This is a genomic window from Nocardiopsis sp. NPDC055879 (assembly GCF_053615935.1).
In genome coordinates this window covers 1-57,671 of the sequence record NZ_JBSHCT010000004.1, presented here as the reverse complement: position 1 = coordinate 57,671, position 57,671 = coordinate 1, and the positions used below count along the sequence as shown (strand labels likewise).

The following is a 57,671-nucleotide window of genomic DNA, read 5'->3' as shown; positions in this document are numbered from 1 at the left end:
CGGAAAATGGGTCTTGACCTGGTTCGACGCGGGCGGCTACCGCATCGACGGCATCATCATGGACACCCCCACGTCGAACCTGCACACGGCCCACCGACGCACTCTCGTCCATGGCGGGACGTGGGGCCACGAGGACGACTCCCACGTGGCCCAGCTCTACGGCGGCTACATCATCCCCGGTTCCACCCCCGACGAACTGCACCTGAGCGTCAGTCAGTGGAACACCGACCATGGCTGGCCCTACAAGGTCATGCAGCACCGGATCCGCGGGTTCGGCGCGTAGCGGATCCTCCTCGCGAAGGGGTGGCGCCTCTCGGGTCCCCGAGGCGCCACCCGGAACACACGCGGTCGCTTGCGGGCCACGTCGGCGACCCTTGATTACACTCCGCAATAACGTCATCACGCTCAACCCCGACCGCGTCGGGGTGGGTCATGCCGCGCGATCAGCGGGATCTTCGGAACATTCGCCGACGAGGAGGTCGTCTTGGCCGAGTACCGGTTCGAGTGCGGGGAACACGGCGGCATCGACATCGAGGCGGCGATGGGAACCGCGCCCTCGACCCTGCCCTGTCCCACCTGTCACCGGCCGGCACGTCGGGTGTTCGGCGCGCCGATGCTCAACCGCTCCCGCGGAGCCGTGAGGAGCGCCTACGAACGCGCCGAACGCAGCGCGGACGCCCCGGACGTGGTGCGGTCGCCACCACCCCGGGCAGGGCGGCCCGGAGCGCGCTTCACGAACGATCCGACACACCGACGACTTCCCAAGCCCTGAGGTCGTCCGCCTGGAAGGGACTCGACCATGCCCGAACTCCTGTTTCCGCTCGACTCGTCCAAGCCGTTCACCGACCAACGGGTCATCGGCCACAACAGGTACCACCCCGACATCCCGCCCGCCGTTCGGGTGCGCCCCGGATCGACGTTTCGCATGCACTGTCGCGAGTGGTTCGACGGCGCGATCAAGAACGACGACTCCGCCGAGGACATCCGCGACGCCCCGATGTCCAAGGTGCACGCCCTGTCCGGTCCGGTGGGGGTCGAGGGCGCCGAACCGGGCGACCTGCTGATCGTCGACGTCTTGGACGTGGGACCGCTACCGCAGGAGGACTCCGGACCGCTGGCCGGCCAGGGTTGGGGTTACACGGGTATCTTCGCCAAGAGCAACGGCGGATCGTTCCTGGTCGACCGCTTCCCGGACGCCTACAAGGCGGTGTGGGACTTCCACGGCGAGGTGGCCACCTCCAGGCACGTCCCGGGGGTGTCGTTCACCGGCATCACCCACCCTGGGTTGATGGCCACCGCCCCTTCCGCGGACATGCTCGCGCGCTGGAACCGCAGGGAGGGCGATCTGATCGCGACCGACCCCGACCGGCTGCCGCCCCTGGCGCTGCCACCCGAACCACGGGACGCGGTCCTGGGGAGCCTGAGCGGCTCGGAGTTCGACCGGGTGGCCGCGGAGGCGGCCAGGACGGCCCCGCCCCGGGAGAACGGCGGAAACCAGGACATCAAGAACCTCACCCGGGGTACACGCGTGTTCTACCCGGTCTTCGTCTCCGGGGCGAACTTCTCCGTCGGCGACCTGCACTTCTCCCAGGGCGACGGTGAGATCACCTTCTGCGGTGGCATCGAGATGAGCGGGTACATCGACCTGCACCTGGACCTGATCAAGGGCGGCATGGAGACGTACGGGGTGAGTGGGAACGCCGTCTTCATGCCCGGCAAGACGCCGCCCCAGTACTCCGAATGGCTGGCCTTCTCCGGGATCTCGGTCACCGAGGACGGCGAACAGCGCTACCTGGACTCCCAGCTCGCCTACCAGCGCGCCTGCCTGAACGCGATCGACTACCTGACCAGGTTCGGGTACGCCCCCGAGCAGGCCTACCTGCTCTTGGGCGCGGCACCCATCGAGGGGCGTTTCTCCAGCGTGGTGGACATCCCGAACGCGTGCGCCACGGTCTACCTTCCGACCGCGATCTTCGACTTCGACGTGCGGCCCGCCAAGTCGGGGCCCGTGCGGATCGACCCGGGGATCGGCGCACCGAGGGCCGCGGGGACATGAGCCCCCTCGACACGTAGCGGATCCTCGTCGCGGACGGGTGGGTGGCGCCTGTCAGATCGCCGGGGCGCCACCCGGAACACACGCGGTCGTTCACCGGCCTCGCCCCGGGCTCGATCAGGTGTGTCGCGGCCCGACGACGCGCCCCTGTGTTCGGAAAGCCCCACATGGCGGTGCTCCGACCGATAGAAGTGGACACCGAAAGTAGGAATTCGACAACGGGGAGTTACATTGGTGCGTCAGGAGACCACTGAGCCGACGGAACGGGCACGGGTACGGCCGGTGACCCTACCGCCGGAGGAGGAACTGGCGCTCGCCGCACGGGACACCTGGCCACTGCGCGAACTGCTGGCGCTGGCCGACTGGTTCACCGCCGAACGCAAGTTGACGGGGACGGGCGTGCCCCGCCCGGACGACATCCGGGCGCTGGCGAGCGACCTGGACCTGTGGCCCGGTGCCACGAAGGAACAGGCCGCCGAGCGCGCGGAGAAATTGAAGCGGCTGCGCGCCGCCCGGGAGCTGCCCGAGTTCCTGGCGCTGTGGCGCACCGCGGTGGCGCTGGGCCTGATCGAGGTCGACTCGGGGCGGGCCCGGGCCTGCCCCGAGGTCCGGGACGGGACGTCCCCCCGGCGAACCCTGGACCTGTGGGTCGCCCTGTTCGAGCGGGCCATCGCCGGCGACCCGGACCCGGAGGACCTGTTCGACGTCGGCCGGTTCGGTTCGGGTCTGATCCGGGACCTGTTGGACGACCTGTACGCGGAGCCCGACGAGACGGAGGTCTCCCTGTCGACCTTGGCCTCGACCATCATCGAGGAGCTGGCCCGACCCGGTGCCCAGTTGAGCGGCGCGTCCCCGGAACTCATCGACCATTCGCGTCGGATGGCGCACATGACCCTGTACCAGACCGCGCTCGGGATCGGCTCCAACGGTGGTATCCGGCTGGTCGACCACACCGGTGGGGAAGCGCGAGCGGAGTTCGCGCCGGAAAGGGGGTTGCTCCCCATCTACTCCCTGACCCTGGACGAGTCGGTTTCGGGCCCTCGGGACTCGGAGATCGTCTGCGCGGCCGTGCTCACCCCGCTCGGCCGGTACGGGGTACGGCGGATGCTCCTGGCCGAAGGGGTCGACGCGCCGCTGCTCGGCGGCCTGGCCCGGGCCGGGGCCGTCGAACTCCTGGACGCGCTGCGCCGGCTCCCCCGCGAGGTTCGGGTGGCGGAGATCAAGGCGTGGGCCGCCCTTCGCACTGCGCAGGAGGCGGTGACGGAGATCGCCGAGGCGTGCGCCGAGCCCACGGGGGACGGGGCGGTGCGTCGCATCATCGCCTCCGAGGTGCTGCGTGCACTCGGCGGTCCGGCCCTGCCCCCGGTGCGCGTACTGCTCGCCTCCGATCGTCCCGCCGTGGCCGGTCTCGCGGCGAGCACCCTGATCGGCGCCCCCGACCTTCCATCGGAGGAGGTCGAGGAGGTGATCGGCTCGCACGGGCTCTGGTTCACGATCGACTCCGCGGCGGGCCTGTTGCACACGGGAGAGTCCGCCCTGGCCGGCGCGTTGAAGAGCGAGGGCGCCGGCGAGGGTCTGCCCTTCACCCGGCTGCTGTTCCAAAGCTCCGGCGAGGTGTGGCGGGGCGACCATCCCCAGACGCTGTCGGTGCTGGACGCGGTGGGCCGGCTCCACCCGGACCGCAAGGTCGCCAAGGCGGCCCGCCGCGCGGCATACAAGGCCCGCAGCCGGGCCTGAACCAACGCGTGGGGGTGGGGGCCGTGCCCCCGCCCCCGATTCCCGTCCGCCACTCGGCGCCGAGTGGCGGACGGGAATCGACCGCCATCGCTTGTAGCGTCCGGCCATGGCAAACGAACACGCACACGGAAAGATCGTCGTCACCACGCCCACCGGCAAGGTCGGTTCACGGGTCGTCCGATTGTTGTTGCAGGCCGGGGTACGTCCCACCCTGCTGCTGCGCGACCCCGACCGACTCGACGCGGCCACCCGGCAACGGGTGGACACGGTGCGAGGGGACCAGGGCGACGCCGAGGCCGTCCTGCGCGCGACCCGGGGCGCCGACCGCCTCTTCTGGGTGGACCCGCCCACCCCCGACGACGACCCCATCGCCGGCCACGCTCGCATGGGAGCCAACGCGGCCCGCGCGGTCGGGGAGAACGGCATCGGGTACACCGTGTTCCTCAGCAGCGTGGGCGCGGAGAAACGGCACGGGGCCGGTGAGATCGACGGGCTGGCCCGGACCGAACAGGCACTGGACGCCACCGAGGCCGACGTGCTGCACCTGCGCTGCGGCTACTTCTTCACGAACCTGCTCATGGAATCGGACTCCCTACGCGAGGGCGTCCTTCCCACCCTGTGGCCGCTCGACTTCGCGATGCCCTGGGTCGATCCCCGTGACATCGGTGACGTCGCGGCGGCCAGGCTCCTCGCGGGCGGCGGGGTGGGACGCGGGGTGCAGGCGGTACACGGCCCCGAGGACCTGAGTTTCGCCCAGGTGGCGAGGATCCTCGGCCGGGTTCTGGGGCGCGAGGTACGCGCCGAGCCGGTCTCCGATGACGACGTGCGCGCGGGGCTGCGCTCCGTCGGTATGAGCGCCGGCCAGGCCGAGGGCGTCGTCGGCATGGCGGCCGGGTTGCGTGAGGACTTCGTGCCCGAGCAGGAACGCGACGTGCTCACCACGACCCCGACCACGCTCGCGGCCTGGGCGCACACACACCTTCGACCCCTGCTCTGAGCCCGCGCGGGAAAGGTGACCTTGGCGGTGACCTTGGTCCCAGTGGGCGCGAGTCGTTTGACCCACGGGGGTGAACGGGTGTTCACTCAAGGGGGTGAACAATCGTTCACCCCTTTTCTCGTGCGCCCGAACCCCACTCGCCCGCCGCACCCCTTCACCACTTTGGAGCTCCAAGTATGGCCGTCCTGCGTGTGCCCTCCTGGGCCACCATGGGGATCCTCACCTTCTGTGGCATGGTCGTCTCACTGCAGCAGACACTCGTCATCCCGCTGCTGCCCGACCTGCCCGAGATCCTCGACGTATCCGCCGACGACGCGTCCTGGCTGGTCACCGCGACCCTGCTCACCGGAGCCGTGGCCACCCCGATCGTCTCCCGCATGGCCGACATGTACGGCAAGCGCAGGATGCTGCTGGTGTCCCTGGGGGTCATGACCATCGGTTCGCTCATCGCGGCGCTCGGCGGGAGCTTCCCCGCGATGCTCGTCGGCCGCGCCATGCAGGGCTTCGGCGCCTCCCTCATCCCCGTGGGCATGAGCATCATGCGCGACCAGCTGCCCCGGGAGAAGCTCGCCGGGGGCATCGCCCTGATGAGCGCCACCCTCGGCATCGGCGGAGCCCTGGGGCTACCGCTGTCCGGTCTGCTCTACGGCGCGTTCGGATGGACCTCCCTGTTCTGGACCACCGCCCTGGTCGGCGCGATCTTCCTGATCGCCATCCCACTGACCCTGGACGAGTCCACCGAACGCTTCCCCGGACGCTTCGACATCGTCGGCGCGCTACTGCTCACCATCGTCCTCGTCGGCCTTCTACTCCCCCTGTCCAAGGGCGCGACGTGGGGCTGGACCAGCGGCGAGGTCATCGGCCTGACCGTGCTCTCGCTCGTCTGCCTGGCGATCTGGGTCCCCCTCCAACTGCGCATGCGCGAACCCATGGTGAACCTGCGCACCGCCTTCCGACGACCCGTCCTGTTCACCAACGTCTCCTCGTACTTCGTCGGCTTCGCGATGTTCCTGAACAGCCTGGTCACCACCCAGGAACTCCAGGTCCCCACCGAGACCGGGTACGGGATGGCCCTGCCCGTGGCCGTCGCCGGACTGGCGATGGTGCCGGGCGGCCTGATGATGCTCGTCTTCTCACCGATCTCCGCCCGCATGCTCAACCGCTGGGGCGGAAAGACCGTACTGCTGACCGGCGGCGTGGTGATGGGCGTGACCTACCTGTGGCGGATGTTCAACAACGACGCCGTGTGGGAGATCATGATGGGCAACATGCTCGTCAGCGTCGGCAGCGCCATCGCCTTCGCGGCCATGCCGGCGTTGGTCATGGCGTCCTCCCCCCGCAACGAGACCGCCTCGGCCAACGGCGTCAACGCCCTGGTCCGTTCCATGGGCACCTCCAGCGGCAGCGCCGTGGTGGCGTTGGTCTTCGCCTCGCTGACCGTGACCGTGAACGGCGCGGTGTTCCCCTCCGCCCAGGCCATGTTCACCGCCAACGGGCTCGGCCTGGCGGTGTGCGTGGCCAGTGTGTTGTTCGGGGCCATCATCCCGGCTCGCGAGCGCGGCGAGAAGGGCGATGATGTGGTCACCGGGCCCGCCCCGGTACGCGAGGTCGTCAAGGAGGTCCAGGAGAAGGTGGAACCGTGAGCAGAACCGACAGTCGGAGCACCATCCTCGACAAGGCGCGAGCGCTCTTCTCCGAACACGGCTACCAGAAGGTGAGCATCCGCGACATCGCCACCGCCGCCGGGGTCTCACCCTCTCTGGTGATGAAGCACTACCGGAGCAAGGCCGAGCTGTTCAACGAGCTGGGGCCCAACGAGATCCCACTGGCCGAACTCGACCTGCCCCGCTCCGAACTCGGGCGCGCTCTGGTGCAGAAGGTCCTCACCCGGCGCGAGCACGACGTGCGCGACCCCCTGCTGGTGGCCGTCTCGCACGTGCGCGAGTCGCCCGACCCCGACCGCACCCGCGAGGAGGTGCGGGAGCGGTTCCTGACCCGCCTCGGCGACCTGATCGGGGACACCACCTCCGATCGCCGCCACGCAAGCGCCATCGCCTGCCAACTGATCGGTCTGGCCGAGGGGGTCCGGCTGCTGGGGCTGTTCCCCACCGACGAGGTCTCCCGCGATGCGGTGCTGGACCTGTACGGGCCTCTCGTGCAGCAGCCGATCGACGCCTGTGCCCTGGCCCGCGCGGCCCCGGAGGAGCCACGTCCCGCCGACTGAAGCGGTCGGCCCCGCGGTGGAGGACCCTGGGATGGGGGCCGAGACCGCCTCTGAAGAGGAGATTCCCGCCACCTTCCGCTCAACGAACGGGCCCGGGGATGCGGCGCGAGGCCCATTCGTCACAAGAACAGGGCATGATCGGACCATGGAACGCTGTGATTTCTGCGAACTCCCCATCGGGGGCGGCTGCGCGTGCTCACTCGTGAGCGAGGCCCGCAGCCGATCCGGGCAAGAGCCCGGGCCCGCCTCGAAGGAGGCCCGTTTCCCTCGCGGCGCCATCCTCATCTCACCCAGAGGCATCGCGCACCGCCCAGGGTGCGGGCATCAGTCCGAATCCGAGATCGAAGCGCCGATGTGGGGCTGGATCAACGACCCCGACCCGCTCCTGTGGCGCCGCCTGGGCGAGAGCACCCCCGCCCAGGCCACGAAGGGCAACACCAAGCGGGTCGCCACACGCCGCTGCCGAAGCTGCGACACCTGAGGCCGCGGCCTCACGGCCGGGGCGTTTCGAACCCGCTCCGGCCCTCCGTTGGACTCGCGTCCACGCCCCCGATCGGTTCGACCAGGGGCGTGGCGGCGAGGTCCTCGACCACCCGGCTGGGCTTGCCCGACATCGCCGAGGCCACCCAGCGGTCCACACCCGGCAGGGCGGCCAACCCCAGCACGAGACGGCGCAACCGGAGTCGTAGTGCGGTTTCGGGCAGGAACCAGGAGGTCCCGGTGCGGGCCGCGCGCTGACGTTCGGCCACCACCGGACGCCACCGCGCCTCGTAGCGTTCCAGTCCTTCACGCACCGTTGCCGCCCGAGCCAGTTCCTCGGCCAGCACGAACGCCCCACCCACACCCATCGAGGCGCCCTGTCCGGCCAACAACGACACCGCCTGGCACGCGTCTCCCAGCAGCACCACCCGCCCCTTGGACCAGGTGTCCATCCGCGACTGGGCCACGTTGTCGTAGTAGACGTGTTCGGGCTCCGGACACCGTTCCAGTGCCCGTGGCACCGACCACCCCAGGCCCGAGCAGGCCTCGCGTAGGGCCCGCCGCGGATCGTCGGGCAGGGTGGTGTCCTCGGTGCGGTGCACGGTGAAGACCGCCACCCGATCCCCCTCCAGGCCGTAGAAGCCCATCTGGGCGCCCAGGCTGTCGGTGAGCAGGAAGCGTCCTCGCAGGCGGGCGTGCAGCTCGGCGTCCTCGAAGACGAAGGCGCCCGTGTGGAATCCCAGGTGGAGCAGGTGGTCCTCCTCCGGGCCGAAGACCAGGCCCCGCACCGTGGAGTGGATGCCGTCGGCCCCGGCGAGCAGGTCGGCCTCCAGGACCCGACCATCGGACAGCCGCACCCGGACCCCGTCGGGTCGCTCCTCCACCCCGGTCAGCGCGGCCCCGTAGACGAGTTCCACCCCTTCGGGCAGGGATTCTCGCAGGGCCAGTTCCAGGTCCGGGCGCATGATCGAGACCAGGGACCCGCCCATGGCCCGGGCGAAACGACGGAAGCCGATCGAAGCCCGGCTCCGCCCCTGTTCGTCCACCAGGACGGCCTCGTCGAAGTCGTGGCCCAGTTCCCGGATCCGGGGCAGCATCCCCATGATCCGGGCCGCGTCGTAGCCGGGACCGAAGAAGTCGATCATGTAGCCCTGTGGACGGGGTCCCGGGGCGCGTTCGGCCACGGTGACCCGCCATCCGTGGTGCGCCAGGCGGTGGGCCAGGGCCAGACCCGCGATCCCGGCACCGGCGACGACGGCGTGCGGTGCTCGTGACGTGTGCGGTGTGCTCATCGTTGCTCCTCAACGGCTCCGCTCAGGAGCCTGCGCAGGACGGGGACGACGGACTCGGCGGTCAGGGAGGGGTCCAGAGGGCGGTGCAGCATGAGCCCGTCCACGGTCGCGGCCAGGACTCGGGCGGTGGTGTCGGGGGCGGGGACCCCGGTGGCCCGCATCCAGTCGGTGAGCAGGGTGCGAAAGTCCGCCAGGAGCCGGGTGAGGGCCTCGCGTAGTTCCTCGTCGCGCCCCGCCGCCAGGAAGGCCTCCGTGAAGAGCACCGAGGTGGGGTCCTCTCCCGAGTAGGCGTCCAGGGAGCCGAGCAGCAGGTCGATCCCCTCCCGGGCGGTGGCGCCCGGCAGGTGGGCGGCCCCCTCCTGGGCCACGGCTCGCATGGTGCGCAGGGCCGCCTCGTTGAGCAGGGCGCGCAATGACGGGAAGTGGTAGTGGACCAGCCCGGGGCCCACCCCGGCCCGCTCGGCCAGCACCCGGGTGCTCACCCCGGTCCAGCCCCGCTCGGCGATGAGCTCGGCCGCCGCGTCGAGCAGGCTCTCCCGCACCTGGTGCGCGCGCCGTGTGGTCATGCACTCCCCCGTTTCCAAATTTGGGCGATCGACTTGGACGACTGCCCAATTTCGAGGATGCCACATCCACCGGCGCCTTGTACAGACCCCCACCCCGAGCCCCGCGGGCCCTCGGCCATCACGGAGGCGGGGCGCATCTCCCGGCATCGGCGCGGGGCGGTGTGCACGAGGTTGCACCTTCCGTAGCGGCATGTGGTCTGGTGGGCCTACGTCCCGGTTCCTTGAGGAAAGGCCCCTGCTCATGCATTCGTCCTTCATGCCGCCCCGCCAGGTCAAGATCGGTGACGCGGCGGCCTTCGCCGGCAGCACACCACGGGCGATCCGTCATTACCACGAGATCGGCCTTCTCCCCGAGCCTGAGCGGGGAAGCGATGGCCGCCGCCGCTACGGGTACGAGGACATGATCCGCCTGCTGTGGATTCGCAAGATGGCCGACGCCGGGATCGCCCTGGACGACATCCGTGACGCCTTCACCACCGGCACGACTTCCGCCGGCGCAGGCAGCGGAGACGGTATCGCGAACATCCTGGAGCGGTTGGAGGAAACCCTCGCCGAGCAGGAGGCGGAACTGCGGCGGAAGCGGACCGCCGTGCAACGGATGCGCACCGAAGGCAGCCGGATGGGCCTGCTCTCCGACTTCGTCACCGACCGTCTCAAGAGCCTGCCCGAGGGCTCCCTGCGTCAGGCGGACCTGGACACCCTGCTGGTCACCGAACGGATCTTCGGCCCGCTCGGCGCGGCCGTCCAGGCCACCCGCTTCATCGCCCTGGCCACACACCCCACCCTGCGGGAGGACTCCGACCGCATCGATGAAGCCGAGGAGGCGCTCGACGACGGCGTCGCCGTCGATGATCCACGGGTGGCTCGGGTGGCCGCCGAACGGCACGCCTTCGAAAGCGCCCTGCTGGCCGTCATCGAGGAGTCCGGCCTGGAGGAGGAGGACGACGCCCTCTTCGACGCCTGGGACGCTTTGCACCCCGCTCCCGCCGACCTCGGCTCCGGCAGGCGGGCGGCAGGCTCCATGAGCGCGTTCGAGGCCATCGGCAAGATGCCCTACGACCTCTCCCCGGCCCGCCAACGCTGTATGGAACTGGCCCTGGAACTATCCACCCAAGACTCACCCGCCACCTGAAACATCGCTGGTGCGGTGACCACAAAGGTTCACCGCGCTAAGGACGCTCCACCCTTCTCCTTCACGATCTCCCCTGCCACCACCTCGGGTTCGGCCAGGCAACGCCAGGCGGGGACCCGCACGGTGCGCAGACCCGAGACCTTCTCGAACAGGGTCGCGTGGTCCAGGGTTCGTTGCAGTGTACGGCCCGGCCCCAGGGACATACTGGTGCCGACGCCCGCACGGTCGACGATCACCGCCGTCTCACCGGCGGCCCCGCTCACCAGCAGGTCGCACACGTATCCTCCAATGCTCTGACGCACCCTGGGCTCCGCTCCTCGGACAACGAGTGCTTCGAACAGTCGGCTGCGAGCATCGCCGGACGCCTTGTCCACGGGCTCGATCGAACCGTCGGCGAAGTCGGAGAGCAGCCCTCCCTGGTCGGCCCAGTACGCCCGGTCACCCACGACGTACAAACGTGAGCGGGCCCGGGTCACGGCCACGTTCCACAGGTTCTGCTGCCGCAGCGCCCATTGGCCACTGGAGCGATGCACACCGGTGGCCGCGGCCGGGGAGACGACCACCACGTCGCACTCACCCCCCTGGAAGGTGTGCGCGGTCCCCACCCTGATCCTCTGGAGTGCCCTCTGGCCCAGTTTGCGCTCGATCTCGCGCACCTGGGCGGTGAAGGGCGAGACCACGCCGATGGTGGCCTTCTCCGGAAGGCTCGCCCACAGCTCTCGGAGCAGGTCCACCACCGCCTCGGCCTCCTCGGAGTTGCGGCAGGACCGACCGCCCGGACGTTCACACCGTCCACGCACGTCGATCCATCGAGCTGCGGGATCCTCAGGAGCGGTGAGACCCACCGTGTCGGTGCGTACCGCGAGTCGTTCACCGTAGAAGCGCCGGTTGACGGGGGCGACGATGTCGGGGTGACACCGATAGTGCTCGTCGAGCCAGAGCACCTCGCCGCCGCCAGCCGCCAGTGCCGAGGCCGCGGCGTGGTAGGCGGAAGAGCCGGTGTAGGTGAGCGAGCGATCGTCGAGTTCGTCGGCGCGCAGTCCATGGACGACCTGGATCCTGCGGTCGTCCTGGTCGCTGAGCCGATTGACCGGTTGTAGCTGGTGCGGATCCCCGATCACCAGCGCCCTCCTGGCCCGATACAACAAGGGGATCAGGTCCGCGACGGTGCACTGGCTCGCCTCATCGACCACCACCAGATCGAACAGGCCCGGCATGGGCGGGAACACCCCGCGCACCGAGCGGGACGTGGTGGCCCAGGCCCGGACGGTGCGCACCAGGTTCTTCATGCCCTTCCACCCGGACGCACCCGAATCCAGGTTGCGCAGACGTTCCTCGATGACGGGCCTGCCTGAGGTCAGTGCCTCGGCGACTCTGCCCAGCAGCAGTTCCGTGCTCTCCGGTCGCCGCTCGTCACGCAGGGCGCGAACCGTGTCGGCCACGTCCTCGGGGCGGGGTCGGGCACCTAGCTCCTCCAGCAGCCCGATCCACTCGCGTTCGGTGGTCAGGAAGCTCAGGATGGCGACCAACTCCCGGTCGGAGCCCGCCACCCGAAGTCCCCGGCGTGTGCGCCATCGATGCCACCATCCGGACCACCGGCTCTCCATGGCGGAAGCGACGGTGCCGGCCCAACGCTCCACGTCCCGATGCCTTGGGAACGTGTCCGGGCTCAGTCCGCCAGGCAGTTCCTCGATCTGCCTACGGCGAGTGTCGGCCAACATCGTCAGACGCCGTTCGGTCTCCTCCACGGCGGCCAGGTCGTCCTGCGCCGTGAGAAGCCTCCGCTGCCGCATGGACAGGCGCTCATGCGCGGTATGGACATCGACGCTGTCCCACTCCGCCGCGAGCAGCCCGTTGAGGATGTCGCGTTCGTTCCCCCGTTTTTCCTGGTTGCCGGTGCGCACCACCAGGTCGGCCTGGGAACCGAGACGATTGACCTTGCCGACGACCTCGTCCACGGCGGTGTTGTTGGTGGAGGCCACGAGCACGGACTGGCCGGCTACCACCGCGGTGGTGACGACGGAGGTGATGAGCTCGGTCTTGCCGGTGCCCGGTGCCCCGGTGGCAACGGTCAGGGTCCGGCTCATCGCCGATGCCAGGATCTCCTCCTGCGCCGCGTTGCTGAGGCCGGTGACCACCGGCGTCACCGAACCCCGTTCCTGAATGATCCGACGGGGTTCCGCGAGCACCCCGAGTGCCGTGTCCGCGATGGTCTCGATCCTGATCGCGTTGGCCTTGCGATGGTCCAGGTCACCGATGAGCTGTTTGACGGCCGCCCCCGCCGGATCTCCCCGGTACAACACGGCGGCGTTCTGCGCACCCCTTCGCGCGCCACGCCGCACGTCCAGTTCGCTGTTCAGTTCGCCCGGAACCAGGTCATCAACACGATCCAGATTCAATCGGGCACAGACCGCACGCGCCTTGTCCGCCAGCCCCGAGACACCTCGCCCTGCCCAGTCCACTTGGAACCAGTCGACGAGCTCCTCGATGTCGGCCTCGTCGAGCTCGGCGGCCGAGAGCAGCAGCTCCCGGTTGAGCTCCGGTTCACCGACCGGGACCAGGAAGCGCTCCTTCTGTTCCCCGACCATCTCCACGTCCAGGACGAACAGCGGGGCGAGTTTGGCACGCCTCCCGCTACCATGTTCGGGGCGCGCGGTGTCGAAGAGCACCGCCGGGTAGCCGTAGCGCAGCGGCCTACGCTCCTTGGCCGCTTCCAGAACGAGGTTCTCGGCGCTCTCGGACAGCCGCCAGCGGTCCGCAGACCCGCTGAGCAACACCTCCGAGCCCATGTCGCAGACCACCACATCACGCCCGTCGGCGTCGGGAAGCTGTTGCAGCACGCTCTGCCGCAACAAACAGTCGCGCTGGTAGTCCAGGTAGGAGCCCCAACGCCACCCCTCGTGGGTGGCCCGGGGTTTCGGCGCGGCGCTCGGCCCGGTCGGATCACCCTCGTGCTCACCTGTGCCCTCGGAGGAGGCGCGTCCATTCCTGTCCGTCGCTCCCGGCAGGTTCGCGGCCGTGGCCGAACCCGCGTGGCGCGCGAGGACGAGTTGTCCCCGCACCCCGAGTGCGAAGGCCGTGACGCGCTGGGTATCGACGTCCTCCACCTCACGGTGGACGTATTGGTAGAGCTCCACGGCGTCGATCCAGCCGTCACCGTTGGTGTCCGGAGCCGCACCCGCCAGCCCGCGAACGACCGCGGAGGTGAAGGGCGAAGGCCGCGCGCCATGGGTGTTGTCGCCCTCCCTGGCCTTCTCCAATGCCCCAGACGCGGCGATGACATAGGTGCCCGCCCCGTCGCTGAGCTCCCGTTCGAAGTCGATGTGCTCGTCTTCGCCGGAGCGCGTGGCGAACCCATCGGCGAAGGCACCGCCGTGACAACAGTCCAGTAGGAGCACCTTGCTGCGCATTCGCGAGTCCTGGAGCATGAGTTTGAGGACCTCGGCGGAGATCGCGGTGTTCAGGAGGCGTTTACGCTGTGTGTCCCGGAAGGCCAGGTGCAACCGGCCACGATTGTCCTTCACCCCGTGACCGGAGAACGAGACGAACAGGAGATCCTCGGGGCGACACTCGCCCAGCACCCCCTCAAGTGCCTCCCTGGCCTCGTTGCGGGTGGGATCGGCCAACACCAGGACTCGGTCGAAGTGGCCGTTGGCCTGGAGCACCTGCTCCAGCGCCCGTAGGTCGGCCAGCGGTGAACGCAGATCTTCGAGTTCTTCGTAGGTGTTGACCCCGATAAGGATCGCCGTGCGCATCAGGCGCCGTCCTTCACGGTTTCATCCGTGGGCCGATCGGTGTCGTTCCGCAGGGCTCGGACGTAGGTCTGCACATCCTCGGGTGAGACCCGTCCCTGCACTGTGATCTTGGCGCCCTCCAGCTCGACCGTGACCGACCGCTGTTCGCTCTGTTCCAGCCAGGAACCCACAAGGGAAACCAGGGACGTGAGCACTGGCTTGAGTAGCACGCCGCTGACCAGCACCGCTCCGGCAAGGAGCCCGGGGTCCGCTGACCTGGTCCCCTCCACGGCCTCACCGTCCGCCGCACGCACCTCGTCGACGTCCAGGTCCTCCAACAGGAGCGCCAGGGCACGGGTGTGCCGGTCCGCTTCCTCCTCGGTGACGTCGTCCTCGAAATCGACCCTGGCCACCAGCTCGCTCGACCGCACCCGAACACTCTCCAGTTCTCCGGAGGACGGCCGCACCGTCACGACCCACTGACACTCCGCAACGCAGGTTCTATCAACCGGAGCGCGTTCGCATCGGGCTCTTCTCCCCATTGGCCGCATCCGGTCATGCTTCACACGTCCGGGGCCGGGATTCTCTACTCAGAGAAGAGAAGAAGGCGCAGGCGATCGAGGCACGGTGGGGAACCACGACCGAACCATGGCCGCGCTCGTCAGCGCCCACGCCGTCAGGGCCACCCAGATCCACGCCTCGCCGATCCACTCGACCAGCGGTAGACGGTCGGCCCGCCCCAGGTACATACAGGCCACGGAGTACATCCCGAGCGGGAAGACGATGCTCCACAGGGTCGGCGTGTACTTCAGCGGTACCCGCTTGACGAGGTGCCGCCACACGCCGACCGCGATCAGCGCGGGGATCAGCCAGGTCGCGAAGGCCCACAGCACCACGGCCCCACCCTCCACCAGGCCGCGGACCGCGTCGACCATCGGCGTGCTCTCCATCTCGATGATGCGAGAGCCGGCGACGACGCTGATGGCGATGGCGCCCATCGACACCCAGTAGGGCGGGTCGAAGTCGCGGGGGTCCAGCGGCGCCTGGAGGATCCGCAGGACGACGAACATCGCGACGGCGGCGTACAGCACCACACCGATCGACCAGGCGAAGACCGCCAGCACCGAGAGCCCGTGCCGCCCCAGGCCCTCGTAGTGCGGCTCCAGCGTCGCGGCGACCACGGCCACGGACTGGGCGGCCACCACCCAGATGAACCAGGTCCCGTTCGCGGCGTCGGTCACCGGCCGTTCGTCGCGGCTGAGCACCGCCGCCCACGGCACCGTGTAGCCGAGCAACATCCAGCTCACGGCGCCGATCGCCAACAGGACGGTCGCCACGGTGAGCGCGCCGTGCGCCGCCAGGCCCGTCGCGAGAACACCGGTTCCCGCGACGAAGGTGAAGATCAGGAACGCCTTGCGCGAGTCTCGCAGATCACGGGCGAAGGCCTCGCGGTAGGCGATGATCCGCCACACGTTCAAGGCGATGAGGAGCACGTAGCCGCCCCCCGCCAACCCGAGCAGTACCAGGGACGTGACCTGCCACGACCGCTGCGCGGCAGCGACCGACAGGATCCCGGTGCCCATGACGAACGCGAAGTACCCCGGGGACAGGTGTTCGGGGGTCGGTCGAGAACGCGGCATGGTTCGGATCCTAGTACGGTCCACCATTGGCACCCGAAACGCACTAGATGTCCTTAATCAACCGATTCACACGCGGTATCGGGAGTCGACGGCCACGCCGAACACCTCGCGGATACACCGCGCCCGAACCCCGTTCGGCGGAGAATGGGCCGATCCCGACGAGCGCACCGCGCGTAGGAAGGAAACGTTCATGCAGCTGGAACACCAGATCGTCGTCGTCACGGGAGGAGCCGCCGGCATCGGTGGCGCGATCTCACGCGTCCTCGCCCGTCGCGGCGCCAAGGTCGTCGCGGTCGACGTCAACGGGGAGGCCGGAGCGGAACTCGAAACCGAGCTCGGCGCCGACGTCGCCTTCGTCCAAGGTGACGTCGGCTTGCCGGAGACCGCCGAACTCGCGGTCCGCACCGCCGTCGAGCGCTTCGGTGGGCTGACGGGTCTGGTCAACAACGCGCACGCCTCGCGCCAGGCGCCCTTCACCGACCTCACTCGGGAACAGTGGGACCTGTCGTTCTCGACCGGCTTCATCGCCACGCGCAACTTCATGCTCGCGGCCCACCCGCACCTGGCGAAGTCCGGTGGTTCGATCGTGAACTTCGGCTCGGGCGCCGCGCTCGTCGGCCAGCCCACCCAGGCCGCCTACGCCGCCGCGAAGGAGGCCATCCGCGGCCTTTCCCGCGTGGTCGCCAACGAGTGGGCGAGCCAGAACATCCGCGTGAACGTCGTGAGCCCGATGGCGATGACGGCGGGCGTCAAGGCCTGGAGCGAGTCCGCCCCGGAGCTGTACCAGGCCTCGCTCGCGAAGGTCCCGCTCGGCCGCTTCGGCGACCCCGAGACCGACGTCGCCCCGATCGTGGCGTTCCTGCTGTCGGACGACTCCAAGTACATGACCGGCCAGACCCTGATGGCCGACGGCGGAGCCAACAAGCTGTACTGAGCCACCGACGTCGGGCATCGCCGCCCCACCGCGATGTCCGACGTCGGTACCCGCCGGCCGGTACCCCGGAGTTCTCACGGTTCACCGGGGAACACACGCGTGCCGGGATTCGAACAATGAATCACCGCTCGGGAACACTAGATGATCTGGGTGTGAGTGTCGCGGTTTCGCGGTCTCGGGTCATGGCGGTCGACGGTTCGACGGAGAATCTCGATGGCGGTGCGATCGTCGTCCTCGAAGTAGAAGTGACCGCCTGACACATCATGGTGCTCCAACGGTTGCGAGGTGACGTCCTGCCAACGGGCGACACCTTCGCCGTCCACGTGCGGGTCATCACCGCCGACGATGCTCACCACCGGAAGGTCGAGCGAACGTCCAGGCTGGAACGCATAGGCGGCGACCATGCCAAGGTCACGGCGGAGCGGTTCGAGTAGCAGTGCCGCCGCGGAACCACTTTCGGCCTCGGACGGAATACCCCCGAAGAAGCGGGCTTCCTCTGCGAATTCATCGGCTCCGAGCGTGGTCATTCGTTTGACGCGTTCGGATGGCAGGAGGGCGGGCCCCGCACAGCCCGACACGACCAGGGCGGCCGGGCCGCCGGGCAGGCGTCGCGCGGTCTCGAACGCCACCAGTGCCCCCAGACTGTGTCCGAAGAAGAAATACGGTCCGGTGGAGTGCGCGGTGATCGCTTCGCTGACGGCCTCGGCGAGTTCGGTGACGTCGTCGTGTCGAGGTTCGGCGAAACGGTGACCGGTGCCGGGTCCGCAGACCGCGACGACACGGACCAGGTCTTGGAGGCCGGGCCGCCAGTTCAAGAATCGATCGGCCCGCCCACCCGCGTGCACGAAGGTATAGAGGTTCGGACGGGGGTCGGGCCCGTCGTCGGCCTCGATGAACCATCCTTGGTGTCTCGGTGTCGACATCGAACTCGTCTCCTTGTCATTGGCGCGTACGCGGTGAGGTGCCCCTTGAGGTCCGCGGGTCCATGAAGCGTTCTCGCTCGTCCTTGGACGAGAAGCGCCCGCGAGAAGGGGTCCCGCCCGATGTTCATCGGCCGGGGCCCCTGTATCGACATCACCGCAAGGCCCACAGGTGTTCCTTCTCGACTGCGGGATCGCCGGGCCACAGGCGCAGTTCGCCGGTGTCGGGATGGAGCATGACCGCTGCGACCGTTCGCTCGCGGCGAATGTCACCGTTGTCGGCCACGTTGATCGGCCGGCCCGACAGGAGCCGGTGGTGACCTTCGACATCGTCCGCCCGGGGTATGCCCACCGCGTGGACGGCTTCGAGTCGACGCTTCGAGGAGTTCTTCGCGAAGACGTTGATCTCGTCGTGGACGGCGAAATCCGGGTGCAGGAAGTGGTTGGTGTGGACCAGGTCCGCCCGTTCGAGGATCCGCCGTTCCTCCCCCAGGGCCTCGACGCAAACTGCGCGATCGACGCCGCAGATCGTGAACGAGCGTGAACTGGCGAGCTTGAGCCCGCCGAGGATCTCCACCGCCTGGTCGACGCTGTCGGCGTTGTCGAGTATGTGCCGGATCGCCAGGTACGGCGGTACTCCAGGTGTCCATGCCCCACCGATGACGAGGTTGAGGCCGATGGCCACCCCGGCGTCGTTGACTCCGAGGTAGCCGAGTAGGCCGCCGAAGCTGAGCACCAGCGAGCGGTGACGTGCCCCGGAGACCGCGAGGACCGCGATCTGGTCGTCGAGGTTCCCGTTCAGGTCCACGGTCTGGGCCAGGATCGGCCGACCCCGCACAGAGGTGTAGGTAGTGCAGTCACCGGCGGTGACGCGGCTGTAGCCGAGGAGCTCGCGGCGCAATTGGAGCAGCCAAGCCTCGTCATGGTCGATGTCGGCACCGGCCGCCAGGCCGTCGACCTCTTCGGCGAGGTCCGGGAGGGCCTCGGCGACGGCATCGCGGTGAGTCGCGATCGCACGGCGCACCGAGCCACGGTCCAGCGGCTGGTCGATGAGATGGTCGAGTCGGGCGAGAGAGTCGTCGAGGAACGCGCGGAGCCGTCCGGCGATCGCGCCCCCGTGGGCCAGACCCCGCTCGCGGGGCCGTCCGGCGAGTTCGATGAAGGGTACGTCGTTCATCGTGACGGGTTGACGGCTTTGCCGTGGTCGCGGAGCTGTTCTTTCACGGACGGCCACTCGCTCGCGAGTATCGAGTAGTAGACGGCGTCACGCCTGCGGCCTCCCGGCATGTAGTTGAAGCTGCGCAACACGCCCTCCTCACAAGCGCCGATCTTGCGCAGGCCGGCACAGGCCCGAGCGTTGAGCACGTCGGTCTTGAACTCGACGCGGACCGCACCCATGTCCTCGAAGGCGTGCTGGAGCAACAGGTACTTGGCCCAGCGGTTGACTCCTCGGCCCTGGAAATCGACGCCGAGCCAGGACCAGCCGATCTCAAGACGCCGGTCGGCCTCGGCCATGTTGCCGTAGCTGGAGCTACCGGCGGCACGCTCAGTGGCCTTGTCGACGATGATGAAGACCACGCGCCTCCCGGCGGCGTCGTCGGCGATCATGGCGTCGAAGAAGGCGTCGAAGTCGGCGTCCGTGTCGACGCGGCTGACGAAGTGGTCCCAGATGCCGTCGCCGAAGGCGATCTTGCGCAGCGGTTCACGGTCGGCCTCGGTCACCGGCCGCAGCCGGACGTGCTCGTTGTCAAGGACGGCCGGGGCCGTCCGATTCCATAGGTTGTCGGCCATCGGTGTCATCCCCTTTTGTCGGCGTGGAGTCGGAAGGTGTCCACGACGTCGCCAAGGGTGCGCATACCGGCGACGTCGTCTTCGGTGAAGTTCTCAAGACCGACGTCGGCGGCCTTGCAAAGCGAGGTGAGGAACAGGACTTTGTTCAGCGAGGTGAGTCCATAGGTCTCGACGAGGTCTTCGCCGAGGTCGAGGGAGGCAGGATCTGGCCGCTCTCGTAGGGTTCGCGCGAGTTGCTCGCGGGCCAGGGTGTCCAGATCAACGGGCATGGAGGCCTTCCTTCGGGTCGTCGATGCGGGCTCGGTATCGTTCCTGGATGCGTTTTCGGATCGGTTTGAATTGGGAGGTGAGCAGGTCGTTGTCGATGGTGAACGGCTCCTCGGCGATGATCACCCTGGTGACGCGCTCGTCGGGTTCGGAGGCGGCGTTGACCGCTTCGAGCGCCGCCGTGATCGCCTCGGTATCGACCGGGCCGGGGTACGGGGAGACGACGGCGACCAGCCCGATCTGATCGGGGCAGTACAGGACGCACTCGGCGACGGCTCCGGTGTCGCGGAAGCGGCTCTCGATGACACGGACTATGACCTTCCTTCCGTTGTCGAGGACGATGACGTCGTCGGCGCGGCCATGGATGAACAGGAAACCGTCGTCGTCGAGGTGCCCGAAGTCACCCGTGCGGACGATCCCGCCGGGTTTGAATATTCGCTCGCTCTCGCCTGGTGGAGCGTAGGCGTAGGTGGTGTTGACCGGGTGGTCGCTGCGCACGCGGACCACGTTGTCGTCACCGATGAGGATCTCCTTGCCGGGGAGAGCCTTACCGACGCTGCCTTCGCGGTGCGCACCGGGATGGTTCTTGGTGGCGATGCAGGTTTCGTTGAGGCCATAACCCTCGAAGATCGGCAGGCCGGCTTCGTTGAAGAATCGCAGCACGGCCTGATCGGCGGGGGCCGACCCGGTCCACATGTAGCGGATACGCGGGCCGAACAACTCGACGGCGGCTTTGGCGGCGTCGTGGTCGTCGGAGAGGCGTCCTTCGATGTACCGCTTGGCGGTATCGAAGAACGCGGGCACACCCATGACGACGGTCGGTTCCACCATGGGCATGACGGCGAACACCGACTGGTAGGTCGTGATGGTGACGTCGTGACCCCAGTGCATGGCCGAATAGAGCCAGTAACGCTGCTGGAGCAGCGATAGGGGCAGGAACACGAGGATGTCGTCGCCGCGGAGGTGCCCGAAGAAACCCTGGACGTCGCACAGCGAGGAATCGACGCTGGCCACGGTGGCTTCCAGCCCCTTGGGGACACCGGTGGAACCCGAGGTGAACTTGACGGTGGTGCATTCGTCCGGTTCCCACTGGAGCGCCTTGAGTTCCCGTGGGTCGTGCTCGGCGTATTCGGCGACCTCGGCGATGGGGCGAATGGTGGGCGGCGCACCATCACCGACCGAAGCGTCGGTGTAGAGCAGGTCGAGGTCGTAGCGTTCGACCAGTTCGATGTCCGGAGTGAACTTCCCAGGCTCGAATCCGGCGGTCTGTGCCTTGATCATCAGCGCGGCGAGATCGAGCAGGACCCATTCGAGACGATTGACGGCCAGGACACCGATCCGATCGCCCTCTTGGACGCCACTTCGCCGCAAGGCGGTGGCGACGGCGCGGGCGCGGTCGTGGAGTTCGGACAACGGCATGCGGCGGTGGTGCCCGAGCCCGGCGACGGTGAGCGCGCCATCGTGGGTCGGCCGCTCGGCGATGATGCGATTGATGATCGATTCGGGCGTCACTGTTCCCTCTCCCCGGCGTCCGCGATGTGACTCGCCATGGCCCGGACCGTGTTGAGGGCGAAGATCGCGTCGAGCGGCAGACCGATCCCGTATTCGGCTCGCACCGCGGTGAGGATGCGTGCCGCGATCAGGGAGTCGCCGCCGAGCGAGGCGAAGTCCGTCTCGGGGTCGACTCGTTCGGTGCGCAGCGCGCTCGACCACAACTCGGTGATGGTGGCCTCGATGGCCGGATCCGCGGGACTTTGCGGTTTGGTGGACCGATCGTCGATGGGAGCGGCGGCGAGGGCGACCCGATCCACCTTGCGGTTGCGGTTCAGCGGCAGCGCCTCGTGCCACGAGAAAATCGCGGGGAGCATGTAGGCGGGAAGCTCGGTGTGGAGGACCTCGCGAAGTTCGGCCGGCGTAGGGCGGGCCTCGGAAGCGGGGACGAGGTGCGCGACGAGCACTACGCCGGAAGTGGCCTCATGGGCCACGACGGCGGCCTGGGCGACCGCGGCGACGGCGGTCAGTCGAGCCTCGACCTCCCCGGCCTCGATGCGATGGCCGTTGACCTTGATCTGGAAGTCGGTGCGGCCGAGGATTTCGATGGTCCCGTCGGGTCGGTAGCGCCCGAGGTCGCCGGTGCGGTAGAGCCGGTCGCCGGTGGCCGGGTCATCGAAGTAGCGTTCAGCGGTCAACTCGGGTGATCCCCAGTAGCCGGGGGTGACACCCACGCCGGCGGCGAGGATCTCGCCGGGTACCCAATCAGGGCAGTCATGGCCGTCCGCGTCGCGGATATGCGCGCGGTTGTTCGCGTTGGGACGACCGTACGGGATCGGCGTGTCCGCAGGATGATCGTGTGGGATCGGATGCCAGATGTTCCAGATCGTCGTCTCGGTCGGGCCGCCGAGGGAGACGACGCGAAGATCCGGCCGCGCGCCATAGAGCATGGCGGGCAGGTCGGGCGGGATGCGATCACCGCTCATCATGATCAGTCGCAACGAGGGCGGGAGTGCGTGGTCGTGGTCGGCCAACATGCGGACCAGGGCCGGAACCGAGTTCCACACGCTCACGCCCGTCTCCGCGATGAGTTCCTTCCAGTGCGCGGGGTCCGCGGCCCGATCGGCGTCGGGCATGACCAGTGCGGCTCCGGCGCTGAGAGCGCCGAAGACGTCCCATACCGACAGATCGAAATTGAAGGCGCTGATGGCGAAGAACCGGTCCTTTGGGCCGATCTCGAACCGTTCGGCACAGTCCGCGACGACATTGGCCACGTTCCGGTGGGTGACCATGACACCTTTGGGTTTTCCGGTGGTGCCGGAGGTGTGGAGGACGTAGGCGAGGTCGTCGGGGTCGGCGCGCAGGACCTCGGGCGGTTCGGTCGCGAGCGGTGCGCCGCGCAGGTCCAGCGAGGTCATACCGGTCTTGGCGTCCACGTTGGTGAGGACGCGGGTGACGCGGCCATCGCGCAGTAGTCGGTCGCGGCGGGCGGGCGGGACGTCGGCGTCGACGGGGACGTAGGTGGCTCCGGCGAGCAGTGTGCCGAGTATGCCGACGACCTGCTCCGGTCCACGACGCATCACCAGTCCGACGAGGTCGCCTGGGGCGGTGCCGCGTTCGCGGAGCCAGACGGCGGCGCCGGCGGCGCGGGCGAGTAGTTCGCCGTAGGTGATCCGCTCGTCCGCGGTGATGATCGCCGGTGCCGTCGGTCGTTCGGCGGCGTGCCGGAGGAAGGCGTCGGTGAGCATGGCCGGTGCGAATTCGCGCTCGGTGTCGTTCGCGTGGTCGCGGGCCTTGCGCTGCGAGTCCGGCAGGAGGTCGAATCGCTCGGCGCCCCAGGCGTTCTCGTCACAGAGTCGGTGGACGAGCACGTCGAGTCCCCGGGCGAGGGCGTCGAGCAGGCCGGGCGGGTAGAGCTCTTCGACCGCGTCGAGGCGTATGACGAGCTCGCCGTGCTGTTGGAGGACGAACACGTCGAGGTAGACCTGCGGGGTCTGGGAGAGGGTGAAGACCTCGGTGCCCAAGGCCTCCAGTGAGGAGCCGTCGACGCCGCCGATCGCGTCCAGTGTGGAGTTGAAGGTGTAGGGCATGGCGGCGGACCGCGTGTCCGAGTGGTGTCGCGCCAGGTCGCGCATGACGTCGATTCCGGAGTAGTGGCGGTGATCGAGGTCGGTGCGCAGGCGTTCTTGGAGGGCCTGGACGCGTTCGGCGAAGGTCAGGCTCCTGTCGATGTGGACGGCGAGGAGCAGTGGGTCGGAGAACTGACCTATGGCGGTGAACGCGCCGGGGTGGATCGGGCGGCGCTGGGAGACGGTGGTGTTGAGCGTGAATTCGTTCCCGGCCCCCCATTGGGACAGGGTCTCGGCCCAGGCGGCGAGGAGCACCACCGACGGTGTCAGGCCCAGGCCCTTGGCCTGTTGTCGTAGTCGCGTCCAGTCATCGGCGTCGAGGCGGACGCGCCGCTGAACGACTTTGGTGGGGCCGATGGCGGAGGGATCGGCTGTGAGTGGCAACCGGGGCGCGAGGGGAAGCCGGTCCAGGCGTGATCGCCAATAGTCGCGAGAGCGTTGATGGACCGGCGTGTCGACCACGGTGTCGAGGGCCTCCACGTGGGCGCGGAAATCCATGGGGGGCGTACCGGGTTCGTCTCCGGAGTCATAGCGACGATGCCATTCGGCGAACAGGAGGAACATGCTGATGCCGTCGACGGCCATTCCGTCGTGATTGACGCACAGCGCCATCCGGTCGTCGGCGAGCACGCAGACCTCGACGTCGATCAGTGGGCCGGTCACCGCGAGCTTCAGATGGGAACGGCGTTCGCGAACGGCCAGGCGCCGCCTTTCGCGCTCGTCGGGGTCGAACCCGCGTAGGTCGGTGACGGTGAAGCCGGGAAGAGTTCCGGTCTCGGCCTGTCGTTCCTCGTCGACGACCGCCAGGCGGAGCGCGGAGTGTGCCCGGGCGACCTCTTCCAGTGAGCGACGCAGGCGGTCGAGGTCCCAAGAGCCCTCGATCTCGTGGTAGACCTGATTCGCGACGTCGCCGATGTCGACCAGATCAGACCGTCCGAGCAGGTAGGCGCGTTGCAGTGGGGTCAGCCCGAAGCCGTGTTCGAGGGCGGCGAGGTGTTCGAGGAGCTCACCCTTGGCGGCCTTGAGCCGGCCGAGGAGTGTGGGGGTCATGGCCTCTTGTGGGCCTTGGAGCTTGAGGTTGTCCTCGACGGCCGAGAGCGTCAAGCCGGCTTGGTGGAGATCGGCGAGTACGGCGGCGGGCGTGTCGGTCATCGTTCCTCCCGATCGAGTGTGGCGAGCAGGTCGGGGTCGGCCAGGTCGTCCAGCGTGGACGCCGTGGTGCTCAGTGGGGCGTCGCCGAGGAGGGTCTTCAGTGGCACGTCGGCCTTGAGCTCGCTGAGGGCGTGATACTGGAGCGTGGTCGCGGCCAGGGAGTTCGCGCCGAGTTCGGGAAGTGACAGGTCTTCGAAGTCCCCTTCGAGGCTCAGCAGGACGGCGACCTTGTCGCGCAACCAGGAAAGCGTGGCGGGCGGCGACGCGGCGTTGAAGAAGTTCGTCTCGGCCAGGCTGGAACGGTTGCCCAGCGGGATGAGTTCGACCGTGTCGGGCCAGGTATCGATCGGGGCGAGGCCGAGTGAGGAGGCCAGCCGCCCCGAGAACCGCGGCATCAGCGGCGCGGCGACGGTCGCGAGCAGTCGAGCCGCCGCCAGTTCCAGGGCGATCGCGGTACGGCCCTCGGACGCCCAGCGATCAAGGCCGTGCAGTCGGGACTGTCGACGCGAGAACTCGGTGGTGTCATCGACGATGGCGTCGAGGACGGCCGCGGCCCGGCGCAGCGAGAAGCCTTCGGCCCCGAGGGCGGCGGTGGCCTGGTCGAGGTGTTGCGAGAGCCGTGCGAGAAAGGCGGTGTGCTCGGTCGTCCAGGTACCGGCGTCCGGAATGAGTCCGTCGAAGTCGCGACGGACGCGCTCACCGAGGTCGGTCAGCCACGCCTCCCACCGGCCGATCAGGTTCCCGGTGAGGGCGCGGTCGTACTCGACGCGGCGGAAATCGGTGCGTTCGTCCTCGGGACGGGTGCGGCACAGGTAGTAGCGCACCGCGTCCACGGTCTCGGGGGCGAGGATGTCCTTGCCCCAGATGGCGTGGCGGCGACTGGTGGAGAACTTGGCTCCTTCCAGGAGATAGAACTCGTTGACGTGGTAGTCGATGTCGGGGTTCCAGTCGGGGAAGGCGAGCCGGTACAGGACCGGGTAGAGGATCGAGTGGTAGAAGCTGTTGTCGTAGCCGAAGAAGTGGACGAGCTTCCAGTCGCGTGATGGTGTCTCGTGCGACCACCGCTCCCCCATCTCGTCGCCCAGGCGCTCGATGCCGTGCAGGAACCCGTAGCTCATCTCGGGCCACACCCAGATCACCTGGGAGTCCGACTCGTCCTCGGCCGGTCGTACGCCCCAGTCGGAGGGGTGGGAGACGGGCAGCTCGAAACCGTCACGGGAGAAGACCCGGTGGGCGAGCTCGCGCAGGCGGGCCGGAACTCGACCGAGCAGGTGGTGGTCCGCTACGACGTCGGCGAATTCGTGGAGCGGCAGGGTCCAGCGTTCGACGTCGGTTCGCTTGGTCGCGGTCTCGCTCAGGCGCGAGCGGGCCTCTCCCAGGTCGGCGACGAGGTTGGGTTCGCCGCATTCCTCGCAGATGTTGCCGCCGGTGGGGTGGGAACACCCCGGGCAGGTACCGGAGACGTCGACTTCGTACAGATACCTTCCGTTGTCTCCATCGATGAGAGCCGGTGTGGCCTTCGGGCGGACCTTGTCGGATTCGACCAGGCGTGTGAAGAACCGTTGCAGGCCTTCGGCGTAGCCCTTGTCGACACTGGTGGTGTAATACTGGTCGATTTCGATGTCCATGGCGGCCAGGGTGGTCGCGATCTCGGCGGAATAGTGGCGGGCGGCCTCGGCCGGGGTGACGCCATCGCGCTGAGCGGCGGCCTCGACGTAGCTCTGGAAGTCGTCGCTGCCGGTGAGGTGCCAGGCGCGGTTGCCGCACAGGCGTTGGAAGCGCACATAGGCGTCCGCGCCGAGGTAGGGACCGGAGAGATGACCGAGGTGGAGGTCCCCGTTGGGGGTCGGTGGAGTGGAGAACACGAACTGCGGGCGGCCGACGGCATGAGGCCGAGACCGTGAGGTGGCCGAGGCCTGCGCTCGGGCGGCGTCGCGCCAGTACTGGGTGAAGAAGACCAGGTCCACCTCACCGGTGTTGGTGATGACGTGGGACTCGAAGGGCTCGAACAGGACCACGGTGCCAGGACGCGCCGGGTGAACGGCACCATCGATGTGGAGTTCGCCCTCACCGATGACTATGACGAAGAACTCGGTCTCGTCGTGCTGATGGCTGGTGGAACTCGCGCCCGGAGCGACGCGGCCCCATCCGGCGCCGACACCGAGTCCGTCGACCGAGGACATGTCGATACCGAAGGCTTCGGTGAGTTCGGATTCGCTGTATCGGTTCAAGATCATGGCTGTCTCCGTCTTCGGTGGTTCAGGGCACGAGGGCTGTGGACACGAGTACGTCCACGGTCTCCGCGGCGATGGCGGGGGCGAGCCGGTAGCCGGAGCCGCCCGCGCCGCCGGCGAAGACCAAGCCGGGACGCAGTTCGGTGACGACGGGTTCGCGAGCCGGTCCGTAGGCGTCGCAGAAGACCCGACCGGAGCGACACAGCGGCGCCATCTCGGGCGCGTAGCGCTCCAGGACGGTGCGGGCGGACGCGAGATCGGCCGGGGTGAGCCCACGCTCGACGGTGTCGGGGTCGACGTCCCAGTCGTCGCAGGTATAGCTGAACAGGAATCGCCCGCGGTGGTGGAGCGGCAACATGAAGGCGTCCTCATCGTCGAAGACGGTCAACGCGTCGCTCGGACCGGGGACGACGTCGACGTGCGCCGCGACGATCTTCTTGACGCGTAGCTCCAAGGGCGCGACCGGTTCGGCCCAGGCCGGGTGCGCGATCCAGGGTCCGGGAGCGAGCACGACGCTGTGGGCCCACAGACGTTCACCGTGACTCAGGCTCAGGCACTGGATCTCGCCGTCCTCGATGGCGGAGACCTCGACGCCCTCCCAAACGGTCACGCGCGGGCGCAGTTCGGCCAGCAACGCGCCGGCGACTCCCGCGACGTCGGCGTGGTGGCACCCGCGCAGGGTCCAATCGCGAGTACCCGATGGCGTATCGCGTCCGGTCCGCGGACCGGGCCACAGGTAGGTCTCATGGATGGCGTCGGCGCGGTCGGTCGAAGCGATGATGGTCGCGTCGATCCGGTGAATCGGCAGGTCGAGCCTGGTCGCGAGGCGCTGCCAGTAGTGGTGACTGTGGTCGGTCATGGTCCGGACGCGCTCGGTCGTGCCACGGGGGAAGTGGACGCCGGCCGAGCGGGCGGTGGCACCTCGGGCGGCCAGCCCGCGTTCGACCACGACGATGTCGGCGTCTGGGAAGGCGGCCGCGGTCTCATAGGCGATGACGGCGCCGATGATGCCACCACCGACGATCACGATGTCTACAGCATCCATTGCGAGTCCTTGGAAGACCATTCGATGAACGACGTCGCCCGGTCGGCGACCGGCAGGCCGCGCAAGCGATCGGCGATGCGCTTCGCGCGCCAGGCGTTGAGACTCAGGTTGACGTCGGGCAGCCCACGCTGGCCGCGTACCGCGTTCTGCACGAAGATGTTGCGGTCGGGCGGGCCGTCCCAGCCGGCCACGAAGTCCTCGTCCACGCGGAATTCGTCGTTCTCGGTCTCGATGCGGTCGAGCAGCGGCTCCAGGAAGGTCTTCGGGGCGCTCCGGAAGCCGGTGGCCCAAACGACCGCGTCGACGGCCAGGCCCTGGGTCTGATCGGGCTCGTCGTTGTGGCTCAGGGTCAGCTCCCAGGCACCTCCTCCACCGGGGTGAATGGCGGTGACGGTCCGGTTGGGCAGCAGTCCGAAGCGGTGATCGTCGTGGTCGATGAACTGGAGCCTGTACAACTCCTGGTAGATCGCGCGAAGCGTGGACTCGGAAATTCCATCGGAAGCGAGTAAGTGGGCGGAATTGAGTTCGGATCGCTTGTTCTTGGGCAGCCGGAAAAAGTAGTCGGAATAGTCCGGCATGAAGAAGTCATTGGTGAACGCCGAGTCGTCGATCGGGAAGTAGTTGCGACGCCGGGAGATCCACGCGGTGTGGGCGGGCCGCTCGGACTCGGGTCGTGACAGCAGGTCGAGGAAGGCCTCGGCGCCGGACTGACCACCGCCGACGACGGCGACGCGCTTGCCACCCAAGCCCTTTGACCTGCTCAGATGTTCGCTGACGTGGAACTGGGTGGCGCCCTGGTACGGGCGGACGAAGTCGGGAACCCACGGTACGGTACCGACGCCGACCGCGATGTTGTCGGCGGTGACCTCCCTGCGGTCGGTGGTGATATGGAAGACCCCGTCGAAATCGACGCGCTCGACGGACTCCGAGAAAGCGATGTTCTCGTTTTCCCGCGCCGCCCAGGCCAGGTAGTTGCGAAACTCCGCGCGGGGCACTTCGGCGAACTGGGCGTTGAAGAAGTGGTAAGTGCGCCCGTGGTCGTGCAGGTAGGACAGGAACGAAAAGCGACTGGTCGGGTCGGACAGGCTCACCAGGTCCTTGAAGATCGACACCTGGAGGGTCGCTCCGGGCAGGAGCTGGTCGTCGTGCCAGCTGAAGTCGGCCTTGCGGTCGAAGAACAGGTTCGGCTGCTCGGGGTCGTCGTGCAGTAGTGCGGCGAGGCTGAGATTGGCCGGTCCGACACCGATGCCGGCGATCCGAAGGTGCCGTATCGGATCATCGGACACCGTCTTTCGGCGAGGTGCGTATCCCACGTCGAGTCCTTCCTGTGAAGTGCGGGCTCGTGCTCGTGTCGCGATGTTTCAGGTGTGGACGGACGTTTCCGGCCGGGGGACGCATGTCCAGGCGATGACGGCCGCCACGAGGGAGCAGACACCGATCGACGGCCACATCAGTGATCCGATGTGGAGGTACAGCCAGCCGCCGATCAGCGGCCCCACAGCTATGCCGAGGCTGAACATGAAGTGGAAACTGCCCAGGTAGTAGGCCTTGAGCCGGGGCGGGCCCACGGTGGCGGGGTGAGCGAAGAACGCCGGTCCGGAGGTGATCTCGCCCAGCGACCAGATGAGGGTGGCGACGATCAGGGCGGCCGGCCCGATCGGCAGCGCGTAGAAGGCCACGCCGGCCCCGACGAGCGCGAAGCCGACGGCGAGCACGGTCCGCGCCGCGAGTCGCTGGGTGATCTTCGTGATCGCCAATTCGAACGCGATGACGATCGCGCCGTTGACCGAGACCGCGAGCGTGTACCAGAACAGCGCGATGCCCTGGTCCTCTATTTGGAGCGGCAAGGTCGTCACGTACTGAACGAACACGATCGAGTGCAGCAGGGCCGCGACCAGATAGAGCGAGAACCTCCAGTCGGCGAGGACGGCGGCATAACCCTCGCGTGCCTTCACGGTGGTCTTGTCGCCCTCGACCGGGGTCGGGCGCAGCACGCTCTTGGCGGGAAGTGTGTTGTAGGCCAGCACCGCGTAGGCCGCGGCGATGACGGCCTCACCCCAGAACAGGTAGACGAAACTCTCGCCACCGAGGTAGTACAGTCCGTAGCCGACCAACGGGGCGCCGGTCGCGCCGAGGTTGAGGCCGAGACGGTACATCGCGAAGATCATCGTCTGACGCTCAGGTGCGACCAGGGACGACAGCAATGTCGACGAGGCCGGTCGAAACAGCTGGGTACAGGCGCTGGCCGTGGTGACGAAGGCGAGCAGCAGCAGATAGTTCGGGACGTAGAGCAGTGAGGCCGTCAGGACCGCGGTGGCCGCCATGCTGATCACGGTGGCGGCCCGCGGGCCGAGACGTTCGGTGGCGATGCCTCCGGCGAGGGCACCGACGACGGCGCCGGCACCGTAACAGCCCACGGCGACGACGGCCTGCTCCGAGGTGAAGCCTTCGTGGGTGAGGTAGAGGACTATGAAGATCTGCAGGAAGCCCGAGAGGCGATTGACGGTGACACCGAGAAGGATGACCTTGGCGGCGATCGGACTGTCGCGGAAGGTCTCCCAGACGCGCGGCGCGGCCAAGGTGGGCGGAGTAGTGGTCACTGAGCGCTCCTAGGACACGACGATGTCGATGGCGGAGCGAACACGGGCCTCGATTTCGTCGAGCTGTTCGGTGTCCGGTGCGTCGATGTAGAAGGTGACGGCGCGGTCATCGGAGGATCGCAAGGGCTTGAGCTGTGTGCCCTTCTCCTTGCAGACCATGACGGCACGCAGGCTCGGTGCGTCATCGGGTTTTCCCGGCTCGATACGGGGCCACATGTCGGTCTCGCCCACCCACGACGCGGCGACGTCGGGCCAGTCGAGCCTGACGTCCTCAAGGACGCCGAGTGGATGTCGAAGGTATACCTGGCGGGCGACTCGGACGGGCCTGGGGTATTCGGCGCGCTCTGCGAGGGTGACACGAATGATCTGCTCTTCGAGCGGGAGACCGGTGGCGAGCTCGTAGAGGGCGAGCAGACCATCACCCGGTGTACGAGCGGCGATCTCCATCAGGTGCGGGGTTCCGCTCTGGTCGAGCCGCCATTCGGAGTGCGTGATGCCGTCCTCGAAGCCGAGCCGGTCGAGTATCTCGGCGTTGACCCGCAGGAGGGCGCTATCGGCGGGATCATCGCCGCCTACGGTGTGGGACAACTCCACGAAGGCGTTGCTGTGGGTATCGGTGGTGGTCTTGGCGGTGACCGACGCGAAAACGCGCCGTCCCTGCTGACTGAGGGTCTCGACCGAGTACTCGGGACCGGTGATCTTCTGCTCGATGAGGACGGTCTCGTGGTCGGGGTATTCGACGAGCTCACGGGCGACGTCGACGGGGCCGTCGGCGGAGACGACACCGGAGGAAGAGTGGCGGGTGGCCGGCTTGAGCACCACTGGGAACTCAAGTGTTCCAGGGTCGATCGCCTCGCGTTCGGAAGGTGGGACGATGAGCGAGGCCGGGCTGTGCCGATGGAGATAGCAGCGCTGGAGGTACTTGTTGCGGCACACGCGGGTGGCCCTCATACCGGGGAAGGGCAGGCCGAGTGCGTCGGCGACGATCCCGGTCGGCTCGACGAGGGTCTCGCCGACCGCGTAGACACCTTTGATGCTGTAGCGCGAGCACCAGGCGGTGACGGCGGCCATGACACCGGGGTTGAAGGAAGCCTCCTTGTCGAGCGAGCCGGCCACATAGGCCACGTCTTCGATGAGTGCGGCGGGTCCGTTGTCCTGGCGGCGGACGGCCTCGGCTCGATCACGGAAGCCTTCGGGCGTGATGACGAGGATCTTCAAGCCGCGGCCGGCGAGTTCGGTCAGGTAGAGCGGGCTGCGGCAGATCACCCAGAACGCTCCGGTGAGGATGAACGCCTGGGGCAGGTCGTTATCGGGTTTCATGGCTGTTCTCCCTGATCGGTGGCGTGACAGGTCCAGAGCGGGTCCTCGATGGCGCACCGGACCCGACGGGGACGAGCGCTGAGCGGCGCTCACTCGGGCGGGTCGGGGCACAGGGCCGTGGGTGAGGGCCGGTCACGAGGTCCCCCCTTCGAGCACCGGAATTCGGGCGTTCGGGGAGGGCAGGTAGTGGTTCCGCCCTGGTAGGTCGCGCGGGGTCCATCCGGCCGCTTCGGCCTCGGCGACGATGGCGACGGCGATCTCGATGGCGACGGCGCGTCCGGGACAGCCGTGTCGACCGGAACCGAAGGTGAACGAGACCGGGTGCCGGCGTGCGGGATCGAAGACATCGGGCTCGGGGTTGACGTCCGGGTCACGGTTGGCGGCGGCGAGGAGCAGCAGCACCTTCTGTCCCGCCGCCACGGATTGCCCGCCGTGAGTCCATGGTCGGTGGGCGAAGCGACGAGTGTTCTGGATCGGGGCGTCGTGGCGCGCGATCTCGTCGACGAAGGCTCGCAAGTCCTCGCCGCGTTCGTGCCGGCCGAGCCCGAGGAGGGTGTTGCCGACGAGGCCGGCGGTCGCGTCGTAGGTCTGGGACAGGAGTCCGACCGCGTTCGCGAGCGCGGGTCGCCTCGGGACGTGGCCGGTGGCGACGGTCTCGACCAGGCGGGCGGCCAGGCCGTCGCGTTCGGCCGCGGCGGCGAGGAGCGGCTGGAGTCGGGCGGCGGCCTCGTTCGCGGCGGCGTAGTCCTCCGTGCCCGCGGAGGCGGGCACGCAGCGAACGAACGCGGCGGTCAACTCGACCGCCCGGCGAAGGTCGTTCTCGGGGATGCCGCACAAGGAACCGACCGCGGCGACCGGGACACCGAAGGCGAGTGCGCGATAGTCGATGCCGTCCTCAAGCGCTTCGCGGGCACGGCGGCGAGTGGCCTCGGCGATCGCCTCGGGCGTGACCCCGGTCAGCACGGTGGTGATGGCGGTCTTGAGTTCGGCGGCGGCCTCGTCGTCCCGCATCCGGACCAGTTGGCCGAAGACCTCACCCGCGGGTGTGTCGGTGATCGCCGCGGGTACCTCATCGCCGCTCGCGCGTACTCCGAGCTCGGAGGCGTTGAAAGCGGCCTGGACCGCTTCGGCGTCGGCGGCGACCCAGGAATCGATCTCATCGTCGAACGCGAATGGACGCTTGGCGGTGAGTGCGGCGTAGTACGGGTACGGGTCGTCGCTTCGGACCGCGTTGAGCGGTGTGGTCACTTGGGCTCCTGGTCGGTCATGGTCGGTCACAGTGATTCGGCGATACCCATCCGGAGTACTTCGGATGGACCTTCGTAGATGCGTAGGGATCGGACCTGGCGGTAGAGACGTTCGATCGAACTGTCGGCGACGAGTCCTGACGCGCCGAAGATCTGAACGGCGGCGTCGACGATCTCACCAGCGGCCTCGGTGGCGTGGACCTTGGCGACGGAGGAGGCCTCGGCGTAGTCCTCGCCGTTGTCGGCGGCCCAGGCGGCTCGGGTGGTGAGCGACGAGGCCGCCAAAAGCTTGATGCGCATCTCCGCGAGCGAAGACTTGACGAGCTGGAGATCGGCGAGGCGGCCACGGTAGGCCTTTCGGGAGCGGGCATGTTCGACCGCCAGGCGCAAGGCCCGCCCGGCGAAGCCGACCGCGGCGGCGGCGACGGTCATACGGGCCCGTTCAAGGACGTCGAGGGCGACCACATAGCCGTGCCCGCGTTCGCCGAGCACGGCGTCAGGACCGACACGGCATCCGGTGAAGGAGAGTTCGGCCCAGGAGCGGGGCGCGATCGCTCCGATCGCAGACGCCTTGAGCCCGGGGGTGTCGCCGGGAACCAGCAGAGCGGTGAGGCCGAGGGGTCCGGGCCCCTCGCCCGTGCGCGCGAGGACGACGTGCACGTCGGCGATGTCGCCCTGCGCGATCCAGGTCTTGACGCCGTCGAGGACGAAGCCGTCGCCGTCCGGTCTCGCTTCGAGCGCGACGGCGGCGAGGTCGGATCCGGCGCCGGGTTCGGAGAGGGCCAGCGCTCCGACACTCGTTCCGGCCGCGAGGCCCGGCAGGTGGTGTCGGCGCTGTTCGTCGGTCCCATAGCGGATGATCGCGGCGGCGCTGAGCTCTTGAATCGAATACACGAAGTCGAGGAGGTCTTCGTGGAAGGCCAGGACCTGCCTTCTGACGCAGACGGATCGGAGGTCGGACGTAGGAGCATCGGCGTCAAGGTGACGCAGCCAGCCGGCACCACCGATTTCGCGGAGCAGTGCGCGGCACCGGTCGGCGGGCACGGAGGTCTCGCCCTGGTCGTCGCGCGCGGCGCACCAGTGGTCGAGGTGGTCGGCGAGGTCGCGATGACGGGCCTCGAACAACGGCGTGCGCAGAAGGTCGTGGTCGAAGACGGCGGTCACGGCGCTTCTCCTCAGATGACGAGTTCGGTGGACGGCGCGGGTGCGCTCTTGAGGCGGTTCACCAGGTCGACTTCGAGGTAGTAGGCGAACGAGGCGTAGCCGCGCCACACCCGCCGCCACCTCCGCCGCACCTCTTCCTCACCGCTGTTGCGAGCGACGTCGTCGAGATGAATGTTGATCAGGTCGACCGACTGCCGGGCATGCCCTGAGGAGAAGTTGTCGATGGTCAGGTGCGCTTCCTCGTAAACGGTGTCGAAACCCCAACGGCGCAGCTTCTGGATCTCGTGGAGACGCATCTCGCCGAGCCCCAGCATCTCGATCCCGAGGTTGTAGCCGACGATCTCGTCGTAGAGGGAGTCGGGGAACAGCGCCAGGCTCAACTGGTGGATCGGGAAGGCGTAGATGTCGGGAAGCTCGACCTGATCCTTGAACTCCTCACTGCGGATATGTGGGAGGTGGATGTCCATGCTCTCCAGGACACGGCGAATGAGGGTGATGTGATTCTTGGCGACGTCACCACGGCCCATCTCGTCCGCGTAGATGCCCATCAGCATGCCGTCCGCGCGACGGTCATAGCGGCCGAGGCCGCCGATCCGATGGACCCAGGCGCCGTCGACCATGCTGCCGAAAGCGGTGAGTTTTTGTCCGAAGACGACCTCGTCACGGCCAGGGACCTCTTCGAGCCTGCGGTATGGCTCGACGAGTTTGCGCCAGTAGATGGCCTCGGCGCGTTCCAGGAGCGCCTCGGGGCTGTACTCGAACCATGAAGCGTCGGTGAAGCGGCCGTCCGCTCCATGCTCGAACAAGGTCTCGGCCTCGGACAGGCCCTGCTCCACCCGCTCGCGAGCGTGGGGAAGCACATTCGGGAAGTACTCGGTGTTGACGAGACGGTGGAACAGCTCCCGGTCGTCGATCGCACCCGAGGGCTCGAACACGACGCGAGCAGGTGTGGGCCCGGCGGCGACGCGGTCACGCCAGCGCCGGGCGGCGGCGTCGCCGGCCTCGTTCGGCGACAGGGTGGTCTCGCCGCGCTCGCCGGCGTTGACGGCGTCGATCCATTCGGAGAACGTCGCGGCCTCCTCGGCGTCGAAGATCCCGAACATCGGTCCGCCGAACTTGATGGCTTCCATGAACCGGACGGTGCCGTCGGCGCGGGTCCGCACCTGGCGAGAGGAGCCGAGCGCGTCGAGGAACGCGGCGAGGTCGGCTCGATCGGGATCGGCGAACCAGTCGGTCAGAAGCCTGCCGCCGACCTTGACCTGTTTGTGCTGCTTACCGGCGAAGGGCATGTGACGGGAGATGATCGCGGCGACCTTGTCGTCGATGGACAACCCCTCGATCCAGGAAGCGAACTCGTCGGCCATGCGGAGGTACTCGTCTTCGAGGGCGAGGACGGTGGTGACGGCACGGCGGAGGCGGTTCCAGTCCTGCGCCCCGGTGGGCGAACCCTCGCACAGGCCCCGGTACTGCTCCAGGACGGCGAGCAGATCCGATTCGGCGATGGCCGTCCCGCCGAGTAGGCGCTCGTCCATACCGAGGAGGAAGTACGCGCAGTGGACCCCGATGACCTCGGGGAGCCGGCTGGCCGAGACCAGGGACAGGGCCGCGTAGAAGGCGGCGTGGACCGCGGTGAGCGGTCGGGTCTCACAGTGGCCGGCGAAATCGGTGGCGCGTAGGGGCGGCAAGTGGATCCCGGCGGCCTCCAGGGCACGGCGGCGCACCGCTTCGAGCGAGTCGGTGACGACGCCTTCGCCTTTGAGGGCGAATTGGTGAGCACCGAGACGGTTGACGATGACGGCGGGTTCCGTGGCGGGTTGCGAGATCATGTCGAGCCAGCAGCCGGCGCTCAGCGCGAGCGGGGCTCGTTGGCGCACGAGCCGATCCCACGCCGGTCCGCCCCTATACGCCTCCATACGCTCCCGGATCGCCTCGCGACGGCGGAGGATCAGCTCGACCGGGTCGGCTTCGGCTTCGTCCGAGGCGGCGTCGAGCACGGTGTCGGCGACACGCAGGGCGAGGAGCCTCGTCTGCTGGGACTCGGCGTCGCCGAGCAATCGCCGAAGCCAGACGCGGGGCTGTTGGGCGAGCACCGCGTCGACGGCGTCGCAGGTCTGCGGGGAGAAGTGGTGGGGGCGGATCGGCAGGGAGGTGGTCGTGTCGAGACGCGGCTCGTTCTGGTGTCCGGTGTTGCGCATGGTTCGCTCCGGTGAGTGTCTACCTCGGTGTGTGGTCTCAGACGTGGCGATGCAGGAGGAGAGCCGTCCGTATTCCAGGCACGCTGGACGCGAGGAGGTAGGCCCCACCGTCGCGGAGTTCGCCGGCCTCGTCGAGGTCGGTCAGGTTGATGAGCGGATCAGCGGCGAAGCAGTGTCCGAATCGGGTGACGTTGTCGAGGTACAGCTGTTCCGGGGCGAAGCCCGCCTGCAACTCCTTCAGGGACACGATCGGGAGGTAGAGGTTGTTGTGGAGGAGGCGGTCGACGTCACCCGGTTCGACGCCGGTGGCACGACGCAGGCGTTCGTTGACCTCGGCGGCGAGGTCGGCCGAGATCCGCCTCGACGGTTCGGCCGCGGTGAAGTCCTGGGCGGCGGCTGCGGCACCGAAGCGAAAACCATCGCCGGGCTCGTCGGCGGTGACGACGCAACTCGCAGCGCCATCGGAGAACAGCGCGAAGTCTTCGATCCGGTGGGGTTCGTACTCGATCCGGTCCGTGGTGATGACGAGGGCGGTCCGGGCCTGGCCGGAGTCCACGGCGGCGCAAGCCGCGCGCAGTGCCATCAGCAGGTTCGCGCATCGAGTGAGACCGATACCGGTGACGGAGGCCCGACGCAGACCCAGACCACGCACGACTCGGGCCACGAGGTCGGCCTGGGATTCGAGCGAGGTCGGGAACGCGGTCGAACAGAGGTAGAGCTCGTCGATTTCGTCGGCTTCGATTCCGGCGCGTTCGATCGTGGCGCGACCGGAGGCCACAGCCAGGTCGGAGATCTCGTGTTCGGTACGACGGATCCGGCCCCAGCCCCAGATCTCGGGGGCCGGTGTCATCTGGAGGTCTTCGACGCGCTCGCGCCAGCCCTTGATGGCGTCGTAGGGCTCGGTGATCTCCCCCAAGACATACTGGGGGGAACTCAGGTACGCCATTATCCCCTTATCTCCTATTTGCCCATTAATTCACGCATGTCGGCCATCGTGAGCGCGTCATGATTGAACTCGTGGGTGCCGTGTTCCAGGAGTTCGGTGGCCGCGCGTTTGAACGCGCCCAGCGCGACGCGTGAAAGCGAGGATCCGAGCGAGACGCGTCGGACACCGAGGTCGAACAGTTCGGATACGGTCAACCCCTGGCCCGCCCCGAGAAGGACGTTGACGGGTCGATCGACGGCCTCGCACACGCGTCGGATGGATTCGGCGTCGGGCAGGGCCGGGGCGTAGACGACATCGGCGCCGACTTCGGCGAAGGCCCGCAGCCTTGCGACGGTGTCGTCGAGGTCATTCCGTCCATAGAGGAAATTCTCGGCACGCGCGGTGACCATGAAAGGGAATTCGAGTCCGCGAGCGGCTTCGACCGCTGCCGCGACACGTTCGACGGACTCATCGAATGGCCGAACAGGGTCTTCTCTACGACCTGTGAAGTCTTCGATGGAGCCTCCTACCGCACCGGTCGACGCGGTGAGCGTGATGGTTTCGGCGACGTCCCGCGGGGTCGGGCCGAAGCCGTCTTCCAGATCGACCGAGACCGGCAGCGGCGTCGCCGCGGCGATCTGCGTCGCGTTGGCGAGGGTGTCGTCGCGAGTCACCTCGGTATTACGGTCGGATTTGCCGAGGACCGCCGCGAGACCGCCACTGGTGGTGGCCAGGGCATCGAACCCCAAGACTTGCAGGATCCTTGCGGTTCCGGCATCCCAGGGGTTGGGGATGACGAAGGGTCCGTCCTCGCCGTGGAGTCGAGCGAAGGCCTCTGCCTTGCTCCGTTGTGCGGGCTCGGTGCTGGTGACATCGAATCGATCGGCTACCATGGCTGCGCCTTTACTGCCTCTACCCAATAGAGATTCATCAGAGTGCGAACTGACATTCTGATGCTTATTTCGAGCATCACTGAATATCGAGACACTCTGAATGTTTCGACACGGATGGCTCAGAGTTCATACGATGATCCCGAAATCACGGAACGCCAATAGCACATCCATGATGTCGTGCTCGATCCCCCTCGCCGAATGCTCGGCCTGACGTTATATGAGGCTTCTTGCGGCGTCAACAGATTAAATTCATCCCCTGGCGCCCCAGAGCCTCCTCCTCCCCTAAGACAGGACCCTGGTCCATTACCCCTGGCCAAGGCGGGCATCGGAGCAGAGCGCCCGGACAGTACGAGTAAACCTTTATGTCGGTCCTACATGCTGTTGTCATGATTTGCGATGCGCTTGTCCCCCGATAGCAGCCATCCCCGATACCGGTCCTTCAGGTTGTACGTCCTGGCCATGGCTTGAGCCGGTGGATGCTGACGGCCTGGACGAGCATAATAGTGACCGGTTCGGTGGACACGATTTCATATCCGACACAGATCCGGGGGCCTGAACCTGCGATTGGCCGTATGTGGTCACACTCTTTCGGCGAGATTTGACGTGAACCGGGATCATCTCCAGCCACAAATACCCCAAAACAACATTTTCGATCCGGACGGTTTACCGGGTCCACGCCAGGAACCGAACACGAGCTCGTCGACCACCTCGGGCCCACCCTCGAACGTGCCCCGCGCCGCCCGCCCTCGGAGATCCTCGCCGAGGAGGAGAACGCCGTGGCGCCGGCCTGGGAACATCGGGGACCGCCGTCCGGTGGGGCCGCCCCCCTCTTGTCGTCGATGAGGGCGGGGCGCGCTCAAGCTCGCGTCGCCGGACGCCCACGACGACCGATGTGCCATCGATCCACCGGGCCTCCACCCGGCGCTGGAGGCCGCGCGCCCACCCGGTGGCCGCAAGTGGCCGCACCGTCTCGGCAGCGGCCCGCTACTCCGCTCGGACACACGCGGGCTCTTCGACCCGGGTCGTCCGTCGGCCTCTCCGAATCGGGGGGCGGACTTTCCCGACACCGAGGAGTACCGCGCGTTGAAGGGCCGGGAGGCGACCGTTCCCGAGGTTAGGGGCCCTCCCCCGCCCGATGCCTTGGTCCGGCACACGCACGAGGTCTTCCGAGCAGGAGGAACTCCGCGACTTCGGCACCCGCGCCGGGAGAGCCCGATCCCCGGCCATTCAGTGGAAGGCCGATCCAGGCCCCACGGCCCGGGGCGTGGATCGACCTCTACGAAGGACTCCCTACAGCAGCGCCCCTGGCGGCCTGAAGAGGCCGCCGTCCTCGAACCCACCGCCCTCCACGACGTCGGCCGTGGTCTCGTCGTGGGGCTCTGGCCCGCGCACCGCCCTCTCGGGGAGCAGCGGGCTCGGGTCGGCGTGCCAGGACACCACCAGGGAGTCCCGCGCACGGGTGGCCGCCACGAACAGCGTGGACCGCGCCTTTTGCACCTCCTGCCGGTACCGGGCCGGGTCGCTCTCGCGCAGCCGTTCCAGGTCGGCGCGGGGCACCAGCCCCTCGCTCACCCCCGCGATGGCCACGTGCTGGTATTCCAGCCCCTTGAACCGGTGCAGGGTGCCCACGTGCACCGCCTGTTCGAACCCGGACGGCGGACCCTCCTTGCCGAGTTTGGCGGCGCGCACCCCGGCCTTGTTCAGGGTGAACTGCACCTCGTCGACCTCCTCCCCTTCTCCTCCTCCGAGTGGGACGCCTTCCTCACCACCGCCCGAGCCCCTCAGTCCTGACCCGGCCCGACACCGACACACACCCCGGGGTGGCCGACAGGAACAACCCTGTCGGCCACCCCGCTCCGTGCCTCTTTCCCACCGGGGATCGCCCGCCCCACTCCACTCCCTGCGGACCCCGCCCTCTCCAACGAGCCCCCATCGGGAGCCACCCTCACCCATCCCCTGCCCTCACCGGGGGGTTCCGCCCGCACCACCAAGCAGAACATCACCCCCTCGCCACCAGCCGTTTCTCCACCACCGAAAACCTCTACGTCGTGGCCTGGGCGAGAAGTTCCCGAAGCGCGAGTGGTCCCGAGTCTGCGCTCACCTCAGCACCCGTTCGAAGCAACAGCGCGTGCGCCCTGCCCGAACGCACCCGCCCCACCGCGGGCACGACCGCCACCCGCAGTACCTGTTCCGCGTCCGGCCAGGCTCCCACCCGGGTCAGGGCGTGCGCCAGGTGCGCGGCGTCGTTGAGCACGCCCCGTTCGTAGCCGGGTGGACGGCCCCCAAGTGCGCTCTCGAACAGTTCCACGGCAGCGCCCCAGTCCTCGTTGTCGACGTGGATCATGGCTTCATGCCAGGAGAGCTCCGCGTCGGTGATCCACCACGTCCACGGCGGATCACGGTCCCGGTCCTCTCCCCGCAACCGTGCACGCGCCCGGTTCAAGGTCTCCCTGGCCCGGACGGGTGTCCCCTCCTGGCCTTGGGCCCGTGCCAGCCTCAGCTCGAACAACCCACGGATCCGAGGCGACACGTCCTGTTTCAAGACGTGCTCACACACGGTGCGCGCCTGATCGGGGCGATACTCGTGAGCATCCTGCATGGCCAGCTGCGCCAAGGCGAACAGTTCCGCGAAGCGGTCACCGCCCGCGCGGGAGGTCAGGACCGAAGCACTGGTCAACCGTCTGGCCAACAGGTGGTCATCGGCGTCGAAGGCCAGCCATCCCGCGACCTGTAAGGCCTCCGCGGCCGCCGACGCCATCTCCTTGTCATCACCGACCAGGGCGGCCTGATGGGACGAACGCGCGTTGCGCACCGCCATGGGCAACAGGTCCGTGCCCCCGGTCAGCTCGTCGAGAGCGATGAGCCCCTTGGTGACCGACCGCACCCGTGTGGTGTCGGTACCACCCACGGGCCGTTCGGCGAATATCTCCGGACCCAGGTGAAAGACACGGGCCAACAGCGGTCGGTAGCGCTCGCGAATGGCGTTCCGCCCTGCTTCCCACTCTCGGATGCGTCGTGCCAGGGACTCGGTGGTGGCCGTGGCCTCGGTTCTGGCGGCGCGCACCATCTCCACGGCCAGGCGGTGCACGTCCCATCCTGCTTCCACACGTGCCCGGTGCAGGGCCCTCGCCCATTCCGGGTGAGGGGTTCGCGGTGAAGTCATGATCCGGTCCTCCCCCACGCCGATGAGGTGATGCTCGCAAGCGTCCGTGTTCGTCCGTACCCGTCACCGGCGAAGCCCTGGAGCCACCGGAGAGTCTGGAACCGGCGCTCTCAACAGGATCGAGTCTTCTCTTCAGCGCCACGGATACCGAGGTTCTGGAAGGTGACATGAGTATCGACCTGTCGATGGCGGGGCCGCGGCCGACCGTGGAGTCCACCGATACCGAGCACATCGATCATGTGGTCGCGGCCATGGGGGCGTCGTGTGAACATCTACCACCCCGGCCGGAGGCGGACCGGTCATTGCTCATCGAACCCGGCACGGAACACGGCCTTCGCGAACAGCCTTCGCCGGCCATCCGGGTAGAGGTGCGTCGAACCTGGTCACGGGGCATTGAAAATGGTCGCGGTCAGTGCCTTGTCCCACCGAGCGGCGGCCAGGTCGTCGTGGCGGATCATGAATTTCGTGTAGTACTCCGCGTAGACCCGCCCTTCCTGGGCGAGCGGTATCCATTCGCTCGCCAGCCGGAACGCGTCCTCGTCGAGATAGGAAAACCACTCTCCATTGGCGAGGGTCTTCGCCATGATGCTGCCGACCGTCGCCTCGTCATCGGCGTACCCACCGATGACGAGGTAGGCGTCGGACGACCAGAGGCCGTAGGCCAGAGACCGAAGTTCGTCCAGGTGCGGCAGTTCACGCTCCATGTACCGGGCCAACCGCTGCTGGAAGGATGACATGTCGTCCCATTCGAGATCCTCCCAGAACTCGTGCCAGTCCTCGTCCTCGTCGCCCTCCTCCAGCCAAAGGGGTAGATCGGCTCTGAGTTCGGCGCGGACGTCGATCCGCTCGCCGACACACGCTGCGTCGGGGGGTTCCGCGACCGCGGTTTCGGTGCCGTCCGGCACGTACACGACTCGTGCGTACTGTCCCGGATCGGCCCGCGATTCGTCGCAGTCCATCTCTTTGTGAACGAAGAAGAGCAGCGTCCCGTCCGCCGGCAGGTCGAAGCCGTCGATCCTCGGCAGCGCCCCACAATCGACGGAGAGGAGCATCGGTAACGGAATGTCCCCGGCGGACGGCCACTCCATGCCCACCGGCAGCCGGGGCGCCCCACCGATGTGCCCGACCGGGGAACCCTCGCCACACCTGACCAACCCGATCGCCAAATGAAGGTGCCGGCTGAACCTGTCGATCTCGTCGTCCGGGATGCCCGACTCAAGCGCTACCCGACGAAAGTCTCCCTGATGATCCATGCCCGAGAAGATAGACCCTTTCCAACCCGGCTGTGCCGGCGAGGGGGTGGTGGGCACGACCACCACCCGCAGCGCCTATTCCGCGTCCGGCCAGGCTCGCATCCGGATCTTGTACGCATTGTGGCGTTTCCCGATGAGGATCATCCTCTCTCATCATGGCGACCAACAGCGATACGGCGAAGTGGATACCATCGCCGAATGGTGGACCTCCGTGATTTCCGGTATGCCTGTCATACGGCTGCCCGTCGCACGGGCGGCAGGGTGGTCGGATTCCGAATCGCCGACGGGGTGACACCCAATTTCCACCAAGGGCTCATCGCCTACCACGACCGCACGGTCGCCGTGGCCTGCACACGTGATTCGGCGCTACTGGCCGCAGCAGAGCCTCGAATCACCGACTTCGCCGCCGGCTTCGTGGAGTCGGGCCCGCTGATGTTCGTCCACACTCCCGCTCTGACGGCCGCCCTGGCGAAGATGTCGGGGTTTCGGGTGCTGACCCCGGAGGAACTGAACGGTCCGTTCGACGCCACGGCCTGGCCTGAGGTCCTGACGAGCGACATCAAGTACTGGCGGCCCGAAAGCCTCGGTGAGGCGCTCTTCAACCATTGGGACTGACCAGCGCCGGAACTTCACCGCTCGCCACCCGCCGCCGGCCGCAGATGGCGAACCACCGTTCGCGGTCCGGGGTGGGTGCGTACACGCCACGATCGTTGACCGCGATGCCGCACCACCGGGGCTCAGGCCCCGTCCGGAAGCTTCGAGGCACCTCGGTAGGCCCCACCCGACGCAACGGTCGGCCTCTGGTTCCGTGGACCCACGGGTGACGAACTTCGAATGGAACCCTGTCACACCAAATACAATGCACGCGCATTTTCATGTTCGCGTGATGCACGAATAAACCCAGATCTTCCACCTGGAACCAGGAAACTTCAGGACGCACTTCCAACACAGGCCCAACCCGGGGCACAGCGCCCCTATTCAGCCCGCAATGCCATAATAAGCAACTGTAAATTTACGTGAATTCGTGTTAGCCTCCCTGCACGCACCCGCCCCCGAAAAGGTGCGTGGAGGGATCCCACGATGACGCCTCGCCCCTGGGAAGCGGACCCCACCGCGACCATGAAGCGGAGGCTCGGCAGGTCACCCGCCGAGCTGGGCAACACGGACCGGGCCAGCGGATGCCCCGACATCTGGGAGCTCGACAACGGCGACATCGCCGTGATCGGACGCGATCTGACCGAGGCCTACGCGCGACGGCTTCCCCCTGGCGCCGCCATCGCCGAGGACGAACGACTCGTCATCATCCCCCGCAATACTCTGACCTCAGCGAAAGCGGACATTCCCGATGCTTGACACCATCGAAGGTCTCCCTGGTGTTCGTCTGGCGCTCGATCCCTATCTCGATGAATTCGACGCTCGGATGTCCTCGCTCAGGAACACCGATGTCTGGAAGGTCGAACGCCGGCAAGACTTTCACCAGCCGGAAAGTGAAAGCTGGATGGCGTTCCGCGATGGACGCCTTGAAGAGTCACTCCGGCTTCTGGAGAAGAACCGTCCCTCCCTTCGGAAATCGTTCGCGGCACTCGCCGCTCAGGGGTGCACGCTCCGGCGGATCCGCATCGTGGAGAAGCCCTTCACCACCTACCTCCTGTGGGAACTGCACTCCCTCCACCTGCGGGCCCAATGCGGGGAGGACGTCCGCGTCATCTCCCCCGAACCCCTCGCGGCGCTGGAGCGAAACGGCCGGGTTCCGGAAGTCGTCACCCTGGGAGACACCGTCGCCTACCGGATCCTCTATGACGCCCGAGGCGTTCTCGAAGGTGGGACGCGATTCACCGATCCCGCCATAGCCACGCGGTGTCGAGAGGAGATCGCCGCGTTGCACGGAATCGGTGAGGACCTGACGCGCTACTTCCCTCGTGAAGTGACCGAGGCGGAACTCCGCTGTGGTCGGCCCTAGAGCCCCCGAACCCGAGGAAGAGCCCGGCGGGGCCACTCGATCGAGCATGGCCGACGTCGCGGGGCGCGCGGTGCAGGCCCGGGACGTCTCTGGTGGAGTGCACTTCCACGGGCAGGACTCCAGATCCCACTTCGCCCCCGTCCCCCGTCAGCTCCCCGGTGACGTGCACGGGTTCGTCAACCGCCTGGGCGAGATGGAAGTGCTCAGCAGCCACCTTCGGGATGGGGGGCCCGAAGGCGGGCCCCGGTCACCGATCCACGTCATCACCGGGACCGCCGGGGTAGGTAAGACCGCCCTGGCCCTGCACTGGGCGCACCGGGTCCAAGAGCACTTCCCCGACGGACAGCTCTACGTCGACCTGCGCGGATACGGTGCGGGATCGAGTGTCGAACCCGACCAGGTCCTGAACCGCTTCCTCCGTGCCCTGGACGTTCCGGCCGACGCCGTTCCCCCGGACATCGATAGCCGTTCCGCCCTCTTTCGTTCGCTTCTGGCCGACCGGTGCGTTCTCATCCTGCTCGACAACGCCGCCACCGCCGCACAGGTGCGCCCCCTGCTCCCCGGCAACTCCGCCTGCGCGGTCCTGGTCACCAGCCGAGACCGACTGTCCGGGCTGGTGGCCAGAGAAGGGGCGCGCCGCCTCACCGTTCGGACGCTGGAACCGGCCGAGGCCGTGGAACTTCTGGAACACGTCACCGAACGCCACCGGCCCCGTGACGACCTCCACGAGATCTCCGAACTGGCCCGTTTGTGCGGGCGTCTGCCTTTGGCCCTACGCATCGCCGCCGAACGCGCGGCCGGCCGCCCCCACATGCCGTTGGGCGAACTCATCCAGGACCTACGGGACGAATCGGCCCTGTGGGACGCGCTGGCCACAGACGATGAGGAGGATGCCGACGCCGTCCGCACCGTCTTCGCCTGGTCCTACCGAGCCCTGCCGGAGGAGACCGCGCGCCAGTTCCGCATGTTGGGGCTGCATCCGGGCGACGACTTCGACTCGGCGTCCGCGGCGGCCCTGTCCGACCTTTCCGTCCGACGGGCTCGCCGCGTCCTGGACTCGCTCGTGGGCGCGCACCTGGTGGAGCAGATCGGCCCGGACCGGTACCGCTTCCATGATCTGTTGCGTTCCTATGCCTGGGATCAGGCCCGCCAGGAGGAGAGCCCCGAGGGCCGGCAGGAGGCTTTGACGCGTCTGCTGACCTGGTACCTGCGCACCGCCGACGCCGCCGCCCGGGCCGTTGACTCACCGCTACGCCATCTCGACCCGTGCCCGGAGTCGGACGTCGGAGCGCACCGTCATGTTCGCGAGTTCGATGACAACGCGGAAGCGGTCCGGTGGTTCGAGGTCGAAGGTCGGAACCTGGTCGCCGCCGCCGAGACCGCCGTCTCCATCGGATTGGACTCGATCGCCTGGCGTCTGCCCGTGGTACTCAGGCACGTCCACGTGTTCCGCACCCCCATGAGCGAGTGGATCGCCGCAAGCATCATCGGTCTCGGAGCCGCCCGGCGCGAGAACGAACGGGCGGCCGAGGCCGACCTGTCGGAGAGCCTGGGGATGGCCTATGTGCAGTCCCACCGAAGACAGGAGGCCCTCGGGCAACATCGGCACGCCCTGAGATTGCGTCAGGAGACCGGTGATGAGCTGGGAGAGGCCATGTCGCTGAACTCCCTGGGCCTGCTCCACCTGCGCGAGCATCGGTTGGAGGAGGCGCGCGACCACTTCGAGCGGGCGTTGGAGATCGTCCGGCGCCGGGGAGAGCGGCGTTGGGAAGGGGTCGTGCTGGGAAACCTGGCCGACGCTCTACTCGACTCCGGCGAACTCCGCGAGGCGGTGGCCTTGGCGGATGAGGCGATCGAGATACACGAGGAGACCGGCAACCGGATGAACCAGTTCGCCTGCCTGGTGTGTTCGGGGGCGGCGTGGCGGGAACTGGGGCGGATGGACCACGCTCTGCCCCGCACGCGGCGCGCGCTGGACGTCGCCCGGGAGTTGGACAACCCCGTGCGGGAAGGGTTCGCCCTCTTGGAACTCGGCAGGATCCAGGTACGTCTCGGTGACACCGAAGACGCCCTTGACGCCTTTCACGAGGCGGCGAGCCTGCACCGCGGAATCGGTGACCACGTGCGTGAGGCCGAGGCCTTCGAGGGCGTGGGCGAGGTCTATCGGGCGATCGACCGTCCGGACGAGGCCGCGAAGTTCTATCGGCAGGCGGCCAAGGAGTACCGCGGCCACCGGGAGTGGTGGCGGCTCGCGGTGTGCCTGAACCGGTCGGCTTCGGTGATGGTCGAGGCCGGTGACGTGGAGGCGGCCCGTGGGCGGTGGCGCGAGGCGCTGACGGCCTTGGAGGACTTCACCGACGCCCGGGCCGAGCGCCTGCGCGAGCAGATCATCGCCCGACTGAACGACGCGACCGGCCCCGGGTGGTCTCACCTCTGATCGAGGAGGTCGCGTACCCAGAGGTGGATATCGGTTCCGCCGGTCGTTCAGCGCGCCCGAGGCGACCGAGCCCTGAACCTCCCCAGGTGAGGTTCGGGGCTCGGTCGCGATGAACACCCGTCCGGCCGCTACTCGGAGTTCGCGGGCTGTGAGCCGCGCCCGTGTGAGTCCTTGATGAAGAACGAACCGACGATACCGAACACACCGATGATCGCGGCCACCAGGAACGAGACGTTCGCACCGTGGACCAGTCCTTCCGCTCCATACACCTCGGGGTCACGGGTGGCCATGGTCATGACGCTGACCAGAACCGCCGTTCCGATCGAGGAGGCGACCTGACGCATGGTGTTGTTCAGCGCCGTCCCGTGGGGAATGAGTCGCTGCGGAAGCTGATTGAGCGCCGCCGTGGTCACCGGCATCATGACCATGGAAACGCCGAGCATGCGCACCGTGTTCACCGACGCGAGGTAGGCGAACGAGGTGTCCACGGTGAGCACGGTCAGCATGAAGGTGGTGACGGTGAGCAGGGTGAATCCGATGACGGAAAGCCACTTCGCTCCGATGGCGTCGAAGATTCTTCCGGTGACCGGGGACATCAACCCCATCACGGCGGCCCCGGGCAAAAGGACCAGGCCCGATTCCATCGCGGTGAAGTCACTCATGTTCTGCATGTACAGAGGCAGAATCAGCATGCCTCCGATCATGGTGATGAACACGAGCATCCCCAGCACCGTGTTGAGGGTGAACATGGGGTATCGGAGAACTCGGAGTTCGAGGATCGGTTCATCCAGTTTCAGCTGACGCAGGATGAAGAGGACCAAACCGATCGCACCGACGAGCAACGGCACCAGGACCAGGGGGCTCGCCCACCCCGCGTCGCCGACCGTTCCGAACCCGTAGAGAAGGCCACCGAATCCCACGGATGAGAGAATGATCGACAGAACGTCCAGGCGTGGAAAGGTTCGTTCGGTGACGTTTCGCAGGATGAAGTACGCGACGATCAAAACGATGAAGGCGATCGGCAGCATCATGTAGAACAGGACCTGCCAGGGGAGGTGATCGACGATCCACCCGGACAGGCTCGGCCCGATGGCGGGGGCGAAGGAGATGACGAGCCCGAAGGTGCCCATCGCCGTACCGCGTTTGTCCCGAGGGAATATCGCGAAGAGAATCGTCTGCATCAACGGCATGATCATTCCGCCGCTGGCGGCCTGGACCACTCGTCCGATCAACAGAACGGGATAGACAGGGGCCAGAGCGCAGATGAGCGTTCCGGCGATGAATATCCCCATCGCGGCCAGGAACAGGAAGCGCGTGGTGAAGTTCTGGATCAGGAACGCGGTGATCGGGATCATGATCCCGTTGACCAGCATGAAACTGGTCGTCACCCATTGTGCCGCACTCGCGGTGATGCCGAAATCCCGCATGAACGCGGGCAGTGCCGTGTTCAGCAGGGTCTGGTTGAGAATGACGACGAACGCGCCGGATACCAATACGGCCAGAACAACGTTCCGGTTCACCGGATCCGGGTCGTGCGCGTTGGCCGGCCTCTCGTCCCCGTTCGCCAAGGTGAAGCCTTCTCTCATGTGGTCATTGGTCCTGGCCGGCGTGTCCGCCAGGGTTCCTGTTGTTCTCGATGGGCAGGCGGAGTCGGTGGGTGGTCGGTTCTCGACGTGTCGACGCGACCGGACCCACGCGGCCAAGACCTGCGGCCGGGCCACACGGGCATCGGCGTCGGTGATCAGGTATACGACCTCGACGGTCTTCTTCCCGTCCCGCGACGTGGCCGGGCGGGTTGCGCCGCACCGAGAAACCGGGACCATCCGGGCACGTCCACGACCTTGATCGCGCGTGTGATCTTGCGCCCGTAGGAACGTTCGGCCTGCCTGGTGGCAACGACATCCTCCCAGGATGGCTTCCTCAACCTACCGAAGAGGGTGGGCGGGTCGCCCTTGACCGTCCGGGCGTGGTCGGCGCCGAACCCCATGATCTCGGCGGCCGTCCCCGGTGGCGCACGTGGTGGGGAACCCCTCGATGGTGGCCTTCGCGCAACGATGACCGGGGACGAAGGCTTCCCGCCGGCCGGTGTGTCCGGTCGGCTCGACGGCGCCGCGGCGGCCCTTCCGAGCCGATCGGGCGAGGGCGGAACACGAGCGCGCCATCACGGGGATTTCGATGGGGAGGGGTCGCGGTCGCGGCGCATGTGATGGCGCGGACCGGGTCGTGCCCTGGCGGCCGTGACTCGTGGGAGAGCGGTGGCGAGGTGGGGCCAAAGGCCGGTATGGACGCGCGACGCCCGTCGGCGGGGCTCATCCACCGACGGGCGTTCGGGGTGCTCCGGTCACTCCTGTCGTGGTTCTCCGCTGCCCGGGGTGAAGGTGGAACGTGCCAGGTCCAGGGTGTCCTGGAGCGAGTCACGCGCTTCCTCGGGGCCGACGGAGACCATCACGTAGATCGGCCCCTCCTCTTGCTGGAAGGCGATGGCCAAGGCGCGCTCGGTGCCCTCGTCGCCGGTGGTGAGGTACTCGAAGGCGACCTCGTCCGGGTGCCAGGCGTCCTCGGTGACGGCGAGGATCTCCTCGTATCCCTCGGCCTGTCGGCTCTCCTGTGCCACGCGCTCCTCCAGGACCTCCAGCGGGGTCGCCTCGGTGTCCGATTCCCAGAGAACGCTCAGGTGGAAGGCCTCGTCGGCGGTGTCGTAGAAGACCGCCTCGGTCGGACCTTCCGAGCGCCGTTCCCAGGACTCGGGGAGGCCCAGGGTGAAGTCAGCGGGGTCCGCGACGATCCGTTCCCCGCCATCCTCGGCCCGGGGCACCTCGTCCTCGGAGGGTTCCTCCTCCACCGGGGAAGAGGCGGAGGAGGCATCCTCGTCAGGATCGTTATCGATGGAACCGGTGCCATCGGTTCCCCCCGAACCCGTTTCCTCCGATTCCGTCGCGGAGCCCTCTTCACCGGATCCGGCCCCGGTGCTGTCCGGGCCCCGGGTCCCGACACCGTCACGCTCCGGTGGCCCTTGTGGCTCCGTCGCCCACGGCGCCGGTGAGCTCGCGAGGTCCCCCTCCGTGTCACCGGCCAAGGACCGCAGCGTGGTCGATGAGCCCCCATCGGCGACCCCGCCGCCGGCCTCGGACCCTCCCGGGTCCATCACGCCGGCCACCGCGGGGGCCAATCCGGTGAACAGTGCGGCCGCGGCCAGACCCACGATCACCCCCGCGGGTGTTCCGTGTCGACCGATGGCGGGCACCTCCCGCTCCGGAGCGCGTTCCCAACGCTGCCGGTCCTTGTCCCATCGGACGGTATTCGTGCTCTTCACTTTCTCTCCGCTCAGGTCTCTTCCCGGTTCGCGTCCAAGAGCATGAGCGAGTCGCGCAACCGCTCCGCGAACTCCGCTCCCCGCGAGACGTCTCGAAGTACCGTGCTCCCACCGTTGAACAGCCCCAGAAGGCGTTCGATCAGCCCTCGCCCGGCCTCGCCCCTCTCGTGGATCTCCCGTTCCACGAGGTCCAGTTCCGCCATGACCGACCGCACCTCGAAGGTGTTCCGCAGCCCGGACAGCTCCCGCCGGATCTGTGCCAGCCCCTCCAATACCTCCTCCGACCTGGAATCCAGCCAGGTGGAGGCGTCCACGGCGACCCCTCCGGCACCGGTGACCAGGGCTCCGCCGGTGACGTGTCCGCTCACGGCCACCACGTCCGGTGGGAGCGACGCGGGGAAGGCCGCCGGCGGAACGAGTTCCTGTTCCGAGGGCGGTCCCGTCCGCCGGCCGCGATCCTCGGCCCTGCCGTCCTTGCCGGTGACGATGGCGCCGCCGGTCATCGAGCCGCCGACGAAGACTCCTGCGCCCACCTTGTCCTCCTCGTGTTCACGGCCGTCTGGCCGGTCATCGTTCATGCGCCCTTTCCTCCTCCGAAGTCGACACCGCTCTTGTGGGTGGCGGAGGAGTTGTCCTCCGCCTTGGCGCCGTCGCCCGTGGCGACGGCGCCGTTCTGGAACGAACCACCGATGAAGACCCCGCCGTCGCCGATGTTGACGATCTGCCGCTGGAACTCCTCGGTCCGATATCCGGCGCGTACCAGTGCCTGTTCGCCCCCCTCACCGATCCGCACCCGGAGCGTCTTGACGTACCTGGTCACGTCCATCTCCTGGAAGGGGGAGAGTGCGTTGGAGGCGACGATCTCCCGCAGGCTGATCAGCGGCGGGTGCACCACCTCCGGTTCGTCGTCACCGCGCCGGTCCTCGTCGGCGGGCCGGACAGCGGCCCGCGCCATCGCCAGGGGCCACCTCGACGTGGACAGGCATCGCGCCAGGACCCCGCGCACGGCCTTCTCGTCCGCCCGGTCCCTCGCGTTCGTGAGCGCCACCACCAGGCCCGCCCTCGCGTGGAACTCCGCCCGCAGCGGCGTCAGCAGGTACGGGGCGATCTCCATCAGGAGCATGCGTCCCTGGGTGTGCACTCGGACGAAGACGGTGACCACCACGCCCTCGCCCCAACCGCCCACACGCACCCGGAGGAAGTGCCGGCGCTGTTCGCCACCCTCGCCCACCGAGTCCCGTAGGTGCTCGGCGACGGCCCCGTCCGAGGCGTCCCCCACCGGGAGTTCCTCCCGCCGATATCCGCGGGGCAGGGGTCCGGGCAACAGGACGCACTCGGTGATCTCCAAGCGCCCGAGGCGATCCTGGCTGGTCTCGACCGCGGACTCGGCCAGGGATTCCAGTCGCGGCCGGACCAGGTCGATGACCTCGCGTTCGGTGAGCGGGGCGGTGCCGTCCCGGTCCTCGGAGGGCTGGAGTTCCAGGGCCAGGGACTGCTTCTCCAATGCGAGCCCCGCGCCTTCGAAGGGTGATCTCGGGTCGTAGAGGGTCACCGGCGAGTACTGTTCGCGGCCCACCATCGCGAGCGCGCTCCGGTAACGGGCGTCCACCCTGGGCGAGTTACCGGTGAAGGTCTCCTCGCTTAGCTCGGTGGCCGGCACGTGCGCCACGTGGTCACGGTGGGCGGCCACCATGAGCGACGGCAGGAACCAGGCCCCGACCCGGTCGATGCCCGCACGCAACCGATCCCGGTTCTCGCCCTGAAGCACCGGAAGGGCGGCGAAGGGCAGCAGGAGGACGATCAGCGACAAGAACAGGCTCGCCTGCCAACCGCCGGAGCCGTCCTCTGCGAACGTGTCCGCCAACGCGCGCACGAACCACAGGCAGAGGATCGTGAGCAGCAGGGCGCCGAGTATCCAGGCCCGCACGATCCTGGCCGCGTACTCCCGATCGAGTTCCCGGGCGCGGACGCAGTGGGCGAGCACCGGCACCAGGTCGAACCCGAGGGAGGGCGAGACCACGTGCTTGGGCGAGCCCAGGATCAGCCCGAGGACCCCCGTGCGGTAGTGCTCGCTCAGGTAGGCGCTCACGCACAACAACCGGGTCACCTCACCGGGGGCCTCCTCCGGTCGTCTGTTCTCACCGATGGGGACCGTGTGGTCGAGAGGTGTCTTCGTGGTCATCGCGGCTCCGTACGTCATCGTGCCAAAGGGGTCGTGCGAACAAGGGGGCGGTCGGCCAAGGCGAACCAGGGGGTCACTCCCGGCGCCGGACGGGTTCGAAGATCACGCTTTGGCGGTGGCCGCCGGTGCGCCGCCCACCGGTGGCGGCGGTCCGGCCGGTGTCCCTGGCCGTTTCCGGGTTCGGCGCCGGTTCCGGCGGCATCTCCTCCGTCCAGGAGATGCCGCCGGAACCTGTCGAGGGGTGGGGGATGTGGAGGTGGCCGCGGGCCCTGTAGTCCTTGGCCCGCAGGTCCACGTCGATCTCCCGGAAGTGGCCGGGCGCCAGGGCGGTGTAGCCGCCCAGGACCGCGTCCGTGTGGACTCGGTCGGTGAGCGCCGCCACGAGGAGGGTGATGTCGGGGTCGGCCTCGTCCAGGGCCCGGCGCAGGGCGGGGGCGTCCAGGAGCCGATGGGTCTCGTTCATCGCGCTGCCGACACCGTCGCCGTATTGGAGTCCCCCACTGTCGGGAAGCGGGCCGAGGCCGATGGACAGGCGCATGCGCAACCGCAGGTTCCGATCCACCCGGGCCAGCGTGGGCTGGGCCTCGGCGAGCACCTCCTGCACCCTGCCGAGCAGGGGGTGGATCAGGGCGGGGAGGTGTTCGGTGGGGACCCCGACCACGTAGCCGTCCCCGGTGTGCTGGGGGAAGGAGGCCTCCTCCCACAGCGCTTCCAGCCCGGACCGGACGAAGCCCTCGCGCAGCACCGACCACACCATGCCGTTGAGCAGCTGTTGGTGCCGTGAGGCGAACCGCGAGTACTTCTCGGCGTCCACCGCCAGCACCGCGCGGTAGGGCGGCATCGGCGAACTCGTGCCCTTTTCGGGCAGCGGAGGGTAGAGGGTCGACATGATCGGGGCTCCCAAGGGATGAACACGGGCGATTTCGGACTGCGCAAACCCACCCTTGTGGGTTTCGGACCGGGGCGATGTCCAGAACTGGACACACTTCCGGGTTACTTACGAAAGTCGTGCGGTGGAGGCCGGTGCGGGGGTCGGCACGGGGGTCACTCCCGGGGCGTGGCCAGGAATCGGAGCCGTTCCACGTCGTGGATCACCATGACCTCACGACCGGTGGAGACCACCCCGTCACGGCGCAATCGCCGTAGTTCCTCCTGGATCCACGAACGTGATCTGCCCACCACGCCGACCAGTTCCCACTGGCTCAGCCGGAGTTCACGCGTGTGGCCGGCTTCGCCATGTCCGGGGGCGGTGGCGGTGGAGAAGCGGAGCATGGAGGCCGCGAGTCTTTGGCGCGGATTCAGGGCCAGGAGTTCGGCGCGCAACCCCTCACTCTCCTCCTGGCGGCGCACGATGTGCTTCCACAGCAGGCGGTCCAGGTCCATGCTCCTGATGAGACCGCGGAACCGGTCACCCTTCAGGGCGTAGGTCGTGCACCGGCCTCCCGAGGCCCGCACCGTCGCCGTTCGCGGGAGTCCGGAGAGCGCGGAGAACTCCCCCAGCGCCTCGCCTGCTCCGCGCAGGGCCACCAGGGTCTCGATCCCATCGGAATGCGTCACGGACACCTTGACGTTTCCGCGGTCCAGAAAATAAACGCTGTCGTCCGGTTGTCCTTGGTGAATGATCTGTTCACCGGACAGAAAGACCCTGATCCGACCCGCGTCGATCAACGTGTTCCATTGTTCGTTTCGCAGCAGACCTCCGAAACCCTGCCTTCCCACCCCACACCCTCCGCGCACACAGTCCATCGGCATCCACCGTGGTCGCCGGGTCTTCATTCTCCGATACCGAAATCCACCGAATCAGGACTTCGGCGAGGAGTTACCCATCCGTGACCCATGGGGCGTTCGATGAAGATTACTTCCAGGAACGCCTTGTGCAAACGACATTTCCCGACCGCGAGAACACCACGGGGTCACCATGGAATATGAAGAAGATTCACCTGAGCAGGAGAGCGATAAAGACAAAGGGGTGATCCTCGGTAAGGGTGCGGATCCGATCATCCCTCGATCCCACCGGACTCCTGTTCCCACCATGACGACGCCGTGGCCTCTCCCAGGCCACGGCGTCGTCCTTCGGCAGGACCGTTCCGAAGAACGATCAGGGCTCAATCAGCGGCACGCGCCCTCAGCGAGGTGGCGGCCTCGCCCCGCCACTCGTCCTCGTCGTGCCAGATGACCGCCACCCCCATGGTTCCGGTGAGCGCGGCGGACGCCCACTCTTCCTTCGGTTCCTCCGCCAGGACCAGGCACACCCGATCGGCCTTTGACCCCCGGGACCAACGCCACTCCAACGCCTCCAGGGCGGCCTCGCGCAACCGTTCGTAGCCGGTGTCGGTGTCGGGCAGGATCCGGTACAGCACCGACCCACCGACCGATGCGCAGATCACGTCCTCACCCTCCGACTCGGTCGGACGGTGTCCCGCCTTGTACAGGCCGGCCAGGAGGCTGTGGCGCAGGAAACCGGCCGCGCCCTGGTCCTGCGGTCCCCTCGCCCGCGCGCGTGCGGCCAGGAACAACGCCAGGTGTTCGGTGGCGGTGGGGTCCTGCGGGCCGCCTTGTGGTGGAACCGGTGAGGTGTGCGCGCCCATCCGCTGTTCTTCCGTTTCCTTGATGGTGGTCTCGGCCCGGACGCGCGCGGAGATCCTGGAGGCGACTCCGGCCCGGTGTTGCAGCCAGGTGCGTTCGGCGTGCACGGTCTGGTAATCGACCACGGAAGCGGCGACGCGGTCCAAGACCAACCGGTAGCCCTCGTGTTCCAGCTGCCAGAAGCCGTCCGCACGCCGCGTCTGGCGCCCCTCGGCCAGGAAGTCCGTGAGCATGGCACGGACCTCGACCTGGGCGTCCCACGCGCCTGCCCGGTGCAGGACCGCGAACCGGGCACGCGCCGCGGCGCCGACGGTGATCTCCTCCGCCCGGGCCCCTTCCCTCAGCCGGGCGGGGGTGTCCGCCCCGGCCGGTGGCTCCAACACGTTGACCGGTGGACTCGTGGGAAGGGGATGTGCGGTGCGGTAACCGTCGCAGCCGGGTTCCCGGCACCAGCCGTCCGGGGATTTCGTGCGGTTGTCGCAACGCCGACCGTCGGCGTGGTGGCGGACGCAGGCACGCTCCTCGTGCTCGACCGGTGCGTTCGGGGCGAACAGGCTGTCGGGCAGCGCCCCGGCGTACAGGACCGACAGTGTTCGGGTGCACCTGGTCAGCGCCACGTAGAGTCGCCCATGGCCTCCAGGACCCGAACGTGCGATCTCGCGGGGTTCCACCAGCACCACGTGGTCGAACTCCAGGCCGCTGACCGTGGACGCGCCCAGGACATGGACGTTGTCACCGGTGAACGTGGGATCGGAAGCCAACGCCCGCGCGATCGTCTCCATGTGGTTGGAGGCGTCGTCGACGATGACGGCCACGGAACGCTCCCCCGCACCGGCCGCCAACTCGTGTACACGACGCCGGACACCGTCGACCAGGTCGTCCCGGCCCAACCGGGTCATGGACAACTCCCCGTCTCGGGGCGCCCGGAGGGTGGTGGGGAAGGTCGTCAGTTCGGAGGCGGCCACGGCCGCGGGGACCGCGGTGTGCATGACCTGACTGGGAATCCGGTACCCGAGGGTGAGTTCCTCCTGCTCCCAGCCGTCCGGCAGGTCCAGGTGCTCGGTCAGCGCCGACCAGTCGGCGTAATGGTGCGTTCCGGTGGCCTGGGCGAGGTCGCCCAGGAGGGTGAAGGAACCGGTGGGGCAACGGCGGGCCAGGGCGCGCAGCCGCATGGGGGTGAGGTTCTGTGCCTCGTCGACGACGATGTGCCGGTGACGATCGGGGGTCTGCCCACTGAGCAGGATCCGAAGTTCCTCCAGGCAGGGCAGGTCCGCGCGGGTCCAGGTCGCCTGACCGACCGGTCCGACCGGGCGACGGTGCAGGATCGAGCGCTCCCGGTCGGTGAGGACGTCTTCGGACACCCGGGCCAACAGGTCGGCGTCATTCAGGAGGCGGCGGTACAGACGGCTCTCGGAGACCTTGGGCCAGGTGGCGTTGACGGGACCTGACAGCTGGGCGGTGACGCGCTGACGCAGGGCACGACCATGTCCGCGAGGGCTATAGGTGACCTGGTCGATCATGTGGTCGACGAGCAGGTCGGTGAAGCGCTCGCGGCGGACGTCCAAGGGCATGTCCAGGTCCTGTGTCCGTTCGAAGAGCCGTTGGATCTCCGCACTGTCCACCGCGAGGGTTTCGTCGTCGATGTGAGCGACGAGTCGCCCGTCGTCGAGGAACTTGGTCCAGGCGCCCTCGTTCACCGTGTCGTGGACGGCTCGGCGGAGGACCTGCGCCATGCGGGCGTCGGACTTGACCTGATCCTGCTCGATGGTGTCCTGGCCATCGATACGCCCCGGGCACAGGTCGTCCACGCGCACCGAGGTCACCCCACGCGTGCCGAGAGAGGGCAGCACCTCGCTGACATAGTCGAGGAAGTGCCGGGTGGGGCCGACGACGAGGATCTGTTCCGGGGTGAAGTGGTCGTTGTCCAGCAGCCAGGTGACACGGTGGAGACCGATGGCGGTCTTGCCGGTTCCGGGGCCGCCCTGGACCACCAGTGCGCCCGGGCGGTCGTGGCAGACCAGGTCGAGCTGGTCGCGGTGGATCGTCTCGACGATGTCGCGCATCAGCCCGTCACGGGAACGGTCCAGCTCCTCGTGGAGGAAGGGGTCTTCGGGCATGCCCGACTGCTGCTCGCCGCGGGCCTTGACCATGGCCGCGACCCGTGCCGGGGACGGCGTCCCGTAGGTGGGCCCACCGACGTCGCGGACGAGTTCGTCGTGGTAGTCGACCACCCGTTCACCGCGACAGCGCAGGCGCCGGCGAAGCGTGACCACGCCCTTGTCGGTTCCGCGTTCGCGCCGCCAGCGTACGGCCGCAGGGTTGGTCCACTTGATGACGAAGACTTCTCCACTTTCGTCGCGCACGTTCTTGCGACCGATGTAGAGCTCATCTCATTTGGTGAGTCTGCGGAAGCAAATCAATGTGCAGGCGATGCCGGCGAACGCGAGGAAGTGCTCAGCCTTGCGCTCGTAGCGACGATGGAGTCGGCGGCATCCGGCCAGCCAGGCCATGGTGCGCTCAACCTGCCAGCGGTGGCGCCCCAACCTCTTGGAGGACTCCACACCCTTGCGGGCCAGGCGATGGACGATTCCGCGTTCGCGGAGCCATCGGCGCAG

Annotated in this window: 46 protein-coding genes (1 of these 46 running past the window's edge); 14 read left to right on the top strand and 32 right to left on the bottom strand. The window is 68.0% G+C overall.

Annotated elements, in window-relative coordinates:
* The 8 genes from ACWGKS_RS05760 to ACWGKS_RS05725 form a co-directional block, all read left to right on the top strand.
* Positions 1 to 283, top strand: partial view of a DUF4185 domain-containing protein gene (locus ACWGKS_RS05760; protein WP_358513425.1) — the end only. The gene continues 830 nt to the left of window position 1, outside the view; only the last 283 of its 1,113 coding nucleotides appear in the window; its start codon lies off the left edge, out of view; the stop codon is at positions 281 to 283.
* A gap of 201 nt (positions 284 to 484) precedes the next feature.
* On the top strand, positions 485 to 772 hold the full coding sequence (locus ACWGKS_RS05755; protein WP_452454864.1) for a hypothetical protein: 288 nt from the start codon (positions 485 to 487) through the stop codon (positions 770 to 772).
* A gap of 27 nt (positions 773 to 799) precedes the next feature.
* Positions 800 to 2,056 (top strand): formamidase, encoded by a 1,257-nt coding sequence (gene fmdA, locus ACWGKS_RS05750; RefSeq protein ID WP_452454863.1) that lies wholly within the window; start codon positions 800 to 802, stop codon positions 2,054 to 2,056.
* Between the two features lie 279 nt (positions 2,057 to 2,335).
* On the top strand, positions 2,336 to 3,790 hold the full coding sequence (locus ACWGKS_RS05745; protein WP_358513419.1) for a hypothetical protein: 1,455 nt from the start codon (positions 2,336 to 2,338) through the stop codon (positions 3,788 to 3,790).
* 106 nt (positions 3,791 to 3,896) lie between these two features.
* Complete coding sequence (locus ACWGKS_RS05740; RefSeq protein WP_358513417.1) at positions 3,897 to 4,787, top strand: NAD(P)H-binding protein; 891 nt, start codon at positions 3,897 to 3,899, stop codon at positions 4,785 to 4,787.
* A 176-nt stretch (positions 4,788 to 4,963) separates the two neighbouring features.
* The gene (locus ACWGKS_RS05735; RefSeq protein ID WP_452521883.1) at positions 4,964 to 6,430 is read left to right on the top strand and encodes an MFS transporter; all 1,467 of its coding nucleotides are present in this window, start codon (positions 4,964 to 4,966) and stop codon (positions 6,428 to 6,430) included.
* Entirely contained in the window at positions 6,427 to 7,011 is a 585-nt protein-coding gene (locus ACWGKS_RS05730) for a TetR/AcrR family transcriptional regulator (protein WP_452521882.1), read from the top strand. The genes ACWGKS_RS05735 and ACWGKS_RS05730 overlap by 4 nt, the downstream gene beginning before the upstream one ends.
* A gap of 145 nt (positions 7,012 to 7,156) precedes the next feature.
* Positions 7,157 to 7,492 carry a hypothetical protein gene (locus ACWGKS_RS05725; protein WP_358513411.1) on the top strand — a complete coding sequence of 112 codons (336 nt, stop codon included), beginning with the start codon at positions 7,157 to 7,159 and terminating at the stop codon, positions 7,490 to 7,492.
* Between the two features lie 10 nt (positions 7,493 to 7,502).
* Here ACWGKS_RS05725 and ACWGKS_RS05720 read toward each other — a convergent pair whose 3' ends face one another.
* Positions 7,503 to 8,783, bottom strand: a complete 1,281-nt coding sequence (locus tag ACWGKS_RS05720) for an FAD-dependent monooxygenase (RefSeq protein ID WP_358513409.1) — start codon at positions 8,781 to 8,783, stop codon at positions 7,503 to 7,505.
* Entirely contained in the window at positions 8,780 to 9,349 is a 570-nt protein-coding gene (locus ACWGKS_RS05715) for a TetR/AcrR family transcriptional regulator (RefSeq protein ID WP_358513407.1), read from the bottom strand. Before ACWGKS_RS05715 ends, ACWGKS_RS05720 begins: the two co-directional genes overlap by 4 nt.
* 241 nt (positions 9,350 to 9,590) lie before the next feature.
* Here ACWGKS_RS05715 and ACWGKS_RS05710 point away from each other — a divergent pair, with 241 nt between their 5' ends.
* Positions 9,591 to 10,481, top strand: a complete 891-nt coding sequence (locus ACWGKS_RS05710) for a MerR family transcriptional regulator (protein ID WP_358513405.1) — start codon at positions 9,591 to 9,593, stop codon at positions 10,479 to 10,481.
* A 29-nt stretch (positions 10,482 to 10,510) separates the two neighbouring features.
* Here ACWGKS_RS05710 and ACWGKS_RS05705 read toward each other — a convergent pair whose 3' ends face one another.
* From ACWGKS_RS05705 to ACWGKS_RS05695, 3 genes are all read right to left on the bottom strand, one after another.
* Entirely contained in the window at positions 10,511 to 14,236 is a 3,726-nt protein-coding gene (locus ACWGKS_RS05705) for a caspase, EACC1-associated type (protein ID WP_358513403.1), read from the bottom strand.
* Positions 14,236 to 14,646, bottom strand: coding sequence for a hypothetical protein (locus ACWGKS_RS05700; protein ID WP_358513401.1), 411 nt, complete (start codon positions 14,644 to 14,646; stop codon positions 14,236 to 14,238). Before ACWGKS_RS05700 ends, ACWGKS_RS05705 begins: the two co-directional genes overlap by 1 nt.
* Before the next feature lie 159 nt (positions 14,647 to 14,805).
* Entirely contained in the window at positions 14,806 to 15,855 is a 1,050-nt protein-coding gene (locus ACWGKS_RS05695; protein ID WP_358513399.1) for a tellurite resistance/C4-dicarboxylate transporter family protein, read from the bottom strand.
* Positions 15,856 to 16,045: 190 nt separating this feature from the next.
* On the opposite strand from ACWGKS_RS05695, the gene ACWGKS_RS05690 reads away from it, so the two are divergent.
* A complete protein-coding gene (locus tag ACWGKS_RS05690) occupies positions 16,046 to 16,789 on the top strand; it encodes an SDR family NAD(P)-dependent oxidoreductase (RefSeq protein ID WP_358513397.1) in 744 nt (247 codons plus the stop codon).
* Between the two features lie 137 nt (positions 16,790 to 16,926).
* On the opposite strand, the gene ACWGKS_RS05685 is transcribed toward ACWGKS_RS05690, so the two are convergent.
* The 19 genes from ACWGKS_RS05685 to ACWGKS_RS05595 form a co-directional block, all read right to left on the bottom strand.
* On the bottom strand, positions 16,927 to 17,712 hold the full coding sequence (locus tag ACWGKS_RS05685; RefSeq protein WP_358513395.1) for a thioesterase II family protein: 786 nt from the start codon (positions 17,710 to 17,712) through the stop codon (positions 16,927 to 16,929).
* 151 nt (positions 17,713 to 17,863) lie between these two features.
* Entirely contained in the window at positions 17,864 to 18,886 is a 1,023-nt protein-coding gene (locus tag ACWGKS_RS05680) for a C45 family peptidase (RefSeq protein WP_358513393.1), read from the bottom strand.
* Positions 18,883 to 19,500 carry a GNAT family N-acetyltransferase gene (locus ACWGKS_RS05675; protein ID WP_358513391.1) on the bottom strand — a complete coding sequence of 206 codons (618 nt, stop codon included), beginning with the start codon at positions 19,498 to 19,500 and terminating at the stop codon, positions 18,883 to 18,885. The genes ACWGKS_RS05680 and ACWGKS_RS05675 overlap by 4 nt, the downstream gene beginning before the upstream one ends.
* Before the next feature lie 5 nt (positions 19,501 to 19,505).
* Positions 19,506 to 19,769: an acyl carrier protein gene (locus ACWGKS_RS05670; protein WP_358513389.1), complete on the bottom strand. Its 264-nt coding sequence runs from the start codon at positions 19,767 to 19,769 to the stop codon at positions 19,506 to 19,508.
* Positions 19,759 to 21,279 (bottom strand): AMP-binding protein, encoded by a 1,521-nt coding sequence (locus ACWGKS_RS05665; protein ID WP_452521875.1) that lies wholly within the window; start codon positions 21,277 to 21,279, stop codon positions 19,759 to 19,761. Before ACWGKS_RS05665 ends, ACWGKS_RS05670 begins: the two co-directional genes overlap by 11 nt.
* Positions 21,276 to 24,539, bottom strand: a complete 3,264-nt coding sequence (locus ACWGKS_RS05660) for a non-ribosomal peptide synthetase (protein ID WP_358513385.1) — start codon at positions 24,537 to 24,539, stop codon at positions 21,276 to 21,278. Before ACWGKS_RS05660 ends, ACWGKS_RS05665 begins: the two co-directional genes overlap by 4 nt.
* On the bottom strand, positions 24,536 to 26,776 hold the full coding sequence (locus ACWGKS_RS05655) for a class I tRNA ligase family protein (RefSeq protein WP_452521873.1): 2,241 nt from the start codon (positions 26,774 to 26,776) through the stop codon (positions 24,536 to 24,538). Before ACWGKS_RS05655 ends, ACWGKS_RS05660 begins: the two co-directional genes overlap by 4 nt.
* 22 nt (positions 26,777 to 26,798) lie before the next feature.
* Complete coding sequence (locus tag ACWGKS_RS05650; RefSeq protein WP_358513381.1) at positions 26,799 to 27,818, bottom strand: FAD-dependent oxidoreductase; 1,020 nt, start codon at positions 27,816 to 27,818, stop codon at positions 26,799 to 26,801.
* Positions 27,806 to 29,131 carry a lysine N(6)-hydroxylase/L-ornithine N(5)-oxygenase family protein gene (locus ACWGKS_RS05645; RefSeq protein WP_358513379.1) on the bottom strand — a complete coding sequence of 442 codons (1,326 nt, stop codon included), beginning with the start codon at positions 29,129 to 29,131 and terminating at the stop codon, positions 27,806 to 27,808. The genes ACWGKS_RS05650 and ACWGKS_RS05645 overlap by 13 nt, the downstream gene beginning before the upstream one ends.
* Before the next feature lie 48 nt (positions 29,132 to 29,179).
* Positions 29,180 to 30,418: an MFS transporter gene (locus ACWGKS_RS05640; RefSeq protein ID WP_358513377.1), complete on the bottom strand. Its 1,239-nt coding sequence runs from the start codon at positions 30,416 to 30,418 to the stop codon at positions 29,180 to 29,182.
* 9 nt (positions 30,419 to 30,427) lie between these two features.
* On the bottom strand, positions 30,428 to 31,738 hold the full coding sequence (locus ACWGKS_RS05635; protein WP_358513375.1) for an ATP-grasp domain-containing protein: 1,311 nt from the start codon (positions 31,736 to 31,738) through the stop codon (positions 30,428 to 30,430).
* A 132-nt stretch (positions 31,739 to 31,870) separates the two neighbouring features.
* Entirely contained in the window at positions 31,871 to 32,986 is a 1,116-nt protein-coding gene (locus ACWGKS_RS05630; protein ID WP_358513373.1) for a cytochrome P450, read from the bottom strand.
* A 26-nt stretch (positions 32,987 to 33,012) separates the two neighbouring features.
* On the bottom strand, positions 33,013 to 34,149 hold the full coding sequence (locus ACWGKS_RS05625; RefSeq protein WP_358513371.1) for an acyl-CoA dehydrogenase family protein: 1,137 nt from the start codon (positions 34,147 to 34,149) through the stop codon (positions 33,013 to 33,015).
* Positions 34,150 to 34,160: 11 nt separating this feature from the next.
* Positions 34,161 to 36,344, bottom strand: a complete 2,184-nt coding sequence (locus tag ACWGKS_RS05620) for an iron-containing redox enzyme family protein (RefSeq protein ID WP_358513369.1) — start codon at positions 36,342 to 36,344, stop codon at positions 34,161 to 34,163.
* Positions 36,345 to 36,381: 37 nt separating this feature from the next.
* Positions 36,382 to 37,290 carry a 3-oxoacyl-[acyl-carrier-protein] synthase III C-terminal domain-containing protein gene (locus ACWGKS_RS05615; protein WP_452521868.1) on the bottom strand — a complete coding sequence of 303 codons (909 nt, stop codon included), beginning with the start codon at positions 37,288 to 37,290 and terminating at the stop codon, positions 36,382 to 36,384.
* A gap of 14 nt (positions 37,291 to 37,304) precedes the next feature.
* The gene (locus tag ACWGKS_RS05610; protein ID WP_358506562.1) at positions 37,305 to 38,162 is read right to left on the bottom strand and encodes an isocitrate lyase/PEP mutase family protein; all 858 of its coding nucleotides are present in this window, start codon (positions 38,160 to 38,162) and stop codon (positions 37,305 to 37,307) included.
* A gap of 1,290 nt (positions 38,163 to 39,452) precedes the next feature.
* Entirely contained in the window at positions 39,453 to 39,878 is a 426-nt protein-coding gene (locus ACWGKS_RS05605) for a 3'-5' exonuclease (RefSeq protein ID WP_358506559.1), read from the bottom strand.
* 325 nt (positions 39,879 to 40,203) lie between these two features.
* A complete protein-coding gene (locus ACWGKS_RS05600; RefSeq protein ID WP_358506556.1) occupies positions 40,204 to 41,325 on the bottom strand; it encodes a DNA-binding protein in 1,122 nt (373 codons plus the stop codon).
* A 383-nt stretch (positions 41,326 to 41,708) separates the two neighbouring features.
* Positions 41,709 to 42,635: a DUF1963 domain-containing protein gene (locus tag ACWGKS_RS05595; RefSeq protein ID WP_358506553.1), complete on the bottom strand. Its 927-nt coding sequence runs from the start codon at positions 42,633 to 42,635 to the stop codon at positions 41,709 to 41,711.
* A gap of 231 nt (positions 42,636 to 42,866) precedes the next feature.
* On the opposite strand from ACWGKS_RS05595, the gene ACWGKS_RS05590 reads away from it, so the two are divergent.
* The 4 genes from ACWGKS_RS05590 (at position 42,867) to ACWGKS_RS05575 (ending at position 46,975) form a co-directional block, all read left to right on the top strand.
* The gene (locus tag ACWGKS_RS05590) at positions 42,867 to 43,193 is read left to right on the top strand and encodes a hypothetical protein (protein ID WP_358506550.1); all 327 of its coding nucleotides are present in this window, start codon (positions 42,867 to 42,869) and stop codon (positions 43,191 to 43,193) included.
* Positions 43,194 to 43,658: 465 nt separating this feature from the next.
* Positions 43,659 to 43,931: a hypothetical protein gene (locus ACWGKS_RS05585; RefSeq protein WP_358506548.1), complete on the top strand. Its 273-nt coding sequence runs from the start codon at positions 43,659 to 43,661 to the stop codon at positions 43,929 to 43,931.
* A complete protein-coding gene (locus tag ACWGKS_RS05580; RefSeq protein ID WP_358506545.1) occupies positions 43,924 to 44,538 on the top strand; it encodes a DUF6879 family protein in 615 nt (204 codons plus the stop codon). Before ACWGKS_RS05585 ends, ACWGKS_RS05580 begins: the two co-directional genes overlap by 8 nt.
* A 46-nt stretch (positions 44,539 to 44,584) precedes the next feature.
* Positions 44,585 to 46,975, top strand: a complete 2,391-nt coding sequence (locus ACWGKS_RS05575) for an ATP-binding protein (protein ID WP_358506580.1) — start codon at positions 44,585 to 44,587, stop codon at positions 46,973 to 46,975.
* 128 nt (positions 46,976 to 47,103) lie between these two features.
* Here the strand turns inward: ACWGKS_RS05575 and ACWGKS_RS05570 are convergent, their stop codons facing one another.
* The 8 genes from ACWGKS_RS05570 to ACWGKS_RS05535 all read right to left on the bottom strand — a co-directional run.
* Positions 47,104 to 48,561: an MDR family MFS transporter gene (locus ACWGKS_RS05570; RefSeq protein WP_358506542.1), complete on the bottom strand. Its 1,458-nt coding sequence runs from the start codon at positions 48,559 to 48,561 to the stop codon at positions 47,104 to 47,106.
* 755 nt (positions 48,562 to 49,316) lie between these two features.
* Entirely contained in the window at positions 49,317 to 50,288 is a 972-nt protein-coding gene (locus ACWGKS_RS05565) for a hypothetical protein (protein ID WP_358506539.1), read from the bottom strand.
* A gap of 11 nt (positions 50,289 to 50,299) precedes the next feature.
* Positions 50,300 to 50,866, bottom strand: coding sequence for a hypothetical protein (locus ACWGKS_RS05560; RefSeq protein ID WP_358506536.1), 567 nt, complete (start codon positions 50,864 to 50,866; stop codon positions 50,300 to 50,302).
* Entirely contained in the window at positions 50,863 to 52,470 is a 1,608-nt protein-coding gene (locus tag ACWGKS_RS05555; protein WP_358506533.1) for a hypothetical protein, read from the bottom strand. Before ACWGKS_RS05555 ends, ACWGKS_RS05560 begins: the two co-directional genes overlap by 4 nt.
* 73 nt (positions 52,471 to 52,543) lie before the next feature.
* Positions 52,544 to 53,359, bottom strand: coding sequence for a hypothetical protein (locus ACWGKS_RS05550; RefSeq protein WP_358506530.1), 816 nt, complete (start codon positions 53,357 to 53,359; stop codon positions 52,544 to 52,546).
* Between the two features lie 155 nt (positions 53,360 to 53,514).
* Positions 53,515 to 54,216, bottom strand: coding sequence for a Crp/Fnr family transcriptional regulator (locus ACWGKS_RS05545; protein ID WP_358506527.1), 702 nt, complete (start codon positions 54,214 to 54,216; stop codon positions 53,515 to 53,517).
* A 359-nt stretch (positions 54,217 to 54,575) separates the two neighbouring features.
* On the bottom strand, positions 54,576 to 57,419 hold the full coding sequence (locus ACWGKS_RS05540) for a HelD family protein (protein WP_452521862.1): 2,844 nt from the start codon (positions 57,417 to 57,419) through the stop codon (positions 54,576 to 54,578).
* Between the two features lie 27 nt (positions 57,420 to 57,446).
* Positions 57,447 to 57,671, bottom strand: a 225-nt coding sequence (locus tag ACWGKS_RS05535; RefSeq protein ID WP_358508258.1) for a transposase, incomplete at its 5' end; no start/stop codon positions are given.

Bases quoted from the DNA above. Each gene is read 5' to 3' on its own strand.
- ACWGKS_RS05635 (WP_358513375.1), bottom strand. From the start codon at position 31,738: ATGAAACCCGATAACGACCTGCCCCAGGCGTTCATCCTCACCGGAGCG.
- ACWGKS_RS05545 (WP_358506527.1), bottom strand. From the start codon at position 54,216: ATGGACTGTGTGCGCGGAGGGTGTGGGGTGGGAAGGCAGGGTTTCGGA.
- ACWGKS_RS05610 (WP_358506562.1), bottom strand. From the start codon at position 38,162: ATGGTAGCCGATCGATTCGATGTCACCAGCACCGAGCCCGCACAACGG.
- ACWGKS_RS05570 (WP_358506542.1), bottom strand. From the start codon at position 48,561: ATGAGAGAAGGCTTCACCTTGGCGAACGGGGACGAGAGGCCGGCCAAC.
- ACWGKS_RS05680 (WP_358513393.1), bottom strand. From the start codon at position 18,886: ATGAACGACGTACCCTTCATCGAACTCGCCGGACGGCCCCGCGAGCGG.
- ACWGKS_RS05615 (WP_452521868.1), bottom strand. From the start codon at position 37,290: ATGGCGTACCTGAGTTCCCCCCAGTATGTCTTGGGGGAGATCACCGAG.
- ACWGKS_RS05620 (WP_358513369.1), bottom strand. From the start codon at position 36,344: ATGCGCAACACCGGACACCAGAACGAGCCGCGTCTCGACACGACCACC.
- ACWGKS_RS05575 (WP_358506580.1), top strand. From the start codon at position 44,585: ATGGCCGACGTCGCGGGGCGCGCGGTGCAGGCCCGGGACGTCTCTGGT.
- ACWGKS_RS05740 (WP_358513417.1), top strand. From the start codon at position 3,897: ATGGCAAACGAACACGCACACGGAAAGATCGTCGTCACCACGCCCACC.
- ACWGKS_RS05675 (WP_358513391.1), bottom strand. From the start codon at position 19,500: ATGGCCGACAACCTATGGAATCGGACGGCCCCGGCCGTCCTTGACAAC.
- ACWGKS_RS05660 (WP_358513385.1), bottom strand. From the start codon at position 24,539: ATGACCGACACGCCCGCCGCCGTACTCGCCGATCTCCACCAAGCCGGC.
- ACWGKS_RS05670 (WP_358513389.1), bottom strand. From the start codon at position 19,769: ATGCCCGTTGATCTGGACACCCTGGCCCGCGAGCAACTCGCGCGAACC.
- ACWGKS_RS05685 (WP_358513395.1), bottom strand. From the start codon at position 17,712: ATGTCGACACCGAGACACCAAGGATGGTTCATCGAGGCCGACGACGGG.
- ACWGKS_RS05710 (WP_358513405.1), top strand. From the start codon at position 9,591: ATGCATTCGTCCTTCATGCCGCCCCGCCAGGTCAAGATCGGTGACGCG.
- ACWGKS_RS05715 (WP_358513407.1), bottom strand. From the start codon at position 9,349: ATGACCACACGGCGCGCGCACCAGGTGCGGGAGAGCCTGCTCGACGCG.
- ACWGKS_RS05580 (WP_358506545.1), top strand. From the start codon at position 43,924: ATGCTTGACACCATCGAAGGTCTCCCTGGTGTTCGTCTGGCGCTCGAT.
- ACWGKS_RS05600 (WP_358506556.1), bottom strand. From the start codon at position 41,325: ATGACTTCACCGCGAACCCCTCACCCGGAATGGGCGAGGGCCCTGCAC.
- fmdA (WP_452454863.1), top strand. From the start codon at position 800: ATGCCCGAACTCCTGTTTCCGCTCGACTCGTCCAAGCCGTTCACCGAC.
- ACWGKS_RS05705 (WP_358513403.1), bottom strand. From the start codon at position 14,236: ATGCGCACGGCGATCCTTATCGGGGTCAACACCTACGAAGAACTCGAA.
- ACWGKS_RS05695 (WP_358513399.1), bottom strand. From the start codon at position 15,855: ATGCCGCGTTCTCGACCGACCCCCGAACACCTGTCCCCGGGGTACTTC.
- ACWGKS_RS05725 (WP_358513411.1), top strand. From the start codon at position 7,157: ATGGAACGCTGTGATTTCTGCGAACTCCCCATCGGGGGCGGCTGCGCG.
- ACWGKS_RS05550 (WP_358506530.1), bottom strand. From the start codon at position 53,359: ATGTCGACCCTCTACCCTCCGCTGCCCGAAAAGGGCACGAGTTCGCCG.
- ACWGKS_RS05585 (WP_358506548.1), top strand. From the start codon at position 43,659: ATGACGCCTCGCCCCTGGGAAGCGGACCCCACCGCGACCATGAAGCGG.
- ACWGKS_RS05560 (WP_358506536.1), bottom strand. From the start codon at position 50,866: ATGAACGATGACCGGCCAGACGGCCGTGAACACGAGGAGGACAAGGTG.
- ACWGKS_RS05555 (WP_358506533.1), bottom strand. From the start codon at position 52,470: ATGACCACGAAGACACCTCTCGACCACACGGTCCCCATCGGTGAGAAC.
- ACWGKS_RS05720 (WP_358513409.1), bottom strand. From the start codon at position 8,783: ATGAGCACACCGCACACGTCACGAGCACCGCACGCCGTCGTCGCCGGT.
- ACWGKS_RS05650 (WP_358513381.1), bottom strand. From the start codon at position 27,818: ATGGATGCTGTAGACATCGTGATCGTCGGTGGTGGCATCATCGGCGCC.
- ACWGKS_RS05655 (WP_452521873.1), bottom strand. From the start codon at position 26,776: ATGATCTTGAACCGATACAGCGAATCCGAACTCACCGAAGCCTTCGGT.
- ACWGKS_RS05735 (WP_452521883.1), top strand. From the start codon at position 4,964: ATGGCCGTCCTGCGTGTGCCCTCCTGGGCCACCATGGGGATCCTCACC.
- ACWGKS_RS05690 (WP_358513397.1), top strand. From the start codon at position 16,046: ATGCAGCTGGAACACCAGATCGTCGTCGTCACGGGAGGAGCCGCCGGC.